Below are 51,445 nucleotides of genomic sequence, written 5' to 3' on the forward strand. Positions count from 1 at the left end.
TCGTTGCGACGATCGAACCCGGCGAATGCAAGAACTACTTCGCAAACGCCGGATACGCTTCCGTCAAAACGTGAAAGACTCTAGCTGCGGCGGCTCACGCGCGTAAAATGGCCCATCTTGCGGCCGGGCCGCGCCTCGGCCTTGCCATAGAGGTGCAGCATAAGATCGGGCTCGGCGAGCAGCTCAGGAACGCGCTGGACATCGTCGCCGATCAGGTTTTCCATGACGCAGTCGAACTGCCGGGCGGGATTTCCCAGCGGCAGGCCGGCGACGGCGCGGATGTGCTGCTCGAATTGCGAGATGGTGCAGGCGCCCTCCGTCCAGTGGCCGGAATTGTGGACGCGCGGCGCTATCTCGTTGGCCAGCAGCGAACCGTCGGCAAGGACAAAGAATTCGACGCCGATGACGCCGACATAGTCGAGCGCGGCAAGAATCTCTGCCGCCGCCGTTTGAGCCGCAGCCGCCGTCTCGGATTTTACTCCGGCCGGCAGCGTCGAGCTGTGGAGAATACCGTTGCGATGGACATTCCAGGCCGGATCGTAGGCGGCGAGCGAGCCGTCGATGCCGCGCGCGGCGATCACTGAAATCTCGCGCTCGAAGGTGACGAAGGATTCCAGGATCAGCGGCACGTTGCCCATCGCCTCGCAGGTGCCGGCAAAGCCGCCTGTTTCCATGTTGCGGAAGACACGCTGGCCCTTGCCGTCATAGCCCATGCGGCGCGTCTTCAATATGCCGCTGCCGTTGAACTTTTTCAGCGCAGCCGTCAGTTCCTCGTCATTGTCGACGGGGCTGAAATCCGCGGTCGGTATGCCGATGCCGTTGAGGAATTTCTTTTCCGCCAGCCGGTCCTGCGCTACTTCCAGTGCGCGTGCCGGCGGGTAGACCGGCACCGTAGAGGCAAGTGCCGCGGCGGCCGCGACCGGTACGTTCTCGAATTCATAAGTAACGACCGCACTGGCCGCAGCCAACTCGCCAAGCGCGGCCGCGTCGTCATAGGCGGCGACGATCTGCCGGTTGGCGACCTGTGCCGCCGGACAATCCGGCTGCGGCTCCAGCACGACGATGCGGTAGCCGAGGCGGGCGGCGGCCATCGCCAGCATGCGGCCAAGCTGGCCGCCGCCGATGATGCCGATGCTCGATCCCGCCGGCAGGCTCACGGCGCGTCCGTGGGCTCGGCCGCCACCTTGGCGGTCTGTGCGGCACGCCAGCTATCCAGCCGGGCGGCAAGCTTTTCGTCGCTCAGCGCCAGCACCGCGGCGGCCAGAAGGGCGGCGTTGGCAGCGCCGGCCTTGCCGATGGCCAAAGTGCCGACCGGAATGCCGGCCGGCATCTGCACGATGGAAAGCAGCGAGTCCTGGCCGGACAGCGTCTTGGATTCCACCGGCACGCCGAACACCGGCAGCGGCGTCATCGCCGCCGTCATGCCGGGCAGATGCGCCGCACCGCCGGCGCCGGCGATGATCACCTTGTAGCCGGCCGCCTTGGCGCCCTTGGCGAAGTCATAGAGCCGGTCGGGCGTGCGGTGGGCCGAGACGATCAGCCGCTTGTGCGGAATTCCAAGCGCCTCAAGCGTTTCGGCGGCGTGGCGCATCGTCGCCCAGTCGGACTGGCTGCCCATGATGATGGCGACGTCGGCGCGTTGATCGTTCAAGCTTCTGCTCCCCGGCGACAAAGGCGCGCATTAGCGGAATTCGTCGGGAGCCGCAAGGATGGCCAGAAAGGGAAAGCCGCTTGTGCCGTTTCGGTCGCTACGCAAATGGCTAACGGGCGGCGGCGGTGGTCATCGGGCGGCCGCTGCTCGGAAGCGGTTGACGAAGTCGTCAAGTTCAGGCCGTTCGGTATCGGAAATCGCCCAGTACGAAAAGGCACTGTCGGTCCAATGGACCAGCGAGAAGCCACCGGCAGAAAGATCGACCGGTCCGGTTGTCGAACCGGTTTCCTCAGGCGCGGCGACGAGGGTGATCAGGTGCTCGCGGTGCCGGTAGACCAGTGCCGGCACTGGCTGGTCGGCGATCACCTCGACCCGGCCGCCGAGCAATGCGAAGCCGTCATTGGCAAGGTCAGGTGCCGGCGGCGACAGGCCGACCCTGCCATCCAGCCAGGGTTTGACCGTGTGCCGGTCCGACGAGATGACGTCCACCGGGCTCGCGGCCAGCAGGCTGCGACGGTGGCCGCTGGCGACCGCGGCGGCAAAGCTGTCGGGCGCCCTGCCCAGCATCATCCATTGCGTCGCGCCGCTGGCCAGCACGGCGGTAACGATGATCGACGCCGCCAGCGCGCGCCAGTCGAACGCGCCAAATCGGTGCACCGACCTGTGCGCCGGTGACCGTCGAGCGGCGGGCGCCGGCGCCGACAGCACTTTCGCCGTACCGGCTGTCCCGATTGCAGCGATGCGAGCCTTGAAATCCTCGCGGACATCGGGCCTCGGCAGCCCGCCGACAACGGTCTGCAGCGCAATGATGCGGGCATGCTTGGCGACGAGCGCCGGATCGGCGGCAATGCGTCGCTCGACGGCCAATGCTGCTGCTGCGTCGAGCTCGCCATCGACCAAGGCATGGATCATCAGCTCCATGCCCGCCGGATCATCCGGCAGTCCATCGTTGTGCGCGCTCATGGCGCCCTCCCAAGTTGGGATATCAGCAGGCCGCGCGCCCTCGCCAGCCGCGACATCACCGTGCCTAGCGGGACGCCAAGCAGCGTCGCGATCTCGCGATAGCTGAGGCCGTTGATGTCGCGCAGCACCACGGTCTCGCGAAATTGGTGCGGCAGCGCGGCGATCGCCGCCTCGAGTGCCGCCGTGTCGGCCCGGGCGATCAGGCTTGCCTCAGGACTATCCGTGTCCGGCAGGCCGGCGCCATATGCAGCCGTCATGTCATCGAGGTCGGTCAGGTCGCCGACGGCGACGATACTGCGCGGCCGGTTGCGCGCCAGCCAGGAGTAAGAGGCGTTGCGCACGATCGCCAGCAACCAGGCGCGGGCATTGCCGCCGGCATAGCCGGCGATGCCCGCATGCGCCTTCAAACAGGCCTCCTGCACCACATCCTCGGCGTCGGCGGCGTTGCCGGTCAGCCAGCGGGCAAGCGCAAGCGCATCCGCGAGATGGGGCAGAACCACCTCGCGAAAGCGCTCGGCCGCGGCCTCTTGGTTCAACACCGTCGCATCGCCCGGCATCCCGGGCAGAACCTTCCGAACATCCTCACGGAGCGACGGTGATCCTGCCCTGCATGTGCGGGTGAAGCCCGCAGAAATAGGCATAGTCGCCCACTTTGTTGAAGGTGAAGGCATATGTGTCACCGGTGTCAAGCGCCTTGGAGCGAAATGAGGCATCGTTGGCGACCACCAGATGCGGGATATCGTCGTCATTCTCGAAGGTCACGGTAGTGCCCGGCTTGACCGTCAGCACCGCCGGTGTGAAGGCAAAGTTCTCGACCTTGACCATTGGCTGGTCTGCCGCGTTCAGTGGCATGGAAATCATTGTCAGGATTGCCGCCAAACCGAACATGACAGGCGATACGACCAAGAGGCGGGATGGAAAGCGGATCATCGCATTTCCCCTCAGGCCAGCGTGCTGTCGATGATGGCGAGGTCCTGCCCGCCTTGCTTGACCGTCACGCTGCTTGTGCCGAGCAGGCTGCGCAACTGGCCGGCAGGAACCGTCATCGGCCCGGGCGAGGCTGCGGTGCCCGGCGCCGGTTGCGGGAAAGCGGTCGAGCGCGCGGTATGGAAGGTAACGTTGCCTTCGACTTTCTGCATGATCTGGTGGATATGGCCGTTGAGTACGGTGACCGAGCCGAAGCGCTTGAGCAGGGCCAAGGCCTGCGCCGCGTCGTCGGTGCCCCAGCCCCATTCGGGATAAACAGCCCAGAGCGGGATGTGGGCAAAGACGACGATTGGCGTCGAGGCGCTGACCGCCTTCAGGTCATCAGCTAACCATGCCAACTGGTCGGTGCCGAGATTGCCGAGCCCGCCAGCCCTCAGGTTGACGACGTTGACCAGCCCGATGAAATGGACGCCGTTCTGGTCGAACGAATACCAGCCGGCGCCCTTGGTGCCCTTGCCGTAGCGGTCGAGATAGGCCTGCCCGTTGCCGTCATCAATCAGGTCGTGCTCACCGGGCACATAATGCACGTCGAAGCCTGCGCCGCCGATGATCTGGGCAGCGTTGTCGAACTGCGCGGCTTTCGACAAATGGGTGATGTCGCCGGTGTGGATCATGAAAGCGGGCTTTTGCGGCAACGCCTGGATCTTGCTGATGGCCTCCTTCAGCGTGTCGATGGCGTGCGGGTTGGCAGCCTTGTCGAAGCCGATGTGGCTGTCGGAGATCTGGAGGAAAGTGAAGCCAGTGGCCAGCGCCTCTGCGGCTTCCGCCGCGCCGAGCAGGCTGAGCGAAACCGGCACGCCGGCCGAAATTGTCCACAGCACTCCCGTGCCGGCCCAGATCATGCATTCCAGTGCATGACGGCGGCTAATGCCGTCAGCTTCATTGTCGTGGTTGTGGGTCATACCGGTCTCCTGCAACGCCGGAAATGGCGTCTGCTTGGGAGACCAATGGGCGGGGTGGTTTATTCCGCCCGACGACCAAAAAGGTCATTCACAGTGCCGTGATGGCGCACTGGCCCGATGCGAAGCCGGCGCTGGAAGGCACTGGCTCGACCACGCTCTGCCGATGTCTAGTCAGGCCAGCGCAACGCCCCGGCGGACTGTTTGCGAGCGGGTTTCATCGCATCCGCGGGCCGATCGGCAGTACTCAACACCGCCCGCAGGCGTTCGGCAACGATCTCCGCCTCGCCGGGATGGAGATTGCAGGGATCAAGGAAGAAGTGACCGCGCTCGACCTCGTGGTTGCGCACGATCACGGGCGGCGAACCCGCGGCAAGCGCTGACGCCAGCCCGGCGGCGGTGAAGCGACTTTCCGGCGCAACAAACACCTGCAGGCGGTCGAGAGGATTTCCGGTCGGATCTGGAATGATACGTGCCTCGATGCCAGGCAGGCCCTGCAATGCGGTTTGCCACAGATGCAGTGCGGCTTCTTCCCGCTGGCGAATGCCGGCATGGTCGCGCCGCTCCCAGGCTTCCAACGCCGCCATGGTGCCGGCAATGCTCTCCTTGCCCACCTTCATGGCGCGCGCAACGCCCCGGTTCTGGAGATAGGCGGCCCGCACCAGATCCTTGCGGCCGGCCACAATGCCGCTTGTCGGCCCTGAGAGAAATTTGTGCCCGCTGTAGACGACAATGTCGGCACCGCGCGCCAGAAAGCCGCGCAAATCATATTCCGAGGCGGCGTCGACGATCACCGGCACGCCCTTGGCGTGGCAAATCTCGCAGAACTCCTCGAGTGAGAGCATGCCGTATTGCACGGTGTGGTGCGCAACAACGTAGAGGGCTGCCGCCGTCCGATCCCGGATCGCCTCGGCAACATGATAATCCTGGGTGACGCTGACCGTGCCGGCAGGCACTGCCTTGGCTCCGGCAAGCCGGATCGACTGGTCGATCGGCGCGCCATAATTGACGATATGGCCAAGCTGGACGATGACCTCCGATTTGAGGCCCTCGGCATCGTCCGGCAGCCGCTCGATCGCAAGAAGGCTGGTTCCGGTCATCGCGCCTGCAATTGCCATCGTTATGCCGCTGGCACAGCATGCGGTGATAAAGCCGGCCTCGCCGCCGGTGAGGCGTGCAATCACCGTACTTGCGGCGCGCTGCAGATCGTCCATCTCGACCCATTGCGAGGCGATTTCCGACATTGCGGCAATCGCTTCCGGTACGATGATCGAAGCGCCGAGCGCCGTCATCGTGCCGGAAACATTGATGATCGGGCGAAGGCCAAGCCGTTCGCGAATTGTCGTGTTGGAACGGTCAGCGGCATAGGTCGTCATCTCTGCAGATCCTGTTTCGAAATGCTTTCAGGCGGCGATCTCGACGACCGCCTCGATTTCAACTGTGATGTTGCCTGGCAGCGAGCCGACACCGATCGCCGAGCGGGCATGTCCGCCGATCTTATCAAAGACGGCGGCGAAAAGATCGGAACAGCCATTCACCACCTTGGGGTGCTCGCTGAATGTCGGCGTCGCATTGACAAAGCCAAGCAGCTTGACGACGCGCACGATGCGGCCGAGGTCGCCGGCCGCCGCATGCATGACGGCGAGCAGGTTCAGGCCGGTCAGACGGGCATGATCATAGGCCTCTTCAACGCTGACATCCTCGCCGACCTTGCCGGTGCAGAGCGCGCCATCGGCGCGCAACGGCCCCTGGCCGGAGAGGAAGATCAGCCGTCCGCTCTCGGCATAGGTGACGAAGTTGGCGATGGGCTTCGGCGGCTCGGGCAGTGTCAGGCCCAATTCCGCGAGCCGGATGTAAGGCGTCATAAAAGCTCCTTGCGACAGCTTTCGCCGTCCGATGTCAAAAATGCGAGGCGCGAAACCGCGCCAGGAAGCTGCGAAGGCGTTCATTGTCGAACCCTGCCGCCAGAATTTCGGCGGGTGGTCCGACGGCGCTGACACCGCCGTCCGCCATGAAAACGATGCGGCTCGATGCGTCGCGCGCAAAAGCCATTTCATGCGTGACCATCAGCATGGTCATGCCGTCTTCGGCGAGGCTGCGCACGACCTCGAGCACCTCGCCAACCAGTTCGGGGTCGAGCGCCGAGGTGATCTCGTCGAGAAGCAATATCTTCGGCTCCATCGCCACGGCGCGGGCGATGCCGACGCGCTGCTGCTGGCCGCCGGAAAGCTCGGCCGGCAGGCCGTCGGCCTTGTGGGCGAGGCCGACGCGGCCGAGCCAGTGCTCGGCAATGGTGCGAGCCTCGGCATTGCTCTTGCCGCGCACCTTGCGCAGGCCAAGCATGATGTTGCCGGCCGCAGTCAGATGCGGAAACAGATTGAAGCTCTGGAACACCATTCCGGTCTCGGCTCGCATCGCCGCCAGGTCGCGCTCGCTGCGTCGCTGGCGTGCTCCCGTCTCGCGATAGCCGACCTCCTTGCCATCGATGCGGATCGAGCCGCTGTCGTAGCTCTCCAGGAAGTTGACGCAACGCAGCAGCGTGGTCTTGCCGCTGCCGGAGGGGCCGATGACAGTCACCACCTCGCCGCGTGTCACCTTGAGGCTGACGGAGCGCAGGACCTCGACGGATCCAAAGGCTTTGGAAACTTCGGAGACATCGAGAAGCGCCGGATTTGCGGGCGAGGCGTTGGACATCTTGCTATTCCCGGATGAAGGAGAAACGCCGCTCCAGGCGTCGGCTGGCCAAGGAGAGGGCGTAGTTGACGGCGAAGTAGACGAGCGCGCCGAGAATGTAGAGCGGCATCGCCTCATAGGTGCGGCCGATGACCTGGTTGATCGCCTGCATGAGGTCGGTGATGCCGAGCAGCGAGACCAGCGCGCTACCCTTCACCGCGTCGGTGACGCCATTGATCCAGGGTGGCAGGAAGCGCCTGAACGCCTGCGGAAAAATGACGTAGGCCAGCCGCTGGCGAAAGGTCAGTCCGATCGCCATCGCGGCCTCGGACTGACCCTTGGGAATCGAGCCGACGGCGCCGCGTAAATATTCGACGACCTGTGCGGTCTTGAACAGGGTGAGGGCGAGTACGGCCGCCCAAAAGGATTCCAGATGCAGCCCCACCGCGGGCAGGCCGTAATAGACGAAGAAGATCAGCACCAGGATCGGAATGCCGCGTATGGTGTCGCTGAAGATGCGCACTGCCCAGCGCAGCGGAGCCGGACCATAGACAAGGCCGACGCCCATCAGCACGCCGGCGATGAGCGATAACACCACGACCAGCAGCGACACCCACAAGGTTACGGCAAAGCCTTCGGCGAGGAACGGCAAGGCATAGATGATCTGGCTCAGCATGTCAGCGCGCCGCCTTGAACCGGCGCTCGACCAGCCGCAACGCGAAAAGCAGTGCATAGCCGGTCAACAGGTACATCGCCGTCACCACCAGATAGACCTCGACAATGCGGAACGTGTTGAAATTGATCCACTGGGCGCCGTAGGTGAGTTCGGGTACCGAGATGACCGACGCCACGGACGTGTCCTTGAAGAGCGATATGAATGTGTTGGAAAGCGCCGGCAGGGTTATGCGCAGCATCGTCGGCAGGCGCACATGGAGCAGCCTTTGCCATGGCGTCAGGCCGATTGCCTTGCCGGCGTCGAGCTGTCCGCGCGGTACAGCCTCGAGCCCCGAGCGAAACACCTCGACTAGGTAGGCGCCGCTGTAGAGCGACAGCGTGGCAATGAATGAGGTTTGCGCGCTGTAGGCAATGTCGACCACGGTCGGCAAGCCGTAGAAGACTAGATAGACGAGCAGGATCAGCGGCACGTTGCGGATGAACTCGACATAGCCCGCGATGATGGTCCGCACAGCACGTCCGGCCGACACGTACCAGACCGCCAGAACGAGCCCGATGACGATGCCGATCACGATCGAGATGACGGCCAGTTCTAGGCTTAGCAGCAGTCCGCCCCAGAGCTTGTCGAAATGCCGCCAGATCAGGTTGAAGTTGAGGATATAACCCATGCGTCCTCGTCATGGAGGGCTGTGATGAGAGAAGGCGGAAGGACGTTTGTCCTTCCGCCTGCTTGCATCAGATGACCGGGAAACCGGGATGGCGCGCCGGCGGCTCCTGTCCGAAATAATCCTTGAACGCAGCGTCGTAGAGTGCCGTTTCATGGCCGAACATGGCGATGGTGAAGGTCTGGTTGACGAAGGTCAGCCAGTCGAGGTCGCCCTGCCGCAGCGCGGCACCATAAAGCATCGAGAACCAGCTCTTGCCGGCATCGAAGTACTTATCCGGATTGCGCGAGGCGAGCCAGCGCACCGTCGACAGATCGACCGCGGCGGCGTCGACGCGCTTCGATTCCAGTGCCTGCAGCACATTGGCCTGCGTGTCTATCTGCATCACTTGCGACTCCGGCAGGACGATATGCACGTTTGCCTCGGCATCGACGTTTTGCAGTATGGAAATCCGGGACGCCGAACCGCCGGCAAGCAGCTTGTCGAAGGTCTTGTTCTCGGCGTTGGGAAGGGTCAGTAAGGCGATGCCTTCGACGTAGTAGGGTCGGGAGAAGTGGATCAGCTGCGAGCGCTGGGCGGTCATGGTCATGAACTGAATGGTGATGTCGACCTTGTTGGTGGTCACGTTCGGAATGCGCTGAGCCGGATCCTGCATGACGAATTCGACTTTGGTCGGGTCGTCGAAAAGCCCCTTGGCGAGAATGCGACCCATGGTGATGTCCATGCCCACTAGTTCGCCGGCGTCGTTCTCGAAATGCCAGGGCGCATTGGTACTGCCGGTGCCAACGATCACCTTGCCGCGCTCGAGGACGGTGCGCAGCAGGCTGTCGGGCGCTGCCTGGGCCGCCGCTTTCTGAACGTCGACCGCGGTAGCGGCGCTCATCACTCCGGCCGTTGCAAGCCCGGCCATTCCCAGTTTCAGAAATTCACGCCTTTTGGATGTGTCGTTCACGGCGACCTCCTTTCGTGTTGTGTTCCCCTTTGGACCCAGCAGTACAGGCATCGGTTGCAACTGACGTCATTGTCCCTTACAAGAGACACCTGTACTCTGTACAAGACAGATTAACATCAGGGATCGATAATGCAAGATGGCAATGCCTTGGCCGCTCGACCGGACGCCGGTCTGGACGAAGACAAGAACTCGGGCTCTCGGGAGAAGGGTCTCAACCGGGTCCTCCAGATCCTGGAGTTTCTCCACACGACCCAGCGTGCGATCGGCATTGGCGACCTTGCCAAGGGGGTAAACGCGCCGCGTTCGACGACTTATACGCTGGTGCGCTCGCTGGTCGACGCAGGCCTGCTGGAGATGGCCGGAGACGGCAATCGGGTCTATTTCGGAAAGAAGCTTTATCTCTACGGAATGGACTATGTGCGGGGCAACGACCTGCTCAGGCGAGGGCGCCAGGAAGTCGACCATCTGTCGCGCGAGACCGGCGAGACCTCGGAGCTGTGCATGCTGCAAAGCGGCCGTTACACCATCGTCCATTCAAGCCCGGGAACGAGGCCATTCCGGATCAGCTCGGCGACGGGTCTGCAAATACCGCTTCCCTGGACAGCGTCCGGCCGGCTGCTCCTCGCCGGGTTCGACAGGGCGGCGATCGAGGATATGGTTTCGGAAGACGATCTCGTACTGCCGGACGGCCGCAGGTTGAGGCTCGACGATTTCATAGCCGACATCGCCGTCGCCAAGTCGGCCGGCTACTGCGTCACCTCCGGCCTTGTCGATGCCTATACGAAATGCCTGGCCGCGCCGGTTTTTTCAGCGCCGGGCAGGGTCGAGGCGACGATGTGCCTGGTGGTTCCGATCGATACTTCGAGCGAAAAGACCGACGATCTGATAGCATTGTTGCGCGAGCGCGCCGCACGGCTTTCGATCGCGGCATAGCCGCTTTTCCAGCAGGCCGGCGCCGGCGTTCGTTCAAGCAATGGCGTTCGTTCAAGCAATAATGTCTGGAATGATCTTGTCTTCCAGCGCCATCAGCCTGTCCTTCAGGAAAAGCTTCTTTTTCTTCATGCGCTGGATCTGCAGCGGGTCGCAATTCATGGCGATCATCGCATTGATGGCCGCGTCGAAATCGGCGTGTTCCTGCTTCAGCCGGGAATATTCGAGGCGGATATCTGCCTGTTCCTGATCGGACATTTTTACCGTCTGCACGTCTGCGGCGCCCAAACTATGGGCCTGATTGGGCGGGACCGGGCTCTTCTTGCACCGGCGCGCAGCCCATACCACATTTCATATTGTCGTGGAATGCTACCACGCAGCATTCGACATCGGTGCTCGATGGTGGCACACTGTCATTATGCCGTCATAGAAGCGAGCCTGCGGTGGACGTGCCTTGGCGGCTGCAATCGAGGAAACCATGAAAGGGAGAACCAATCATGTCTCTTGCATCCCATCTTGATGAGCTGCAGCGGAAACACGGCGACATCGAACGGGAAATCGACGATGCGATGACCCATCCATCGGTAGACGACCTCGAAATCGTGAATCTCAAGCGGCGCAAGCTGGCGCTCAAGGACGAGATTGAAAAACTGAAGGCGAAACCGACGACGCACTGAAGCCCTTCCAGGACTAGCAGCGCCGCCCGGCGCGCGATCTTTCCGGTGGCATCGCTATGCTGCCGGAAACACGCGTGGGTTTGCGGCAAGCTGCCGTCTTGTCATTTCCGATTTGCTGGGCCTGCGCGCCAGTCGCCATTGACAAGCCATCTTTGCTCCTCCACCTCATGCCCGGACCTTCAAGATTAAAGGCAGCCGGCATGACCGGATATTTTTCCTCACCCTTCCCACGCCGCAGGTCGGTCGGTGTCGATGTCGGCGGCGTGATGGTCGGCGGCGGCGCGCCGGTCGTCGTTCAGTCGATGACCAACACCGACACGGCCGATGTCGATCAGACGGTCGCACAGGTGGCGGCGCTGCATCGCGCCGGCTCCGAGATCGTGCGCATAACCGTCGATCGCGACGAAAGCGCTGCCGCCGTGCCGGCCATCCGCGAGCGGCTGGAACGGCTCGGCATCGACGTGCCGCTGGTCGGCGATTTCCATTATATCGGCCACAAGCTGCTGGCCGATCATCCGGCCTGCGCCGAAGCACTGGCCAAATACCGTATCAACCCCGGCAATGTCGGATTCAAGGACAAGAAAGACCGGCAGTTCGCGGCGATCGTCGAGATGGCGATCCGATACGACAAACCGGTGCGCATCGGCGTAAACTGGGGCTCGCTCGACCAGGAGCTGCTGACCCGGCTGATGGACGACAACCAGGCCCAGGGCTTTCCGCTGACCGCCCAGGAAGTGACGCGCGAGGCAATCGTGCAGTCGGCGATCCTGTCGGCCGAAATGGCTGAAGAGATCGGCCTTGCCCGCGAGAAAATCATCCTGTCGGCCAAGGTCAGCGGCGTGCAGGACCTGATCGCCGTCTACACCGAGCTTGCCACCCGTTCCGACCATGCGCTGCACCTCGGCCTGACGGAGGCGGGCATGGGCTCGAAAGGCATCGTCGCCTCGTCCGCGGCCATGGGCATCCTGCTCCAGCAAGGCATTGGCGACACCATCCGCATCTCGCTGACGCCGGAGCCGAACGGCGACCGCACGCGCGAGGTGCAGGTGTCGCAAGAACTGCTGCAAACCATGGGCTTCCGGCAGTTCGTGCCGATCGTCGCCGCCTGCCCGGGCTGCGGCCGCACGACCTCGACCGTGTTCCAGGAGCTTGCCCAGAACATCCAGGCCGACCTGCGCAAGAACATGCCGGTGTGGCGCGAACGCTATCCCGGCGTCGAGAACCTCAAAGTCGCGGTGATGGGTTGCATCGTCAACGGTCCGGGCGAATCCAAACATGCCGATATCGGCATTTCGTTGCCCGGCACCGGTGAGACGCCGACCGCCCCAGTGTTCGTCGACGGCAAGAAGGCGGCGACGCTGCGCGGCCCGTCGATCGCCGCCGATTTCGAGAAAATGGTTTCCGACTACATCGAACGGCGGTTTGGGCAACACGGCAAAGCCGCGGCGGAGTAGTTCGATGCGGCGTTTGCTTGGGGCGACGCTGGTTGTCATTTCCGGGCTGGGCTGGGCGACAGCCGTCCAGGCCGATCCGCCGCGGCCCGGCAAGCAGAAGCTGATCGATCGAGTTTGCGATCTTATCGAGACGCATGCCGACCAGAACGGCCTGCCCCGGGATTTCTTTGCCCGGCTGATCTGGAAGGAGAGCCGTTTCGATCCCAATGCGGTCAGCCCCGTCGGTGCGGAGGGTATCGCCCAATTCATGCCGGGCACCGCCAAGATGCGCGGGCTCGCCAATTCCTTCGACATCGAACAGGCGATCCCGGCCTCGGCAAAATACCTCGCCGAAATGAAATCCGGTTTCGGCAATCTCGGCCTCGCCGCCGCAGCCTACAATGCCGGCGAGAGCCGGGTGACGCGCTGGCTGAATTCCGGCGGCTTCTTGCCGATGGAGACCGAAAGCTACGTTCTGGACGTCATGGGCGAGCCGGCCGACAACTTCACCAATACCGCCTACGCCGGCGTCATCCGGCCGCTCGACAAGAAGGCGAGTTTCGCTGCCGCTTGCCGCGAACTGCCGGTGATCATGTCCAGAACCGTGCCGATGTCGTCGATCAACATCAAGCCGTGGGGTGTGCAGGTGGCCGGCAATTTCCGCCGCGCCGCGGCGCTCAATCAGTGGCTGAGAGTGAAAAGCCGGTTCCCGGCACTGCTTGCCGGCCACGATCCGGTGGTCAGCCGGGTACGTACCCCGATCGGCAGGCGCGGCATCTATGCCGTGCGGATCGGCGCCGATAGCAGAGCCAAGGCCGACACGATCTGCGACAAGCTGCAAAGCGTCGGCGGCGCCTGCATCGTGGTACGCAACCGGTAAAGCCATATGTCGGCGCGTTTTGCGCCATTGCTGCCCATCTCGCTCCCCGTGGGCACTTCGTCCTCGACACGTGAATCATATTTTCGGTGAACCGTTAGGCAGGTCTTGCATCGTCGTCGATGCGGGGTAAGGTCCCCGCGATTTTTCGCGAAAGGGATCAGCATGGCCGGCTTCAAGACACTGGACGACATCGGCAATATCAGCGGCAAGCGTGTGCTGGTGCGTGTCGACCTCAACGTTCCCGTCACCGAGGACAAGGTCACCGACGCCACCCGCATCGAGCGCATTGCCCCGACCATCGCCGAGCTCTCCGGCAAGGGCGCCAAGGTCATCCTGCTTGCGCATTTCGGCCGGCCCAAGGATGGACCGACGCCGGAATTCTCACTCGAACCGATCGCCAAGGCGACGGCTGACGTGCTCGGCCGTCCGGTTGGCTTTGCCGCCGATTGCATCGGCGACAAGGCGGCGAGCGCCGTCGCCGCCATGGACAGCGGCGACGTGCTACTGCTCGAGAACACCCGCTTCTACAAAGCGGAGGAGAAGAACGACCCGGCCTTCACCGAAAAGCTCGCCGCCAACGGCGACATTTTCGTCAACGACGCCTTCTCCGCTGCGCACCGCGCCCATTCGTCGACTGAAGGGCTGGCGCATGTGCTGCCGGCCTTCGCCGGCCGTACCATGCAGGCCGAGCTCGACGCGTTGGAAAAGGGTCTTGGCAATCCCGTCCGTCCGGTTGTCGCCATCGTCGGCGGGGCCAAGGTCTCGACCAAGATCGATCTGTTGATGAACCTGGTGAAGAAGGTCGACGCGCTGGTCATCGGCGGCGGCATGGCCAACACGTTTCTCGCGGCACGCGGCACCGACGTCGGGAAATCCTTGTGCGAGCATGATCTCGCGACCACCGCCGAGCAGATCATGATCGAGGCGGCCGAGGCCGGCTGCGCCATCATCCTGCCCGCCGACGGCGTTGTCGCCAGAGAGTTCAAGGCCGGCGCCGCTAGCGAGACCGTCGCCATAGCAGACGTGCCGGCCGACGGCATGATCCTGGATGTCGGTGCGAAAACCGTGAAAACCATTGCCGAATGGATCGACCGCGCCGCGACGCTGGTCTGGAACGGGCCGCTCGGCGCCTTCGAGATCGAGCCATTCGACCATGCGACGGTGGCGACGGCCAGGCACGCGGCAGCGCGCACCAAGGCCGGCACACTGGTCTCGGTCGCTGGCGGCGGCGACACGGTGGCGGCGCTCAACCATGCCGGCGTCAGCGATGATTTCACTTATGTCTCGACGGCCGGCGGCGCTTTCCTCGAATGGATGGAAGGCAAGCCCTTGCCCGGCGTCGACGTCTTGAAGCGCTGAGCGGAGCCGCAAGAGCAGTGCGAAGGAGTGCGCCCGCGACTTTCAATCGATTCGCGCTTGTTTGACGAAATGGTTCGACTTGAACCTGCGTTGCTCTGGTGGTCTGCTGGGCGCGGATCAATTCTTTCAGGAGAAGCATGATGAGCGAACGTCTCGAGGACATTGCCGCCGCGATGGTGGCCAATGGCAAGGGCCTGCTGGCTGCCGACGAGAGCTCCGGCACCATCAAGAAGCGCTTCGACGTCATCGGCGTCGAGTCGACCGCCGACAGCCGGCGCGACTATCGCGAGATGATGTTCCGTGCCAGCGATGCAATGACCAAGTACATTTCCGGCGTCATCCTCTATGACGAGACCATTCACCAGAAGGCCGCCGACGGCACACCGCTGGTCGACATCATCAAGGCATCAGGTGCTATCCCCGGCATCAAGGTCGACGCCGGCGCCAAGCCGCTGGCCGGCTTTCCCGGCGACACCATCACCGAAGGCCTGGACGGCCTGCGCGAACGCCTCGCCGACTATTACAAGCTTGGCGCCCGCTTTGCCAAATGGCGCGCGGTAATCGACATCGATGTTGCCAAGGGCGTGCCTTCCGCCACCTCGATCGGCTCGAACGCCCATGCGCTCGCCCGTTACGCCGCGCTTTGCCAGGAAGCCGGCATCGTGCCGATCGTCGAGCCGGAGGTGCTGATGGACGGCGCTCATGACATCGACACTTGCTACGAGATCAGCAAGGCGACACTGACGAAGCTGTACACCGAGCTCTATGCGGCCCGCGTCGTGCTCGAAGGCACCATCCTGAAACCGAACATGGTCATTGCCGGCAAGAAGTCAGGCAAGGTCAGCAGCCCCGAGGAAGTCGCCGAAAAGACCATAAAGCTATTCCGCGAGACGGTGCCGGCCGCGATCGGAGGCATCGCCTTTCTGTCAGGCGGACAATCGGACGAGGAGGCGACCGCCAACCTCAATGCCATCAACGCTATCGGCCCGCATCCGTGGAAGCTGACCTTCTCCTACGGCCGCGCCTTGCAGGCCGCCCCGCAGAAGGCCTGGGGCGGCAAGGCGGCAAATGTCGCCGCCGCGCAGGCGGCCTTCGCCCATCGCGCCCACATGAACCATCTGGCAGCGCTTGGACAATGGCAGCCGACGCTTGAGCAAGCCGCCTGACCGAAAACATCTTGCGTTTCTCCCGACCAGGGCCACGTGCCCGGGTTTTGTTTGAAAAGCAGCAAGGGCTGCAATTTCTTGCAACTGAAATGCAGCTCGTTGTCGGCATTCCTCGCTGCCGAACGTCCTCCGTGAAAAGAGGAGCAGACCGATGCCAAACAACAAGACCGTTTCGCAGGAAGACTGGTTTCAGGCGCACAAGGCGCATCTGGCGCGCGAAAAGGAATTGACGCGCTTTCGCGATCGTGTCGCCGCCGAACGCCGCGAACTGCCATGGCTGAAGATCCGCAAGGACTACGTCTTCGAGACCGAGCAAGGGCCAAGGAAACTGCCCGACCTGTTTGGCGGCAACAGCCAGCTGATCGTCTACCATTTCATGTTCGCGCCGGGCGCCGATTATCGCTGCGAAGGCTGCTCATTCCTTGCCGATCATATCGACGGCGCCAACCAGCACCTCAGGCACCATGATGTCTCACTTGTCGTGGTAGCGCGGGCGCCATTGGCCGAATTGCTGCCCTACAAGCAGCGCATGGGCTGGAAATTCGACTGGGTGTCGTCCTACGCCTCGGATTTCAACTTCGACATGCAGGTGTCATTCACCGACAAGCAGATCGCGACCGGCGACACGACATACAATTTCGAGCGGCGTGCGCGAAACTCGAAGGACCTTCCCGGCACCAGCGTGTTCTATCGCGACGAGAAAGGCGACATCTTCCTGACCTTCGTCTCGCGCTCCAGAGGCGGCGATCCGCTGATCGGCGCCTATCACTATCTCGACCTGACGCCGAAAGGCCGCAACGAAACTGGCCCGCATCATAGCCTCGTCGACTGGGTGCGGCTGCATGACGAGTACGAAGACCGATCCGGGACGCATGACGGCTGCCATTGAGGCGACAAGGGCGTCGCTGCAAGGTCGTTCACCTTCAGTACAACATGCGCTAAGTGCTGTTCGCTATGCCCTAAAAGGGACTTGCCATGCGGCGCTTTCCGACCCTTCTCACCTGGTTCGCCTTTCCGGTCTATGTCTGGCAAGGACTTGGCGTGCGTCGCCGCACCACCCGCATGCTGCCGGCACAAGGTCCGGTCATGCACGAGATATCTGGCCTGGCACCAGCAATCTCGGTTCTGGTGCTTGGCGATTCCTCCGCCGCCTCGGTAGGCATTGGCAATTCCGAAAACGGATTGGCCGCGCAACTCGCCGTTCTGATTGCGCAACGCACCGGCCGCACCGTGCGCTGGCGGGCGGCTGGCTTCAGCTCGGCAACCTCTGGCCAGATCCGCGATCATGTGCTGCCCAATCTATCGGCCGATCCGTGGACGCATATCGTGCTGGCCATCGGCACCAACGACACCAAGAATTTTCATTCGGTACCGCGCTTCAAGCGCGAGTTTGGCGGCCTGCTCTACGCGCTGCGCGCCAAATGGCCGGAGGCGCGCGTCGTGTGGTCGCCGGTGCTGGAGTTCACCCGGGCGCCGGCAATGCCGCCGCTGCTCGGGAAGATCCTCGAAATCCGCGCCGTCGAAATGAACCGGATGGGCGAGCGCCTTTGCCTCGAGCGCGGCGCCATACCGGCGCCCCGCCTGCCGATCACCGATGCCGAGGCCGGCTTTGCGTCGGATGGATTTCATGCTTCGGAAGCCGGCTACCGGGCCTGGGCGGAACATCTGGTCAGCCTGGTGCTCGCCAACGAACCGGGCGTCGCGTAGCGGGCCGCCGGCACTACGTCCAGTGCCCGAGCACCGCCGTGATCGAAATCGCCGCCATCGCCAGCAGCGCCAGCTTCCAGAAATCGCTGCGCCGCTTCAGTCCGGGCCAGCCGAGCGGCTTGATCAGCTGGATGACCATCATGGCGATGATGACGAGCGCGAGAAGTTTCGACATGCCGCCTTTGATCAGCATCGCGGCTGGCTGTCAAAGCGGCTCCGCGATCGCCGTCTTTCCACTGCGGCCCGCCTCTTTTCAGCGCTGGCTGGTCACCTCGGTGGACAAATCGGAATGCCGGTCACGAGAGCTGCACCCTCCTGACAGACTGCTGTCAGCAGGGGTGTGCGATAGTGCCTGCATCGAAAGAGAGGAGACCAGCGATGAACGGTTTTACCATTCTGCGTAGCGTGCAGCACTATGTCGGCAAGATCCGGACGATGCGCAACGAGATCCGCACCCAGCGTTTCATGAATACCCTGCCGGCAGACATCCGCAAGGATATTGGTTGGCCGGACATGTATGGCGACCGCCGCAATGGCGGCAATTGAGGCAAGCTTTCTGCGTGGCGTTTGGATGCGACCTAGCAACGAGCTGAAATGGGCATGCTGAAGCCTCCTGACAGTATGGTGTCAGGAGGCTCGTGCCATAGTGCGATGGCTGCCGGAGACGGATGGCCGAGAGGACGATCGATGAAAAGCTGGAACGACAGGCTGAACACGCCTGGCATCAACGGCATAAAACCGTCGCCACGCACCATCGGCGACGTCGTCGAAGGCCAGCCGATGCTCGTTCCTACAGCTCGCCAGGTCGATGCATTCATCCGCCCCATCCCCGAAGGCATGGAAATGGATATCCGCGCTTTGCGCACCGCTCTCGCCATCGAGCACGGTGCCGAGGTGACATGTCCGGTCACCATCGGCTATCATCTGAGCACCGTCGACGAGGCCGCCAACGAGGATCTTGAGCGCGGCATGGCGCTGAGCGACATTGCGCCGTTCTGGCGAGTGCTCGACGCAAGCACGCCGATAACGAGAAAACTGTCCTTCGGCGCGGCCTTCGTTGCCGCGCAGCGCAAGAGCGAAGGGCTGAAACGATAGACGCCGAGGGACCATACGATGCGCCGCGCCGACAGGCTCTTCCAGATCGTGCAGCATCTGCGTGGTGGCCGTCTGGTCACCGCCCAGAAGCTGGGCACGTGGCTCGAGGTTTCCGAGCGGACGATCTATCGCGACATCGCCGACCTGCAGTCGACCGGCGTGCCGATCGACGGCGAGGCTGGTGTCGGCTACATGATGAGGGAGGGTTTCGACCTTCCGCCGCTGATGTTCACGCGTGACGAGATCGTCGCGCTGGTCGCCGGCGCCCGCATGGTGCGCGCCTTTGGCGGCGCGGCCATGGCGCGAGCCGCCGACGAGGCGCTGGTCAAGATCGGCGCCGTGTTGCCCGACGCCGAAAAGGACCGCATCGCCCGTACCGAGATCCACACGCCGATGTGGGTGGTAAGCGATGCCGCCCGCGAAGCCATCGACCTGATCGAGCGGTCCATCGAGAAACGTCAGGTGCTGACCATCGACTATTCGGATGAGGCCGGCCGCAGCACCGCGCGCGACATCCGCCCGCTCGGCCTGTGGTTCTGGGGCAAGGTGTGGACCTTGGTCGCCTGGTGCGAGATGCGCGGCGATTTCCGCGCCTTCCGCATCGACCGCATCGCCTCGGTGGTCATCGCCGGCCGCACCTTCAAGCCGGAGCGCGGCAAGCAGCTCGCCGATTTCTACCGCGCGGTGGAACGCAGCGAGGACTACGGCATGGCGCCGGACCGGGCGGCGCGAAGCTGACACGGAAGATCACAAAAAAAAGCCCGCTTGAAAGCGGGCTTTTTTGTTGTGGATGCGAGACCTACTCCTCTTCGTCGGCGTCCTTGTCCTTCGACTTCAGCGCCGAAAGCTTGGCGAAGACGGCGTTGGCGTCGAGTTCGCGGTCCTCGTCCTTCGGCTTTTCCGGCGCCGGCACCAGCCGTTCGGTCAAGGCGGCCGGCAGCAGCGTATCGCCGACCGGCTGCGCCTGCTCGCGGCCGCGCGAGGCGCGGTTGATTTCCATGTCGAGGTCGATCTGCGACGTCAGGCCGAGTGTCACCGGATCCATCGGCTGGAGATTGGCGGAGTTCCAGTGCTTTCTGTCGCGGATCTGGTCGATTGTCGACTTCGTCGTGCCGACAAGGCGGGCAATCTGCGCATCCTTGAGCTCGGGATGGTTGCGCACCAGCCAGAGGATGGCGTTGGGCCGGTCCTGGCGCTTCGACAGCGGCGTATAGCGCGGACCCTTGCGCTTGGATTCCGGCACCCGCACCTTGGGATCGGAGAGCTTCAGCCGGTGGTTCGGGTCCTTCTCGGCGCGCGCGATCTCGTCGCGAGTGAGCTGGCCGGTCATGATCGGGTCCATGCCCTTGATGCCTTGCGCCGACTCGCCGTCGGCGATCGCCTTGACTTCAAGCGGATGCAGTCCGCAGAACTGCGCGATCTGCTCGAAGGAAAGCGCTGTGTTGTCAACCAGCCAGACGGCGGTCGCCTTTGGCATCAGCAGCGTATTGGCCATTACAAAAATCCTTCTCGTTCGCCCGCGTTCCCGCGCGGGCGGTGGTTTAGAGCCACCAAAATGGGAAAATCGCGGTCTATATAACCGCTCGCTCGCCGTTTCGCAATGATTTTGGCAGGCGCGCGCCAAGGACGGCACGGCACCGCGACCGGCAGACCGCGAAGGGTCGGCAGATGACGCCATGCAATCGGAGCTTCAAAAAGACAAAGCCCGCCAGACCAAGGTCGGGCGGGCTCGGAACCGGCGACGGAAATCCGTCTGCTGCGGCTCTGGCTTCTAAGGCTTGATCCCGAACCGCGGCTCGGCGTTGCGGAAAAGCAGCGCCCGGTCTTTGGGCGGGATCGTCCTCGAGATCAAAGCCCTTTGCGGGCGATTCTTTCGATATCGCCGCGGTTGATGCCGAGGTCGTTGAGCTGACGAGCGTTCAGCCGGTTCAGTTCGCGCACGGTTTCGTTGTACATGCGCCAGTTACGGAAAGCGCGGATCGGGTTCATGGTAGTCCTCCATTTCGTTGGATCATTCGTTTCGATGACGCGTAAATAGGCATCGCTGCTCAGGAATTGAACAGACGCTTTTGCATGGCCGCAATGCGTTTGTTGCATTGCAGCATTAAGCTTTCGTTCAGCCTGTTGGGGCGTGCGTCTCGGACGATATGTTCCTAGCCGACGTCGAGCACGATCTTGCCGATATGTTCGCCGTCTTCCATCCGCTCATGCGCCCGCCAGGCCTCCTTGAGCGGGAAGATCATATCCATGACGGGCGCCACCTTGCGGCTGCCGAGCAACGGCCACACCTGCGCCTCGAGTGCTGCGGCGATTGCCGCCTTGAATTCGACGGTGCGCGGCCTGAGCGTCGAGCCGGTGTGGACGAGCCGCTTGACCATGAGTTTCGAGAAATCGGCGCTGGCAACCGCCCCGCCCTGCGTGGCGATCTGAACGATGCGGCCTTCCAGCGCCGCAGCCTCGTAGTTTCGCGCGACATAATCGCCGCCGACCATGTCGAGGATGACATTGGCGCCCTTGCCGCCGGTCGCCTCCTTTACCGCGGCGACGAAGTCCTCCTCGCGGTAGTTGATCGCCCGGTCGGCGCCGAGCTTGAGGCAGGCTTCGCATTTCTCCTTGCTGCCGGCGGTGGTGATGACATAGGCGCCGAAAGCGGCAGCAAGCTGGATCGCCGTGCTGCCGATACCCGACGAGCCGCCATGCACGAGCAGCGTCTCGCCGCTCTTCAGGCCGCCGCGCTCGAAGACATTGTGCCAAATAGTGAAGTAGTTTTCCGGCAGCGCCGCCGCTTCGGTGTAGGTAAAGCCGGGGGGCAGCGGCAGCACGCTGCCGGCATGAACCTTGACATATTCGGCATAGCCGCCGCCCGCCGTCAGCGCGCAGACCCGGTCGCCGACGCGCCAGCGCGATATCTCGTCACCAAGGGCAGCGACTTCGCCTGCCGCTTCCAGGCCCGGCAGATCCGACGCTCCCGGCGGTGGCGGATAGGCGCCCTTGCGCTGCTGCACGTCCGGCCGGTTGACGCCGGCGGCCCGCACCCGGATCAGGATCTCGCCGGGACCGGGAACCGGTACGTCGCGGGTTTCCGGTTTCAGCACCCGCGGCCCGCCCGGTTCCGATATGGCGATCGCCATCATCTTCGCCGGAATTTTCTGTGCGTTCGCCATGAATTTTCCCGTCGTGCTTCGCCGGTTTCTTGTGCCAGCTCTTGCCGGCCATTTGCATCCATACCCTTGCCCTATGTATGCTCATTGGCAAATCAGGCAAATGGGCAATCACGGAGGAGCGACGATGGCGATCTTCGACGACGAACCCAAGAAGAAAGCGCGCCCGCACGAGATCGGGCAGGATCTGTCGCTGCTTTCCGTCGATGAATTGTCCGAGCGGATCGGCATCCTGCGTGACGAGATTGCCCGGCTGGAAGCCGAGCTCAAGACCAAGGGCTCCACCAAGTCGGCGGCAGAGGCGCTGTTTCGCCGCGGATAGTACTGCGGGTAATTCCAAAAGCTCGGGCACGCCGCCGAAAAGCCCGAATGCCGCTGTCTCCAGACTTGTGCCCCAAACCCCCAGCCGGATTGAAAAATGTTCGCAAGCTACAGACCGATCCTCTCGCTGCTGCGCGGCACCGCGTTCCTGCTGGCGGCATCTGGGCTGCATGGGCTGCTGTTGCCGCTGCGCGGTCAGGTGGAGGGCTTCTCGACGGCATCGCTCGGCCTGATGGGCACGGCTTGGGCTGGCGGCTTCGTCACCGGCTGCTTCTTTGCGCCACGCATCGTGCGCCGCGCCGGTCATGTCAGGGCTTTCGGTGCCTTTGCCGCATCGGGAGCGATCGTCGCATTGCTCACCGGCCTGATCATCGACGAATATACCTGGATCCTGCTGCGCGCCTTCACCGGCTTCACCATGGCGGGCGCCTTCATGGTCATCGAAAGCTGGCTCAACGAGAAAGCCACCAACGAAAACCGCGGCACCGTCTTCGGTCTCTATATGATGGTCACCTATGCCTCGATCATGGGCGGTCAGATGATCGTTGCCGGCGGCGATGTGAAATCGGCGTCGCTGTTCATGATCACTGGCATTCTGTTCTGCCTGTCGCTGATCCCGACGGCGGTCTCGACGGCGTCGCACCCCAAGCCGCTGCAGGACGTGTCGCTCGACGTCAAAGGGCTCTACATCAATTCGCCGGTATCGGCGATCGCCTGCGTGCTGATCGGCATCGCCAACGGCGCCTGGGGTACGCTTGGTGCCGTCTATGGAGCGCGCATCGGCATCTCGACAGCCGAGATCGCGCTGATGATGAGCCTGGTGGTCATTGCCGGCGCCGCCATGCAGCTTCCGGCCGGGCGGCTCTCCGACACGACGGACCGTCGTTTTGTGCTGGCGGGCGCGGCTTTCGGCGCTGCGCTGTTCGCCATCGCCATCTTCCTGTTCGAACCGCGCTCCGGCGTCTTCGTCATCGTCTGCACCGCCGCCTACGGCGCCTTCGCCTACACGCTCTATTCGATCGCGGTGGCGCATGCCAATGACCATGCGCGCTCGGAGGACTTCGTCAAAGTGTCGGGCGGCCTGCTGCTGCTTTATGGCTTCGGCACGATGATCGGTCCACTGGTGGCCGCCGGCCTGATGGGCTGGATGCGTCCCGAGGGGCTGTTCCTGGCCACTGCGCTCGCACATCTCAGCCTGGCCGGCTATACGCTGCTGCGCATCAGCCGTCGCGCGCCGGTGCCGATCGAAGGCCGCGATGCCTTCAAGACCCAGCCGGCCGATCGTTCGGTGACGCCGGAAGCGTTGCGGCTCGACCCGCGCAGAAAAGCTGAAACCGACGGTTGAGATTCGGGGCGCTTTGCCCCACAAATAAGGCATGATGCTTTCCGACGCCTTCATGGCGATTGCCGATCCCAACCGGCGCCATCTCTTGGAAGAGCTCCGGCGCGGACCGAAGACCGTCAACGAATTGGCATCCGGCTTGCCGGTGTCCCGCCCGGCCGTTTCGCAGCACCTGAAGGTCCTGCTTGATGCCGGGCTGGTCAACGCCAAGCCGGAAGGCACCAGGCGCGTCTATACGGTCAGCAATGCCGGCTTCCTGAAGCTCAACATCTGGCTCGACCAGTTCTGGGATGCGGAGCAGCTCGGTTCACCCGGAAGCTGAGGGGCGTCGTCAGCGCGTCGAGCAACTATGCAGCATCGGGCCTAGAGCAATTCCAGGAAAGTGTGAAACGGCTTTCCGTCCGGAATTGCGCAAAAACAAAGAGATAGAGCGGTTCGGCGTTTCCGTGAAACGATGAACCACTCTAGCCATTGTTGTAGGGGAAGAGCTTGAAATAAGGCTGCGCTTCCTCGATCACACGGGCAATCGACGGGCGTTGCAGCAACCGGTCGTGATAGCGCCTGACCGCAGGATATTCGTCTCCGAACGGCTCGACCTTGTTGGCGTAGAACAGCGCGGGGGCGGCAGCGCAGTCGGCCATGGTGAAGCTCGCACCCACCGCCCATGTCCTCGACGGCATGTCCTGTTCAATGACGGCGTAGGAGCTGCGCAGCTGGGTGCGCGCCTGCTCGACGCCGAACGGATCGGTCTTGCCCTCCGGCCGCAGCCGGTCGCCGACGATCTTCTGCATCGGTTCCTGGACGTAGAAGTCATAGAAGCGGTCGGCGAGCCGGGTCTGGCGAGCGAGATCGAGATCGGCGGGGATCAGTTCGACCGGCCCAGGATAATACGCGTTGAGATATTCGATGACGATCGTCGATTCCGGCACGGTCCGATCCAGCGCTTCATCACGCAGTACCGGCATCTTGCCGAGCGGCCACAATTTCAGGAACGCCGCGCGCGACTGTTCATTGCCGAGATCGACAACGACGGATGTGAATGGCGTGCCGTTTTCATAGAGCGCGATCAGCGGCTTCCAGCAGAAGGAGGCCAGTGGATGAAGATGCATAGTCAGGGACATGTTTGTCGTTCCTTGGGTGGCTCGTCTCGCGGAAATTCGGTGTCGGGTCGGGTACTATTTGGCCTGGCTGTGGGTCACGATGGCATCGATGATCGCGGCCCAGTCGTCGGGATGCAGCTCGTGGCCGCCGCTCTCGATCCGGAGCAGCCTTGCACCGGCGACCGCGTCGGCAAGAGCGGCGCCATGCTCGACTGGAAAGATGGGATCGTCGGTGCCGTGGATAACGAGGAGCGGGATTTTCATGTCGCGCAGCCGACCCGTCCAGTCCTCGCCGCTCCCATCTTCGCCACTCTTGAGCATGAAATGATTGGTCGCACTTAGAAAACCGCCGGACCGGTCATAATCCTGTTCGACGAAAGCTCGCGTTCGCTGCTCGTCGAAAGAGTGCGCGGCACCGGTGAGCGCATGTGCGTCCTTGACGATGAAATCGACCACTTGGCCACGGTCCGACCAGTCGACCTTGGCGCCTTCGGCCGAGTGTTTCCTATAGGCCTCGGTGGTTCCGGGCAGATGCGAAGTATCGATGCCCAGGGGCGAGCTGCTGATCACCGTCAGCGAAGTGACGCGCGACGGGTATTTCAACGCAACGAGCTGCGCGATCATGCCGCCCATCGACATGCCGACCACATGCGCCTTTCGGATTCCATGGTCGTCAAGGACGCGGATGGCATCGTCCGCCATGTCGTCGAATGTATAAGGCGGCTCGCTCGGCGCGTATTTGGTCGAACGGCCGGTATCGCGATTGTCATAGCGGATCACGAAGCGACCTTCGCCGGCCAGCTTCCGGCAAAACGCTTCGGGCCACCAGAGCATGGAAGCCATGGCGCCCATGATCAACAATACCGCCGGATGGGCCGGATCGCCGAAGGTCTGGGATACGATTTCGGGGTGTTCGGCGTTTTTCATGGCTTTCCTCCTTCGGCTTCCAATCCGATTGCATTTCGCAATCAGTTGCACGATAGTAAAACCGATACGATAATGCAACCGGTTTTGGAGATTCGCATGAACATCGATCGTCGGTCCGGATGCCCCATCAACCTGTCGCTCGAAGTGTTCGGCGACCGGTGGAGCCTGATCATCCTTCGCGACATCATCTTCGGCGGCAGACGCCACTTTCGCGAACTGCTCAACGGCTCGATGGAGGGCATCGCCTCCAACATCCTCGCCGACCGGCTGAAGCGGCTGATGGAGCTCGGCATGCTGACCAAGGCGGATGATCCCTCCCACAAGCAGAAGGTGATCTACAGTCTGACCGAAATGGCGATCACGCTGGTGCCGATCCTGGCGCATCTCGGCGCCTGGGGCCGGGTCTGGCTGCCGGTCAGCGAAGAGCTCTCTATCCGTGCCGAGCTTCTGGAAAAAGGCGGCCCGCCGATGTGGGATAAGTTCATGAACGAGTTGCGCCACGAGCATCTGGGTGCGTCTCCTGCGCCATCCGAGCCCACCGTCCGCGCGACTTTGCAGGCCGGATACGATGCGGTGATCGCCCGCAACGCGCGGGGCATCGGCTGCGATCTGGCGCCATGACCAACATATTTTCCCAATTGCGGGCTGGCTCTGCTATCAAGGGGCTGAAGATAATTCACGGGATTGGATAACGCTCTTGGTCGAGAACTCTAAGGACACTGCCCGTGCGCGGGCCGATTTGCGGTTCAAGAAACAGGAAGAGGCAGCCACGGTCCGCCAGAAGGCGATGGCGGAATATGTCGCCGAGAGCGACGCTCGCCAAGCCAAGACCAACAAGCTGCGGGCGCTGCGCCTCGCCAAGGAAGCGGAAGACCTAGCCAATGCGCCTCCCGCCCCGGTGAAGAAGCCTCGCGCCAAGAAAAAATAAACCGGCGCTCCCAGACGCATGCTTCATTTCGCACACGAAACAGTTCACCGGGATGTTTCTGCCGGTTGATAACTGGCGCGTTTAGGAGACCGGCATGACCGCACTGACGCTCGACAAAGCCCTTGAAATCATCGCCGCCGCCTTTGCCAAGGGTGCCGAGCTCAAGCTCAGGCCGCTTGGCGTCTCGGTGCTCGACGCCGGCGCCCATCTGGTCGCGTTCCAGCGTCAGGACGGCGCCTCGTTCCTGCGTCCGCAAATGTCGGCCGGTAAGGCCTATGGCGCACTCGGTATCGGCATGGGCTCGCGCCGGGTGGAAGCTTTCGCCAGGGAGCGCCCGCATCTGATCGCCGGCATCTCCGACGTGTCGGGCGGGCGCATCCTGGCGGTCGTCGGCGGCGTGCTGATCCGCGACGAGGCTGGTACGATCATCGGCGCGGTCGGTATTTCCGGCGATACGTCCGACAATGACGAAACGGCAGCCATCGCCGGCATCGAGGCGGCTGGCTTTAGCGCCGACCCGGGCTGAGCCGGGATCCTTAATTCATGTTGATGTCGCGGCTGGCCGACCGCATCGACACCGAAAAGCCGGCCAGCACATCGATCAGCGCTATGACCATCAGTGTGAAGAAAACGGAATGGGCGGCGCCCTTCACCAGCAGGAACTCGACCAGATAGGCCACAAAGACGAAGGTCGACAAAAGGTGGTCCATGATCGAGGCATTTGTCGTGCGCGTCGATTTCACCACTTCGACGAACAAGAAGATCAGTGCGATCAGCACGATGAGATCGCCGAGGGTCATAGAGAACACGCCACCCGACATCATCCGGACCGAAAACATTTCGGTCGCCCACGGATCGTCGCCGCTGCCGAATATTCCCAGAAGCCCGAGATTGTAGAGGATGAAAGGCACGATCAGCAGCGGGATGGCACCGAACATGTGGCGGCTCCGGTTGGACTGATCTTTGTAGAGTGCGCCCGGCGTTCGTCGTCAAGAATTTTCGTGCGGCCGATAAACACGGACAAAGACGGCGTGAAACAACAATGTCAGGCCCGACTGATATGATCGGTTGTCGCAAACGCAAAAAGACCGGCCAATGGCCGGTCGTTTCGCAACCCATAAACCGTCGAAAGCTCTCTCAGCTTTCCTTCGGCTCCAGAACCTGGCGACCGCGATACATGCCGGTCTTCAGGTCGATATGGTGCGGACGGCGCATCTCGCCGGAGTTCTTGTCCTCGACATAGGTCGGGGCCTTCAGTGCGTCGGCAGAACGGCGCATGCCGCGCTTCGACGGAGAGGTTTTTCGTTTCGGAACGGCCATGGATATGCTCCACTACATGGTCAAAACGCCCCGGCGGCCCTCGTGAAAGGGCCACATCAGGGGCCGGAATCTGAGAAAGTCGGGTGCCTATACACGCCCGACGGCGTTTTGGCCAGCGTCGCCGTGTTTTTTTTTGACACTATCGCAGGCAACCGACGTAGGCGCCTGCGCGGCCTGCGCGCCGTTCGATCAATGCGGCAAGCCGCCTCAGTCCCGGCCCAGGCTTTGCCGGATTGCGCACGATCGGATTCGGCAAGGTGACGGCAAGCAGCGCTGCCTGCCGGCGCGACAGCTGTTTTGCCGAGACGCCGAAATGATGCTGGGCGGCGGCCTCGATGCCGTAGATGCCCGGTCCCCATTCGGCGATGTTGAGGTAGATCTCCATGATCCGCCGTTTCGACAGCACCGCATCGAAATAGACGGCCAGCGGCAGTTCGACGACCTTACGGACCGAGCCCAACGGCCGCGACCATAGATAAAGGTTCTTTACCGTCTGCATGGTGATGGTCGAGGCGCCACGCGTCATCTCGCCGGCAAGCGCATCGTCAACGACGCCGCGCAACTCGCCCAGATCGACGCCGCGATGGAAACAGAACTGCCCGTCCTCCGACATGATGACCGAATATGCCAGCACCGGCGCGACATCGTCGATGGAAACCCAGCGCCGATCGTAGCCGGAAAACGTCGCCAGGTCCTTCAGCATCAATGTCGACACCGGATGCACGAATGACGGCAGGTACAGGAAGGTCAGCACCACCGGCACCAGCGCCAGCACGACGGCGACGGCGATGCCGCGCCGGACCCAGCGTTGAAGACCGATGCGGCTGCCGCGTCTCGGTCTCGCCATGTCCAACCCTTCGGTTTCGTGATCGACGATCGGTTCCGCCAAGCCACCCAATCCGCGCTGCTCCCTGCCCCCGGCATAATGGCGCTTGGCTTCTTGCGCAACGTCTGAGTGTCGGCTACCGCTCCCGACCATGACGAAAGACGACCAAATGGCATTCGAAGCTGCACTTATTGCCCGGGCAGTTCCGCTCGAGGCGCTGCTGAGGCGATTGCTCGACGGACGGACGCTTTCAGGCGAGGTCGCGCGGCCCGAACGCCTGATGGCGGCCATGCGACATGGCGTGCTGAACGGCGGCAAACGACTGCGTCCCTTCTTGGTCATGGAAAGTGCTGCACTATTTTCAGCCGACGGCGAGGCGGCGCTGCGCGTCGCGGCGGCGCTCGAATGCGTGCACTGCTATTCGCTCATCCATGACGATCTGCCGGCCATGGACGACGACGATCTGCGCCGCGGCCAGCCGACTGTACACAGGGCTTTCGATGAGGCGACCGCCATTCTTGCGGGCGACGCCTTATTGACGCTTGCTTTCGACATCCTTGCCGACGATGCGACAATGCTGCCGGCCGAGCGTAGGGCAGGGTTGGTGCTGGCTCTGGCCCGCGCCGCCGGGGCGGGAAGCATGGTCGGCGGCCAGATGCTCGATCTCGAGGCCGAACAAGGCCGGCCGGACGAGGCCGGCATCATCCGGCTGCAGGCGATGAAAACCGGTGCGCTGATCCGCTTTGCCTGCGAAGCGGGCGCTATCCTTGCCGGTGCGCCGTCGGGCGACCGCGAAAGGTTGGCCGAATTTGGTTCCGCGATCGGGCTTGCTTTTCAACTTGCCGACGATCTGCTCGACCTGACCGCCGACGCGCATCAGATGGGCAAGGCGACCGGCAAGGATGCCGCGGCCGGCAAGGCGACGCTGGTCGCGCTGCACGGACCGGGCTGGGCGCGGGACCAGCTCCATGGCCTCGTCGATCAGGCTCATGCGCTGCTCGAGCCCTATGGCGAACAAGCCGCGCTTCTGAAACAGGCGGCGGAGTTCGTCGCGGCCCGCAACAATTAAAGCGCCCCTATGGCGCGCCGGAGAATTGGCGACTGATCGGCCGGATGCCCTCGCAGCCGACCGATCGGGATCATTTCCGGCGATGTCGGACCACATCGGCCCGCCACGCCAGTTGCCGAGCCATTCTTCAGCCTCGCGGCCGGGTTCCGCGGCTCGGGTGGACAGCGGTCAGCCTTCGCCAGTTGTCTTTTCCACCACGGGCGGCCGAACCGGTTCCAGCTCGGCCGCCGCCTCGGCCGCCTGCGCCTCGGCTGGCTTGCGCCGGTTGCGGATGAACGCGGCAATGCGGTCGCGGATTTCACCGGCGCTGAGGAATACCGGAACGCGCGCCACCGGGGCGGTCGGCTCAAAGGACAGGCCAAGGCCGGTGATCCTGCCCTTGTCGTCGACGTCGCGAACGATCAGCTCGATCGGACCGAGCAGCACGCGGTCGGCGTATTCGGCGTGGCCGCCGAGCCGCGTAGTAACCAGGTCGCCAATGCTGAGCTTGCGCTCCGCTTCGGTCAGGCCCGGCGCATAGGCGGTCTCCAGTTCCTCGGCGGAGCGTGACGGATCGACGGCGAAGGCCCCGAAGAAATCCGCGTCCTCGGGATCGACCACGGCACGGCTGGCGAACAGCTTGTCGAGCAGGCGCGGATAGCGGTCCGGCACGAAGATGTAGACATGGTCGCCGGCCGCCAGCCGGCCCATGTCCTGGAAGCGCATCGAGCGTCCGTCGCGCAACACCAGCGACGGCCGCGCCCAGCGCGGAATGCGTTCGCCGCGCGCGACCGGGCTACCAGGTGCCACGCGATAGGCGAGAAGCTCATGATGGGCGGAGCCCGGCAGTTCCAATTCGACCTTGTCGAGCGGTCCCAGCCGAGCCGGCACGATAAGGCCGAGGCGGCGTGCCAGCGGCCCGACGGTCCATCCCTGGATGATCAGCGAGACCAGCACGATGATAAAGGCGGTGTTGAAGATGAGGCGACCGTTCTCAAGGCCGCCGAGCAGCGGCGTGATGGCAAGCAGGATCGACACGGCGCCACGCAGGCCGACCCATGAGACGAAGGCGACTTCCGGGCGTGGCAGACGAAATGGCACCAGGCAGAGCCAGACCGCGATTGGCCGTGCCACAAATATCAGGAACAGGCCGAGCAGAACTGCCGGCACCAGGATCGCCGGAAATTGCGAAGGCGTCGCGAACAGGCCGAGGATCAGGAACATGATGATCTGCGCCAGCCACGACATGCCGTCCTGGAAGCGCTTGAGGATGGTGACGGCCCGGATATCGGAATTGCCGGCGATCAAGCCTGCGAGATAGACCGCCAGGAAGCCGGATCCGCCGACGGCGCCGGCGGCAGCAAACACCATCAGCGACAGCGTCAGCACGAAGATCGGCAGCAGGCCGTGATCGAGATTGAGGCGATCGACAAGGCGCACGATGGCCATGCCGCCGAGAATGCCGATGACCGCGCCGAGCCCCATGTTGACAAGGAAGCCGACGGCAAGATCGGCGACCAGCACCTTGGCCTCGGGGTGGGTGTTGGCGGCGATGACCTCGACCAGCGTGATGGTCAGGAAGATGGCGATCGGGTCATTGGTGCCGGATTCCACCTCGAGCGTGGACCGCACGCGCTCGCGCAAATTGATCTCGCCGGCGCGCAGCAGGAAGAACACCGCCGCGGCGTCGGTCGAGGCGACAGCGGCACCGAGCAGGAAGGATTCCAGCCAGGTCAGGTCGAGCAGATAATAGGCGGCGGCGCCGAACAGGCCGGTGGTCAAAAGGACGCCGAATGTGGCCAGCGACAGCGCCGGCCCGGCCGCCTGCCGCAAGGCGTTGAGCGGCGTGCCGAAGCCGGAATCGAAAAGGATGACCGCCAGCGCCAATGAGCCGGCAAAATAAGCAACTCGGGCATTGTCGAAATGGATGCCGAGACCGTCGGTTCCGGTGGCGAGGCCGATGCAGAGAAACAGCAGCAGGAGAGGGGCGCCGAAGCGGAAGGCGATCAGGCTCGAAAACGCGGCGGCAACGACAAGTGCTGCCCCAACGAGCGTCACCAGATAGATACCATGCTCCATTCGTTGGTCGCCCCTAGTCGATATGCTCAGGCATCACGGGAGAGTGGGGCGAAGACATGGCCGCTGCAAGGCAGCAGCGTGGCTTTTTGCCCCACGCTGCCGATCGTCGAAAGTTTTGGCACCCGAGCAGCGGAGCGTGCCTCGGCGGTTCGTGCTGCAACGAAAAACGCCCGGACTGAGCCGGGCGTCTTCCACGTCGAAAAGATGGTTCTGCGATCAGGCGATGGTCTTGCCGAAGGCGACGGCGGTATCGCCCATGCGGTTGGAAAAGCCCCACTCGTTGTCGTACCACGACAGCACCGAAACGAAGTTGCCGTCCATGACCTTGGTCTGGTCGAGCGCCACGATCGAGGAATGCGGATCGTGGTTGAAGTCGATCGAAACATTGGGGTGACGGGTAACGGCGAGGATGCCCTTCAGCTTGCCGTTCGAGGCAGTGATCACCGCGTCGTTGATTTCCTGGACGGTGGTCGGCCGCTTGGCGATGAACTTGAAATCGACGAGCGAGACGTTCGGGGTCGGCACGCGGATGGAGATGCCGTCGAGCTTGCCCTTGAGCTCGGGCAGTACCAGGCCGATGGCCTTGGCGGCACCGGTCGAGGTCGGAATCTGCGACAGCGCGGCGGCGCGGGCGCGGTAGAGGTCCTTGTGCATGGTGTCCAGCGTCGGCTGGTCGCCGGTGTAGGAATGGATCGTCGTCATCATGCCCTTCTCGATGCCGACCGCCTCATTCAGTACGGCCGCCAGCGGCGCCAGGCAGTTGGTGGTGCAGGAGGCGTTCGAGATGACGATGTGGTCCTTGGTCAGCTTGTCATGGTTGATGCCATAGACGACGGTGAGATCGGCGCCCTCTGCCGGAGCGGAGACGAGAACGCGCTTGGCACCGGCGGTCAGATGGGCGACGGCCTTGTCGCGGGCGGTGAAGATGCCGGTGCATTCGAGTGCGATGTCGATGCCAAGCTCCTTCCAGGGCAGTTGCGTCGGATCCTTGATCGCGGTGACTTTGAATTTTTCCTTGCCGACGATGATCTGGTCGCCGTCAACCGTCACCTCATGCGGAAAGCGGCCATGCACGCTGTCGAAGCGCAGCAGATGCGCGTTGGTCTCGACCGGGCCGAGATCGTTGACCGCGACGACGTCGATATCCTTGCGGCCTGATTCATGGATGGCGCGCAGGATGTTGCGGCCGATGCGGCCGAATCCGTTGATGGCAACTCTGACGGTCATTGTTCTCTCCCTGGGAGTTGGAGGCCGAAGATCAAGTCCGCAGCTTCATAACGGCGGACGGGCAAAGAATCCAGCCGCCGAGGCACGGATTTAAATCGATTAGTGCTCCACCGCCCGGCAAAACCGCTATGCCAGCCTTTGCCGGGCGGGGCTCACTTTCATTTGCCGTGCAGACGGGCTTCCGCCGCCTTCACCGTTACCTCGGCGGTGATGCCGAAATGCGGGTAGAGCTGTTCGATGGTGCCGGAGGCGCCGAAGCCGGTCATGCCGACAAAGATGCCGTCGGTTCCGATGAAGTGATCCCAGCCCTGACGGATGCCGGCTTCGATGGCAATCTTGAGCGGCGCATTGCCGATCGTCCTGCTGCGATAGTCGGCGCTCTGCTTGTCGAACAATTCGAAGCACGGCACCGAGACGACGCGGGTCGCGTGGCCGTGCTTTTCCAAGGCCTCGCGGGCGGCCAGCGCGATCTCCACCTCCGAGCCCGAAGCGAAGATCGTCACCGCCGCCTCGCCACTGGCGGCGACAAGTTCATAGGCGCCGCGGCTGGAGAGGTTTTCCGCAACGAAGTCGTTGCGTACCGTCGGCAGGTTCTGCCGGGTCAACGCCAATGTCGAAGGCGTCTTTTCCGACTCAATGGCCAACTGCCAGCATTCAGCGGTTTCCACCGCGTCGGCCGGGCGGAAGACATTGTGGTTCGGAATGGCGCGAAGTGCTGCCAGATGCTCGACCGGCTGATGGGTCGGGCCGTCTTCGCCAAGGCCGATGGAATCATGGGTCATGACGAAGATCGAGCGGATGCCCATCAGCGAAGCAAGCCGCATCGCCGGACGGGCATAATCGGAAAAGCACATGAAAGTGCCGCCATAGGCGATAATGCCGCCATGCAATGTCAGCCCGTTGAGTGCGGCCGCCATGCCGTGCTCGCGAACGCCGTAGTGGACGTAGCGCTGGCCGTAATCGTCGGCGGTGATGTTCTTGGTTTGGCTGGTCTTGGTGTTGTTGGAGCCGGTCAAATCGGCCGAGCCGCCGATGGTTTCGGGCACGGCGCCGTTGATGACCTCGAGCGCCATTTCCGATGACTTACGTGTGGCAACCTTCGGCTTGTCGGCGGCGAGCTTCTTCTTGTAATCGCCAATGACGGCATCGAAGTTGGCCGGCAGCGTGCCACTGATGCGGCGTTCGAACTCTGCGCGCAATTTGCCGTCGGCCTTGGCAAGGCGGCCTTCCCAGTCGGTGCGTGCCTTGACGCCGGTCCGGCCGGCGGTACGCCACGCATCGAGGATGTCGGCCGGAACCTCGAACGGCGGATAATCCCAGCCGAAGAATTTTCTGGCGCCGGCGATTTCCTCGGCGCCGAGCGGCGAGCCATGCGCCTTGTTGGTGCCGGCCTTGGTCGGCGCGCCGAAGCCGATCGTCGTCTTGCAGGCAATCATCGTCGGCTTGTCGGAGTGGCGGGCCGCCTCGATGGCATAGGCGATCGCTTCCGGGTCCTGGCCGTCGATATGGCTGGCATTCCAGCCGGACGCCTGGAAGCGGGCAACCTGATCGGTGTTGTCGGCCAGCGACACCGGGCCATCGATCGAGATGTTGTTGTTGTCCCAGAAGACGATCAGCTTGTTCAGCTTCAGATGTCCGGCAAGCGCAATGGCTTCCTGGGATACGCCTTCCATCAGGCAGCCGTCACCGGCCAGGACATAGGTGTAGTGGTCGACGAGATCGTTGCCGAAAGCGGCATTCATGATGCGCTCGCCGAGCGCGAAGCCGACCGAATTGGCAAGGCCCTGGCCGAGTGGGCCTGTCGTCGTCTCGATGCCCGCGGCATGGCCGTATTCCGGGTGGCCCGCCGTCCTCGACCCCAATTGGCGGAACTGCTTGATCTGGTCGATGGTGATGTCTTCGTAGCCGGTCAGATAGAGCAGTGAGTAAAGCAGCATCGAGCCGTGACCTGCCGAAAGGATAAAGCGGTCGCGGTCCGGCCAATGCGGGTTCTTCGGATCGTATTTGAGAAAGCGGGTGAACAGCACCGTGGCGATGTCGGCGCAGCCCATGGGCAGTCCGGGGTGGCCGGAATTTGCCTTCTCGACGGCGTCCATGGCGAGAAAACGGATCGCATTGGCCATCCGGTCATGTTGTTCGCGCGAGGTCATGCTTCCTCCAAAATGGGGGTTTGGGCCTTGGGAAAGCCCTTGAAAAGGGTGCGCGACACATAGCAGGCGCGGCCTTTTAGTCAACAAATCGGTGTGCTTTTGCCGGTCTTGTGATGGCCATGCGCGACTTACATTAGCGTTAGCAGGGGACAGTCGCGACAGCTTTATTGACGGGCGGTTCACACGGCGCGTAATGTTTCAGGGATAACGCGTTCTGAACGTGGATGATTCGGTGATGGGCAGGGCGCAGGACGAAAGCCATGACCGGGGAAACGACCCTCAAGGAAGTCATTGCCAGGCTGGGTAAGGCCATCGAAGGGCTGGAAAACGCCGTCGCGGCCAAGCTCGAGCACGAGCGGGACTATTCGGAAGCCGAGGCCGAAGTGCAGCGGATGAACGCCGACCGTTCGCGGCTGGCGCAGGAACTCGACAACTCCGAGGCCCGCGCCGAACGGCTGGAAGATGCCAACAAGGAAGTATCGCGAAGGCTGGTGACAGCCATGGAAACCATCCGCGCGGTACTGGACAGGTAGGCCAATGGCACAAGTCACGGTTTCCATCGACGGCAAGCAGTATCGTATGGCCTGCGACGAGGGCCAGGAAGAGCATCTGATCGATCTTGCCGAGCGCTTCGACCGCTATGTCTCGCATCTGAAGGATTCTTTTGGCGAGATCGGCGACCAGCGGCTGACCGTGATGGCCGGCATCATGGTCATGGATGAGCTTTCAGAACTGCAAAAGCGGGTCAAGGGCATGGAAAGCGAAGTGCTGACGCTGCGCAAGACGCGCGACGACGCACTGACCAAGGCCGACAAGAACGATTCCGTGCTGACCGGGGCGCTTGGCGCGTTGGCCCAGCGCATGGAAGACCTGGCGACGACGCTGGCAGTGAGCAAGGCCTGAGCCAGCGCAGCGAAGATTCCTGCTGCATTTGCCGAGAAGCAATGAAAATATTTCGCCGCCGGCCTTGATGCCGGCGCAACAGCCGTTTGAAGGATGACGCCGGAGTGGTAGAAAGGCAAAAGCAGCGCCGGTCAACGCCGGCTGCGATCTGCACTCACAAGGTAGGGACACGCCATGAGCCTTCGTATCAACGACATCGCACCGGACTTCACCGCCGAGACCACGCAAGGGCCGATCAGCTTCCATGAATGGATCGGCGACGGCTGGGCGGTATTGTTCAGCCATCCGAAGAACTTTACGCCGGTTTGCACGACCGAACTCGGCACGATGGCCGGGCTCGAAGGCGAGTTCAGGAAGCGCAACGTCAAGATCATCGGCATCTCGGTCGATCCCGTCGAAAGCCATGAGAAGTGGCAGAACGACATCAAGACCGCGACCGGCCATTCGGTGAACTATCCGCTGATCGGCGACAAGGATCTCAAGGTCGCCAAGCTTTACGAGATGCTGCCGGCGGGTGCCGGCGACAGCTCGGAAGGCCGCACGCCCGCCGACAATGCCACGGTGCGTTCGGTCTACGTCATCGGGCCCGACAAGAAGATCAAGCTGGTTCTCACCTACCCGATGACGACGGGCCGCAACTTCGACGAAATCCTGCGCGCCATCGATTCCATGCAGCTGACAGCCAAGCACCAGGTGGCGACACCGGCGAACTGGAAGCAGGGCGAGGACGTCATCATCACCGCTGCCGTCTCGAATGAGGATGCCATCAAGCGCTTCGGTGCCTATGAGACAATCCTGCCATATCTCAGGAAAACCAAGCAGCCTTCTGCCTAAGCCGGCAGAGGCGGCACAGAGAATTTTTGGTTTTCCTGGCCGTGTGAGCATGAGGTGCTTGACGATGCCTGGTTGACGGACAACCATGCCTTTAATTTGCCGTGGCAGAGAAAATCCTTCCTGCCGTGGTGGGGGGCGAAGGAGGCTGGATTGGACGCATTATCGGCCAGGTCGCAGGTCACCGGCTTCTATGACAAGCCGAGCGGGTCCGTCCAGTATGTGGTCGCCGACATGGCGACCCGCAAATGCGCCATCATCGATCCGGTGCTCGACTTCGACGAAAGGTCCGGTGCAACGGCGACGAAAAACGCCGACGCCCTGCTCGATTTCGTCAGGGAAAGCGGGCTGGAGGTCGAGTGGATCCTCGACACGCATCCGCATGCCGATCATTTCTCCGCCGCCCATTATCTGAGGGGGAGAACCGGAGCGCCGACGGCAATCGGCGAGAGGATCGTCGACGTCCAGAAATTGTGGAAGGTGATCTACAACTGGCCGGAATTCCCCGCCGACGGTTCGCAGTGGGACAGGCTGTTCGCCGACGGCGCGACTTTTCCGGTCGGCGGCCTTCCGGCAAGAGTGCTGTTTTCGCCGGGCCACACACTGGCCTCGATCACTTACGTCATCGGCGACGCCGCCTTCATCCACGACACGCTGTTCATGCCGGACAGCGGCACCGCAAGGGCAGACTTTCCCGGCGGCAGCGCCGAGCGGCTCTGGCACTCGATCCAGGACATCCTGGCACTGCCGGACGAGACACGTCTGTTCGTCGGTCACGACTACCAGCCGGGTGACCGCGAAGCGCGCTGGGAAAGCACGGTCGCGGAGCAGAAAGCCGGCAACACCCATGTTGCCAGCTGCAAGACGGAAGCCGACTTCGTCGCGCTCCGCCAAGCCCGCGACAGGACGTTGCCGATGCCGCGGCTGATCCTGCACGCGCTGCAGGTCAATATGAATGGCGGACGCCTGCCGGAACCGGAACCCAACGGGCGGCGCTACCTGAAGTTTCCGCTCGATTGCCTGTGAGGGGATGGGTCGCTGGCACTACAGTGCTATTCAAACTCGGCGCCCGCTCATCGTTCAAGGTCATCCAAGTTATTGATCCTGATTCGATTTTTGCGATGTGTGAATCCGGTCGGTCACCATAGGGGAGAAGGTGGGGGCAGCCGGGTGAGGAGCGGCGCAGACGCCGGCTAAGTGTTTAGTCCAGCGTCAGGGTTTTGTTCGGCGGGCTAAATGTTCATACGTGATTTGCCAAGGGTCGCTCTCGGAAGACCTTTCCTCGCCGATCCAATGGAAGCTGTTGGCAGTGATCTCAGTGAAACGCCATCGAGTTTGCAGACCGCGCGAGTCATTGCCGAGCTGGACAATGTCCTTACCCTCGGCCCGGCCGATCTGGCGCGAGTGATCCCGGTTGAGCGGGTCGCTCCATATGATATGCCAGCCATCGATCCCAGGATCGAAGATGCGCAAGGTCGTGCCATACATCGTCGACTGTGCAGGGCGCTTGGGCCTGATCCAAACGTCCTGAATCGCGCGGCCTTCGAGCACCCAGCCAAAATGGCATTCGCCATCCCATTTCTGGATTGTGCCGTCGTCGAGATAGTGGACCGTGTCCATGTCCCAGCTTCCAATTAGCCATCCATACAGGGCCATGTCTTTTGCTCGGTCGGCTGGCGGACCTTCGGATACGAGAGCGGCCAGAAACGGAGAAATGGTCATCGTCACACTGCCTTTGTTTCCGAACAGATGAGTTCAACTGCCCGGCGCGGCCCGGCGGGCCCGTTGTCGACCGTCTGAGCAAGCGCCGCCGTGAAATTTTGCGACGGAAGCCCGTGTCGGCGCCGGAACATTGTCGCCACAGCTTGCAGCGTTGCGGTTTCCAGGGCTTGGGGAAAATTGCGATAATGCCGCTATCAATGAGATCGCCTGCAGACACGATGGCGAGGCTACTGAGCAGTTTATGGCAGCGGATCGGACATCCGCGAAGGCGCCGCGGAACTGGCAACCCTCTAAAAAAACGGCGGCGCCAGGTATGTGGCGCCGCCGTTATTCGTTTCTATCTGAAGGCTTTACGCTGCCGGCTGCGCCTCGATGGTGCGCAGCGCCTGCATCTGGCGCTTGGCTGCGGCCTTGACCGCGTCCTGCACCTTCTCGAAGGCGCGCACCTCGATCTGGCGCACGCGCTCGCGGCTGATATCGAACTCGGCCGACAGCTCTTCAAGCGTCAACGGCTCATCGGCGAGGCGGCGCGCCTCGAAGATGCGGCGTTCGCGGTCGTTGAGCACGGCAAGAGCGCCCGACAGCATGCCGCGCCGGTTTTCCAGCTCGTCCTGCTCGATCAGCATCTCTTCCTGGCTTTCGTGGTCGTCGACCAGCCAGTCCTGCCATTCGCCGGATTCGCCTTCGCTGGCCCGGATGGGCGCATTGAGCGAGGCGTCGCCCGACAGACGGCGGTTCATCGACACAACTTCCGCTTCCGAGACGTTCAGCCGGGTGGCGATCTCGGTGATCTGATCGGGCTTCAAATCGCCTTCGTCGAGCGCCTGGATCTTGCCCTTCACCTTGCGCAGGTTGAAGAACAGGCGCTTCTGGTTGGCGGTGGTGCCCATCTTGACCAGGCTCCACGAGCGCAGGATGTACTCCTGGATCGAGGCCTTGATCCACCACATCGCATAGGTGGCAAGACGGAAGCCGCGCTCCGGTTCGAATTTCTTGACGGCCTGCATCAGGCCGACATTGCCTTCCGAGATCACCTCGCCGATCGGCAGGCCATAGCCGCGATAGCCCATGGCGATCTTGGCGACGAGCCGAAGGTGGCTGGTGACGAGCTTATGCGCAGCCGTGGTGTCCTCATGCTCGGCGTAGCGCTTGGCGAGCATGTACTCTTCCTGCGGCTGAAGCATCGGAAAGCGGCGGATTTCTTCCAGGTAGCGGCTGAGACCGCCTTCGCCGGAAACGATACTGGGTAATGACTGGGCCATGATAGCGCCCCCTCTCTATTGGAGTGATGCCCCCGAAACGCGGCGGGCATGTGGCGCGAATGCCAAAGGCACATTCGCGCCAACCGACATATATAGGAACAAAACCAGAAAGACAGGCATTTGTTCAACACGAAACAGTGTGTCACGTTGAAGTGAACAACGCCGGTCAGGTTTTCAGGTGGTTGGTTCAGAGCTTGCGGAAGCCGTCGACGAGTTCCTCCATGTCCCACGGTATCGGTGCTTCGAACCTCATCGTTAAATGGGTATCCGGATGCCGAAATGCAAGGAGGCGGGCGTGCAAAGCTTGTCGCGGAAACGCCTTTACCTTGCTTCTTAGCGGCTCGGGCAACCGATTGGCCTTGGTGCGGAAAGCCTGGCCGTATTCGGGGTCGCCAATCACCGGATGGCCGATATGGGCCATGTGGACGCGTATCTGGTGGGTGCGACCGGTTTCCAGCCGGCATTCGACCAGGCTCGCCGTGGCGAATTCCTGCTGCTGCTCGCCAAAGCGCTCGACGACGGTGAAATGCGTTATGGCATGGCGGGCATCGTCGCGGCCTTGCGGTACTACGGCGCGGCGTACCCGGTCGGCGGCGCGGCCGAGCGGCGCGTCGACCGTCCCGGTCGGCCTTGCCGGTATGCCCCAGACCAACGCCAGATACGCCCGCTCAAGATCGCCGGTCAGGCCGTGGTCGGCAAAGGCCTCCGACAACGCCTTGTGGGCGCGATCGGTCTTGGCGACGACCATGACGCCGCTGGTCTCCTTATCGAGGCGATGGACGATGCCCGGCCGCCTCACCCCGCCGATGCCCGACAGGCTGTCGCCGCAATGATGGATCAGCGCGTTGACCAGCGTGCCGGTCCAGTTGCCGGCGCCGGGATGCACGACCAGCCCGGCCGGCTTGTTGATGACGATCAGCTCGCTGTCCTCGTAGAGGACGTCCAGCGCAATATCTTCGCCTTGCGGCTCCGCTGGTTCCGGCTCCGGCATATCAACCGACACGCTGTCACCTTGTGCCATCTTGCGCTTCGTCTCGTCGACCTGCCTGCCGCCGATCCTGACCGCGCCCTGCTTTATCAGCATCTGTACGCGGCTGCGCGACATGTCGGGACCGAGCCTGGCCGCCAGCCATTGGTCGAGCCGCTGGCCGGCCGCATCGGCGCCCGCCTCCAGCACGATCTGTCCGGCCCCTATTAATTGTCTGGCCTCTTCGTTATGAGCGCTCATCGAGAACAGTTCCGGAATCTGCTGCCATGGCCCGGCCGCTTGCCGACGAAGACGAGGAAAAGCCGCTCGACCCCGAGGTCGAAAAGGTGCGGAGGAAGCTCGTGCGCTTCGTCGCCATCAATCTCGGCCTGCTGTTCCTCGCCCTTATGGTGGTGATCGCGGCGCTTGTCTACAAAGCGCGCAACGCGCCGCCTGCCGCCCCGCCGTTGACCAGCGACATCCAGGTGCCGATTGGCGAGACGGTCAACGGCGACATCGTGCTGCCGGTCGGCGCCAGGGTGATCAGCCAATCGCTCTCCGGCAATCACCTGTCGATCGACGCCGAGCTGCCCGACGGCAGCCGCGCTATTTTCTTGTATGACATCACTGAGCGCCGCATCGTCGGCCGTTTTTCGATCAGGAACAAATGACCGGTTTTGCCGAACGCCGCAGCATTGCCACGGTCGCGCTTCTCGTCGCAAACTATGACGAAGCGATCTCGTGGTATGTCGACCGGCTGGGTTTTGTCCTCACCGAAGATGTAGATCTCGGCGGCGGCAAACGCTGGGTCACCATCATGCCGGGCAAAGGGCAGGGCGCGCGGCTGCTTCTCGCCGAGGCATCCGGCGATGCGCAAAGGGAGGCGATCGGCAACCAGACCGGCGGACGCGTCTTTTTGTTCCTCGAAACCGACGATTTTGCCCGTGACCATGCGCTGATGCTCGAAAAGGGCGTCGAATTCCGTGAGGCGCCCCGCCACGAGGTCTATGGCACTGTGGCGGTTTTCGCCGATCTCTATGGCAATCTCTGGGACCTGATCGAGCCAAAACGCTAGGCTTGCAGCGGATATTCCACCGGTGCGACAGGCAGACCTAAGCCTAGTTGCTTTTTGCCGGCCGTCAGCCTATATCGCCGGTTCTTGAACGCGCCCATCGTCTAGCGGTCAGGACACCGCCCTCTCACGGCGGGAACAGGGGTTCGATTCCCCTTGGGCGTACCAATAAAATCAACAGCTTAGCTGCTGTCCCCGGAAAACCATCAAATAACGGTCAAATAAGCCCTCTGCACGACCTATCTTGCTGCGTGTCGTCCAGAGCCATCAAAGCCCGCATGATGTTGTCGATTATCGCGATCGACCCGTCCTCCAAGTGGCGGAGCATCGGCACGCCGGGATGGCAGACGCGTCGGAGGCCCACGAGCATAGTCAAAGCTTCTCATAGCCATATCCTCCGTGAAGCAACATGGTTTACAAGTAGCGTCGCAGCGTCACTGCGACGCCATTTTGTCGAGCCTAAAGCCTCGGCGGCAGACGATTTGGGAGGGCGCGTGGACTAGGCCAACTCGCTTCTGCTATGCCACCCTCGCGTTATGCACGCTCTAGTCGTCGGGGCGCTTGAGAACTCTGAAATCGCCCGAACGTGCGCTTGGCTCTGCATCATAATCCTTTGCCATGAGCCCGCGTTGAAGCAACGCCCGTACTGCCTCAGCACGGTTCGCCAGTCTGTTCTCAAACCGCCAAGCATCGAGGACAGCGAGTTCCTCCGAATTGAGCATGAACTGCAGACGATATGTTCGCTTGAGGGCATCCACTTTTCAGCTCTCTTATTGCGTCGGCAAACAGTTTCTGGGTCAGTTCGCTCACCGAGATGACGTCTGTGCCGACGTATCCGGCAGGTGCTCTGCCATCCATTTGTCGAGGAAGTTTATCCCGCGTGTGCTCATCGATCTCCCCTCTTCAATTGTCTGGCCTCTCGCAGCAATGATGCGCGATCGGTGCCAAAAATATTGATCAGTTCACGAGCCTGCACTTCGGTAATATCGGTCTCTCGCGCGAGGAAACGGACGAGGAAGTCCTCTTGCTCCTCCCTATCCCCACGGTCGCGTCGTTTCTCATCGACAATGTAGGATGATTTGGGCTGCTCGATCGAGCGAGGCGATGGAGCGTCCTCCTGCACGGAACCAGCTTTCGTGTTCAGGCCAGCATCCTTGGCAGCCGTCAGAAAGGCACGCCGGGCAGTCTCGACGTCCTAGGCTGTAGTCAGGGGACCCGTGCAAGCCTGGAGTGCAGCGATGTACCTTGGCCCGTGCGGTTCCGGCCAGCGTTCCATCATGAAGGTAGCGGCCTCAGACACGCTGCTCAAAGTGCGAAATTCGCCGACTGTTTCCGTCTCAACGGTAATTGGAACTGCAAAAAAAGGATCGTGCATGGTTGTCCCCGCGCAATGCCAGGACCGAACGGGAGAGCACCGATTTCGTTCCGGTCGACGCGCGAAAAGCATATCGAGATGTGCGTCTCGACAGTTGGCTCAGCGATCGGCTAAATGCCATTGGTTCCCACGGAAGTTGAGGTCCAGATGGACGACAAGCGATTGGATCACAAACTGGATTGCAAGGCGTGCGGGACGGTTCGTATGGACATCCCCGAAAACGCAACTGAAGCTACGCCGGTCCATTGCAGTAGTTGCGGCGCTTACCTTGGGAAATGGGGCGATCTGCAGGACGATTTCTACGCCCAAGCGCGCGGCACTCAAGCCTTCGATCTGAACAACGGCAACATCACCAGGAAGTAGCGCCCGCGCGGCCGAGGTCGTCGCACAAAGCGCGTCGGGTTAAGCGAGCTCGTAGCAAAATTCGCAAATCAAGTCCGCAACCTTGACGGCTTCAAAATCGGTCATGTGCGCGGCTGTCTCGACAGCGACAATTTCCATGTCGTCCTGGTCAACGGCCAAGAGGTCAAGGATTTTTGCAAACTTGAACTTCAGCTCACGGTCGCCATCAAACTCATCGATGGTAACGTGTAGAATGCTTTCATTCGCTTCGATCAATCGCGTTTGAATGCTTTCTGGTGAAGCCGCCAGCGCCCTTATTGCTGCGAAGAAATGTCCTCGCGCATTGGAATATTTTTCGTTCATATCGTACCGCCGGCTAAAGGTGATTCAGGATTGAGGCTGAGGCGAGTCATTTTGGTTTTTTGAGGTAGTGCGCTTCCCTCAGGATCGAAGCTCGATCAAACCCGACCAGCGACACGATCTCGCGTATTTGCTCGTCGGAAGCCCCGGTTTCCTGTGCGAGCGCTCGAATAGTTTCCGCCGGAAGACCGGGCCGTCTCTGGTCTTCGTTCATCGTCCTAGTGCCTCAGGTTGGGGCAAGAGTCCGATGGTCACTCACAAGCGTCAGGGCCCCGAGTTGTAAGCTGACGACCCCACATCCATACGCTTTTGTGCGGTCTTTAGCCACTCAATTACGGAATTATTTGCGAAATCCGTCTTCCTCCCGAAAATCCTGCAAAGAGGCATGCCGCAGATCCTCCTCGCCACGCAAGTGCTTCACGCGGCCAATCAGCCCAGGCTTGACCCATTGCGTGGCCGGCCGCTTCATACCCTTCGGCGCCGGTCCGGCATGCTCCTGGACGCGCTTCCATAGCCGCTCGCGGATCTCCCGGCTTGAATTGATAAAGGCAGACCCGACATATCTTCGCGTGCCGATCTCCCCCATGAGGGCGAACGCCGGCTTTCCGGCCTCGCGCTCGACGCCGAGCAGCTCGAATTCGTCAACGGCGTAGCACTTCGCCTTCACCCAGTTGATCGACCGCCCACTGCGATACTTGCTCTTGCGGCGCTTCGAAACCATCCCCTCCATCCCGGCCTGATCGAGCAGGTGAAAGATTGCTTTGGTTTCGCCCGGAAGAGACTCGCTGAACTGGATGCGACTTCCCGCGGGGATCAAGCCGACAAGTAGTTCGCGCCGATGTTCCAGAGGCAGGTCGCAAAGGTCATGGCTATTGAGATGCAGGAGATCGAAGGCGACGAAATAGAGGTCATGCTGGCGCCGGGTAATCGCCTTCCGCAAAGCCGCGAAGTCGGCAAGGCCAGCTTCATTCGGGACAATGATTTCCCCGTCGACGATGGCGCTGTCGACGTTGAGCACTTTGGCCGTTTCGACCAAATCGGGATATTTCGCCGTCCAGTCCATCCCATTGCGCGTGAAGATGCGCGTGCCGGCTTCGTCTATGACGATCTGCGATCTGTAGCCGTCGAACTTGACCTCGTGAATCCAGTCGTCGCCCTCGGGAGGCTTCTCTACCAACGTCGGCATCAGCGGCGGGATGAACTTCAAACGCATGAACGGCACTCGCGGAACGCGATTCAATCCGCTGAGTTACATTAGGTTCAACTAATGCAGGAGGCCTTTGCGGTGTCGCCAGATCTCATCAAGGAAAATTTCGATCGAACAGGCCTCAATCTGATCCGCATGGCTATCGAACAGACATGCCCGGCCGGCGTATTGCCCAGCGAGGAAGCGGTGTTGATGCTCTACGGTCCCGAGCCGATCCATGAAGCAGAAGCCCTTGCCAAGGCCATCATTGAAACTGTCGAACGGCTGTCTCGATAATTCTGGCCGTTCCTCGCGAAATTCCGGAAGCGAGATTTTTTCATATAAGCCCCCACAGCGAACACTCAAAAGGTTCAAAAGGGTCGGCAGCCGTCGCTGTTCTCCCGCTGTTTTCAGTGGCGAGACCTTAATCGGAAGGGAGAAAGGCCTATGGGTCTGGTTTTTACTGGCGAAGAGGGAACCACTGAGCGGTTCGAGTTGGTGCTTGAAGCCTTTGACGGAACAGAGCGCGTCCTCGTCGTGACATCGACCGAAGCGATCGAAGACTTCGGCTTGGATGCCGTGCGTGAAATGGCATCTGAGAAGTACGATGCAGGGCAGTTGGACGAAGCCGGCCGCGTCAGAGTTCTGACTAGCGACCTGCAAGGTAAATAGCCCGCTACCGTGAGGCAGCGGGCTTTCATGTGGCAGAGTTTTCCGTTGATCAGCGATCAGGTGCAATCGCCTCGTAATAGGCCTTCCTCACCTTCTGCGTCATATCTCCTGCGACGTTAACAGCGAAGGAAATCAACTCCCGGTCCCGTTCAGTGAGCACCTGATCGGTGGAGGTGAGGCCGGTTTGATTCAACATGTTCACGAGAACGTCCAACATATTGTCGGCGTCGCAGATCAGCGGCTCCAACTCGCGGAAGGTCATCTTTTCCTTGCCGTCGCTCATGATGATGCTCCCGAAGCCAACTGGAGAACCGATGCCGCCAACTGTGCAGCCCAAATCTCGCCATCCAAGGGGTATTTGCGCGCAATCGCCTTGTTGAAGGTGGTGACCGCCTGCGCCTTGATCAGCATCCCCTCCATAGTCGTTCCCGGCTGCTCCATGATAGCGGTCACCAGATCTGAAAGTGACTTCTTCGCAGCAGCCGCCCTCGCCTTCGCCAGGTCCATGCCTGAAATGTCCCGAAGGCGGGCGGTTTGAGCCTGATAGGCCTTGCCAATCTTGAGCTCTCTCTTGGCTCTAGCGAGCCAGTGCACACGCCTAGCTCGCATGGCCTCACTCGCGTTGTGTCGCAGCGGGCGGTCGGTGGCCACTATGGCCGCGAGGTTTCTGACATCACGGACACAACGGACGCGCTCTTCTCCTGGACGTTTAAGGAGCCGCCCGGCGATATCGCGCTCGCCGTCTGTGTAGTTCCCTCGCGGCCAGGTGATTTCGTCGGGCGCAAGCGGCCAGCGGTGTTTCGATTCCGCAGCGATCCACTCGATTTCTTCGAGCGCGGCAAGGTATTCGGCGGAGGCGTCCGGCAGTTGGTTGCCGAGGCGGACCAGTTCCGGGTTTTCGACAGGTGCGCAGCCGGCGGCCGACGCCACTGTGACAGCGGCGGCAGCGGTTGAGGCAGCCGCTAGCCCGAGCAGCATGCGGCGGCGGTTGATGGCAGCGGGCATGCCTTCGGCGGCTGCCCCAACAGTGATGTTCGGCATGGCATTTTCTCCTAATGGTGATATTTACACCATTTACGGTAATGCCATAACCTATTTGCTGTCAACACATTTTGGTGATAAAAACACCATATGAAGCCAGTTCAATGTCGCATGGGGCGTGCAGCCCTCAATTGGAGTACTCTCGATCTTGCCAGAGCGGCAGGGGTCGGAGGGAATACTGTCAACCGCTTTGAAGCTGGACAGGACGCCCGCGTCAGCAGCGTCGACAAGATGCGGGCCGCACTGGAGGCAGCGGGCGTCGAGTTCATCCCCGAGAATGGTGGCGGCGCTGGGGTGAGGCTTAAGAAATGATCGACGCGCTGAAAATGATCGGAGCTGTGCTTTGCGCTACCGGCCTGACGACACCCGCCATGTCATCAACAATTATCTGTCCGTGGTCAGATGGGTTGATCGCGCTTGTGTTCTCCGTTGACAGGTCGGCTGTGACCATTCGCCATAGCCATTATCACAACGTGAAAACCCTCCCTGTCGTCGAGTCGGAGGGGACTCTGAGCTTCATCGAGGACGGGGGCGCGTACCTTTACCGCTACGAGTATTTCGAGAGTAGCGGGTACCGAACCCTTTCGAACTGGCGCACGGAAAAGGCTTCCGGAAAAGTGTGGCAAGAACTGAGGCGGAACTGCAGCACCGTCGAAGAACTCCAATAGCCTCCCTCAGTCACCGCCCGTCCTTGGCCTTGCCGTACAAAAATGTCAGAAAGACCTAGGCGCCACATATAAGCAGATCGTGCTGTCAAGCCCAGGTTGCAATTCACGATGCCGGTTTGCCAATGCTCTTTGGGCATGCAATGGGGCTGGACGGGGCGCGCGCCTAACGAGGGTTGGCATCACACGCTACTCAAAATCACGGCGACGGTCCTGCCACTCCAAATCGGTCAGCAGCTCCGCTTCGACCGTGATGTCTTCGGCGAACTTGTCCGCGTGCGCAGCTAGAAGTCGTCGCGCAGCAGCCACCGCAGCAGCCTTTCCTTCGCACCGCTCATGATAATTGGAGATGCTTGTGCCGACGCCATCATCCCATCTGGTCACGTCCACTAAGGCGTACCAGACGCCCTTTCCGACACGTCGGCGCCGCAGGATTTCCAAGCGGCGTTCGGCCATTTCTGCGATGGCGCGGAACAGGGACCCTTCCTCAGGATCCGCTTCCGAGCGTTGCCTGGCCTCGACTGCGAATCCCTTTAAGCTCGGTTCCTTCAGGCGCTCAATGGCGTGTCCGATTTTCCAGAAGCCTTCCGAGGCTTCATCTAGCGCTCGGCTCGCATCGTAGGTCAGTGGCGCCTTTCGTTTCGCGACACCTTCTGCGGCTTTCAAACGATCCGCCTTGCGTTTTGGCCAGATGTCGGAAATTACGCGATCGATTTCAGCCTTTCCCGGCTCCCAGCGAAATTCCTTCTCCAACTTCTGCTTTTTTGTGCGGGGCCGCAGTTCAACAACCGTACCGTCGTGCGGGGGAGTCGGCAACAGATCCATCGCGAGAGCTAACGCTTCATGCAAACCCTGCCGGATGCCACCATCTTGATCAAACACCCAAACTGAAGCTTCGGTTCTCAGAATGCGAACTGGCTTTTTAGCCTCGTTCAGTTCCAGAGTTGCGGAAAGAACCCGCTGCTTGGTGCCAGCAAATTGAGGCAGAGAGTCCTTGCCGAATATCAGACCTTGGACTAGCCGGAGCGACATGCGCAGAGGCTCCCCTTCATTGGGAAAAAGGTAGTGTCGGGACATCAACGGCTCTCCATTCGAAGCGTCTCATCGAAACGTTAGAGCACGTGTTAGAGGAAATGAAGCCGCGCGATCGGTCCCGGTTGTCAACAATCTCACAGCGATGGTGCAGCCATGGAGCGTCTTGGCGGAGTGTTTAGTTTGATTTGACTCGCGCAATGCACCGGCAGTTAATCTCCCGTCAGGGCAAAGAGGGGCCACGAACTGGGAGCAAACGATGACTGTGCAAAAGGAAGACTATCGAACGAACAGAGCCGACTTTGCCATTGCTGCTACGCATAGCCGAGCGACCGCTGGAGACGATCCTGACGAGCTAGTGGCAAGAAGAAAGTCCCTATGGCTCAGAGATCGGCGATCTGCAAAATTGGCAGCAAACCCGTCGGAAAGCTCTCCTCAACCGAAGACCAAACCGCGCGGTTAGCGGAGTCCGGTCAGTCCTAGGCATTTCCTCCTGCTATCGTCAATTGCGCCCTTGCGAGGGCGAAGCTTTTGAAGTTCAGTGTGGCAGGGGGAAATCACATTGCGCAAACATTACACCTTCGCGGCGGTGGGGGCCGCGATTATCCTTTTGAGCGGCTGCTCCGGTTCAGGGCTTGGGATGCCCGGCTCGCCGGCTTGGTTTGCCACCACACCGCAGGCGGAACAGGCCACCTATTTCCGGAACCGATGCGTCTCCTACGGCTTCGAGCCAGGAACGCCAGCCATGGCCCAATGCATCCAAAACGAGTCCATCTCGTCGCGCGGTAGGGCATCTGCCAGAGCGAATGCGGCTTTTACCAACATGCAAAACAGTCAGCCAAAAACAACGACTTGCAACCGCTTCGGCAACACCGTGAACTGCACCACGTATTGACGCCCTGGCAGTTCTTGGCGGCTGGAAATAGAAACTGCCCAAACCGCTCGCACACGCGCACTGGTTTGCCCGCTAAGACCCGGCTGCGCCGCTGTTTCCTCGCTGTATCATCAGCGGCGGGCGGTTCTTTGTATGTAAAAAACAGACAGTGAACATTTTCCGGCAATCCTAGTTAGGACAGATGCCGCGCTATTTCTTCGACTTGTCCAGCAATGGAGAGACCTTCCCAGACCCTGAAGGTTCAGAGCTTCCGAACCTGGAATCTGCGGAGGACGAGGCAGCAAAAACGCTGCTTGAAATCGCAAGAGAAAAGCTGCCCGATGGCACCTACCGCGAGGCTAGCATTCAAGTCCGCGATGAAGCAGGCAACCAGCTAGTGCAGATCGTGGTCAAATTCGAACTGAGCCGCAAAGTGGGCATCAGCAGCGCCTAGGTAGGGCGGGAGGAGCTGCTTTCTGACGAGATGGCCCCGTGGTCTTCGGCTATCCGGTCCAACAGCTTACGCGAAGCTGCGATTACACGGCGGGTTTCGTCGATGGTCTGCCGAAGGTCTTCGATGTCTGCGCGCGCGCGGCGCTCATTCAATCGAGCAGTTACTATTTCAAACTTGTCCCAGGCGGAAACCATTTTGAAGACCTTAGCGCTCCCGCAGCTCAAACTTGAGCATTGCCTCTGCGAACCTCTGGCCGCTTTCGTCGCGTACCTTCATCACAAACTCTCGATAGAGACCATCCGGCAGCTTATCTTTGGTGATTTCGACCAAGGCTCTTACCGCCTCTTGTTTTGCAGCTTCGAGGTCGGGCAGATCGGTGCCTTCCAGGTCTGGGAAGACTTGGCCGGTGTCGGTGAAATCGAAGAAAAAGCGAGGCATTCCTACAAACACACCATGGCGGGAATGGTTCAAGCTTGCCTCGCAATTGGTTGGTCAGGCGGCCGTTGTCGCTCTAAATCACGCCGACCGATAACGACCGTGGACTGACCTCCAATGATGTCCGCGACATTTGGTTAAAAACGTACGCGGCCAGACACATCGCCCTGATCGGGCTTAGAGTTACTTCCGAAAGGAGTGCTCTCATGCTGCCATTGCCCCACGCCGTCGATCCAAAGGTAGTTGCTGAGATCAATACTCTGCTAGCCCAGCACGCCGGGGCGGTACCGGTCCCCGTTCACAAACTCGCGGCGGTTGTCCGGCTGCGCCTCAAAAGCCATCTTTCCATCGCGACTATCGAGGAGCTGATCGTGGGCGAAGCCGAGTGTCGCCATCTGCCCATGCTGTTCGAACTGCCGGGAACGGAAGCGGCTGTAGTTTCATCCGCTCTGGGTCGTGCGACTTGAAGGTTAGGGGCACGGGCATCGCTGTGTGATTGGCGAACTAGGTCCATTCATACCACAGCGGCCGCTGTTCGCCGCGCCTCGGCTACCAACGCGGCAATCTCTTTGCGCTGCTCAATCGCCTCACAAGTGAATCGCCCGTGACGGTAAAGGCCATGAGCGGCACCTCTGGGTGCTCCACCGCCAGCGCCATGAAAGCGACATACGCGATGGCCACGTACAGCCGGAGCTTTGCAGCCAACCCCGCTGCGCTTGCTGCGAGCCTGACAACGCGGTGCGCGGTTCATGGGGTTATCGATCATTTTCCTTCAGCTACCCCGCCCCCGTGAGCGACGTTGCCGACGATAGCCTGGCCGCCTTTTTCTACGTTCACACGCTCGACAATCACGCGCTGCTCTCCCTTGCTGCGGTAGCGCTTCAAAGCCTCAACCTGGGCCACATAGGTACGGGAGAGGCGGTTCAATGCTCGCTCGTGCGCTTCCCTCAACTCCCACGTCTTGGCTTCTCCCATGCACATAGCACTATTCATCGTGGCAATGTGGATGGCGGCCATCTGGACACCGAGAGTCGCTTCGATCTGGTCCTTCGGCCGGAGCCCGCACACCATGGACAGGGCATAGTTCATGTCGCCCTCACGTACCACGTTG

The 51,445-nt window shown here is 61.7% G+C and carries 68 protein-coding genes and 1 tRNA gene (1 of these 69 cut by a window edge); 32 read left to right on the top strand and 37 right to left on the bottom strand.

Annotated features, from left to right (window positions below):
• Window positions 1-80: 80 nt before the first annotated feature.
• From NKJ46_RS18150 to NKJ46_RS18205, 12 genes are all read right to left on the bottom strand, one after another.
• A complete protein-coding gene (locus NKJ46_RS18150) occupies window positions 81-1,157 on the bottom strand; it encodes a 5-(carboxyamino)imidazole ribonucleotide synthase (protein WP_352666242.1) in 1,077 nt (358 codons plus the stop codon).
• Entirely contained in the window at window positions 1,154-1,651 is a 498-nt protein-coding gene (gene purE, locus NKJ46_RS18155) for a 5-(carboxyamino)imidazole ribonucleotide mutase (RefSeq protein WP_292655714.1), read from the bottom strand. Before purE ends, NKJ46_RS18150 begins: the two co-directional genes overlap by 4 nt.
• A 129-nt stretch (window positions 1,652-1,780) precedes the next feature.
• Window positions 1,781-2,614: an anti-sigma factor family protein gene (locus tag NKJ46_RS18160; RefSeq protein ID WP_352666244.1), complete on the bottom strand. Its 834-nt coding sequence runs from the start codon at window positions 2,612-2,614 to the stop codon at window positions 1,781-1,783.
• Complete coding sequence (locus NKJ46_RS18165; RefSeq protein WP_502903415.1) at window positions 2,611-3,171, bottom strand: sigma-70 family RNA polymerase sigma factor; 561 nt, start codon at window positions 3,169-3,171, stop codon at window positions 2,611-2,613. Before NKJ46_RS18165 ends, NKJ46_RS18160 begins: the two co-directional genes overlap by 4 nt.
• Window positions 3,172-3,196: 25 nt before the next feature.
• Window positions 3,197-3,544: a cupredoxin domain-containing protein gene (locus tag NKJ46_RS18170; RefSeq protein ID WP_352666245.1), complete on the bottom strand. Its 348-nt coding sequence runs from the start codon at window positions 3,542-3,544 to the stop codon at window positions 3,197-3,199.
• Window positions 3,545-3,555: 11 nt separating this feature from the next.
• Window positions 3,556-4,503 carry a metallophosphoesterase family protein gene (locus NKJ46_RS18175; protein ID WP_352666247.1) on the bottom strand — a complete coding sequence of 316 codons (948 nt, stop codon included), beginning with the start codon at window positions 4,501-4,503 and terminating at the stop codon, window positions 3,556-3,558.
• Between the two features lie 167 nt (window positions 4,504-4,670).
• Window positions 4,671-5,876: an aminotransferase class V-fold PLP-dependent enzyme gene (locus NKJ46_RS18180; RefSeq protein WP_352666249.1), complete on the bottom strand. Its 1,206-nt coding sequence runs from the start codon at window positions 5,874-5,876 to the stop codon at window positions 4,671-4,673.
• A gap of 27 nt (window positions 5,877-5,903) precedes the next feature.
• Window positions 5,904-6,365 (bottom strand): RidA family protein, encoded by a 462-nt coding sequence (locus NKJ46_RS18185; protein ID WP_352666251.1) that lies wholly within the window; start codon window positions 6,363-6,365, stop codon window positions 5,904-5,906.
• 34 nt (window positions 6,366-6,399) lie between these two features.
• Window positions 6,400-7,194: an amino acid ABC transporter ATP-binding protein gene (locus tag NKJ46_RS18190; protein WP_352666253.1), complete on the bottom strand. Its 795-nt coding sequence runs from the start codon at window positions 7,192-7,194 to the stop codon at window positions 6,400-6,402.
• A 4-nt stretch (window positions 7,195-7,198) separates the two neighbouring features.
• Entirely contained in the window at window positions 7,199-7,849 is a 651-nt protein-coding gene (locus tag NKJ46_RS18195) for an amino acid ABC transporter permease (protein ID WP_292655692.1), read from the bottom strand.
• Between the two features lies 1 nt (window position 7,850).
• Entirely contained in the window at window positions 7,851-8,516 is a 666-nt protein-coding gene (locus NKJ46_RS18200) for an amino acid ABC transporter permease (RefSeq protein WP_352666255.1), read from the bottom strand.
• 67 nt (window positions 8,517-8,583) lie between these two features.
• Complete coding sequence (locus NKJ46_RS18205; RefSeq protein WP_352666256.1) at window positions 8,584-9,465, bottom strand: transporter substrate-binding protein; 882 nt, start codon at window positions 9,463-9,465, stop codon at window positions 8,584-8,586.
• A gap of 129 nt (window positions 9,466-9,594) precedes the next feature.
• Between NKJ46_RS18205 and NKJ46_RS18210 the strand changes: the two genes are divergently transcribed.
• Entirely contained in the window at window positions 9,595-10,398 is an 804-nt protein-coding gene (locus tag NKJ46_RS18210; protein ID WP_352666257.1) for an IclR family transcriptional regulator, read from the top strand.
• Between the two features lie 51 nt (window positions 10,399-10,449).
• Here the strand turns inward: NKJ46_RS18210 and NKJ46_RS18215 are convergent, their stop codons facing one another.
• Entirely contained in the window at window positions 10,450-10,653 is a 204-nt protein-coding gene (locus tag NKJ46_RS18215; RefSeq protein WP_023678480.1) for a YdcH family protein, read from the bottom strand.
• A 239-nt stretch (window positions 10,654-10,892) separates the two neighbouring features.
• Here NKJ46_RS18215 and NKJ46_RS18220 point away from each other — a divergent pair, with 239 nt between their 5' ends.
• The 7 genes from NKJ46_RS18220 to NKJ46_RS18250 all read left to right on the top strand — a co-directional run bounded on the left by NKJ46_RS18220 (window position 10,893) and on the right by NKJ46_RS18250 (window position 17,617).
• Window positions 10,893-11,072, top strand: coding sequence for a YdcH family protein (locus NKJ46_RS18220; protein ID WP_023678481.1), 180 nt, complete (start codon window positions 10,893-10,895; stop codon window positions 11,070-11,072).
• Window positions 11,073-11,272: 200 nt separating this feature from the next.
• Entirely contained in the window at window positions 11,273-12,526 is a 1,254-nt protein-coding gene (gene ispG / locus NKJ46_RS18225) for a flavodoxin-dependent (E)-4-hydroxy-3-methylbut-2-enyl-diphosphate synthase (RefSeq protein ID WP_352666259.1), read from the top strand.
• Between the two features lie 4 nt (window positions 12,527-12,530).
• Window positions 12,531-13,385 (top strand): transglycosylase SLT domain-containing protein, encoded by an 855-nt coding sequence (locus NKJ46_RS18230; RefSeq protein ID WP_352666261.1) that lies wholly within the window; start codon window positions 12,531-12,533, stop codon window positions 13,383-13,385.
• Window positions 13,386-13,547: 162 nt separating this feature from the next.
• Window positions 13,548-14,744 carry a phosphoglycerate kinase gene (locus NKJ46_RS18235; protein WP_352666262.1) on the top strand — a complete coding sequence of 399 codons (1,197 nt, stop codon included), beginning with the start codon at window positions 13,548-13,550 and terminating at the stop codon, window positions 14,742-14,744.
• A 140-nt stretch (window positions 14,745-14,884) separates the two neighbouring features.
• On the top strand, window positions 14,885-15,910 hold the full coding sequence (locus NKJ46_RS18240) for a class I fructose-bisphosphate aldolase (RefSeq protein WP_352666264.1): 1,026 nt from the start codon (window positions 14,885-14,887) through the stop codon (window positions 15,908-15,910).
• Between the two features lie 151 nt (window positions 15,911-16,061).
• Window positions 16,062-16,799 carry a DUF899 domain-containing protein gene (locus NKJ46_RS18245; protein WP_352666266.1) on the top strand — a complete coding sequence of 246 codons (738 nt, stop codon included), beginning with the start codon at window positions 16,062-16,064 and terminating at the stop codon, window positions 16,797-16,799.
• An 86-nt stretch (window positions 16,800-16,885) separates the two neighbouring features.
• A complete protein-coding gene (locus NKJ46_RS18250) occupies window positions 16,886-17,617 on the top strand; it encodes an SGNH/GDSL hydrolase family protein (RefSeq protein WP_352666267.1) in 732 nt (243 codons plus the stop codon).
• A gap of 13 nt (window positions 17,618-17,630) precedes the next feature.
• On the opposite strand, the gene NKJ46_RS18255 is transcribed toward NKJ46_RS18250, so the two are convergent.
• Window positions 17,631-17,792, bottom strand: a complete 162-nt coding sequence (locus NKJ46_RS18255) for a hypothetical protein (RefSeq protein ID WP_008873884.1) — start codon at window positions 17,790-17,792, stop codon at window positions 17,631-17,633.
• A gap of 203 nt (window positions 17,793-17,995) precedes the next feature.
• On the opposite strand from NKJ46_RS18255, the gene NKJ46_RS18260 reads away from it, so the two are divergent.
• The 3 genes from NKJ46_RS18260 (at window position 17,996) to NKJ46_RS18270 (ending at window position 19,450) form a co-directional block, all read left to right on the top strand.
• Window positions 17,996-18,163 (top strand): hypothetical protein, encoded by a 168-nt coding sequence (locus NKJ46_RS18260; RefSeq protein ID WP_254816537.1) that lies wholly within the window; start codon window positions 17,996-17,998, stop codon window positions 18,161-18,163.
• 141 nt (window positions 18,164-18,304) lie between these two features.
• Complete coding sequence (locus NKJ46_RS18265; RefSeq protein ID WP_352666268.1) at window positions 18,305-18,712, top strand: hypothetical protein; 408 nt, start codon at window positions 18,305-18,307, stop codon at window positions 18,710-18,712.
• 18 nt (window positions 18,713-18,730) lie between these two features.
• Window positions 18,731-19,450: a helix-turn-helix transcriptional regulator gene (locus NKJ46_RS18270; protein ID WP_023678491.1), complete on the top strand. Its 720-nt coding sequence runs from the start codon at window positions 18,731-18,733 to the stop codon at window positions 19,448-19,450.
• 61 nt (window positions 19,451-19,511) lie between these two features.
• Here NKJ46_RS18270 and NKJ46_RS18275 read toward each other — a convergent pair whose 3' ends face one another.
• From NKJ46_RS18275 to NKJ46_RS18285, 3 genes are all read right to left on the bottom strand, one after another.
• Complete coding sequence (locus tag NKJ46_RS18275; RefSeq protein ID WP_292655650.1) at window positions 19,512-20,207, bottom strand: DUF1013 domain-containing protein; 696 nt, start codon at window positions 20,205-20,207, stop codon at window positions 19,512-19,514.
• A 353-nt stretch (window positions 20,208-20,560) separates the two neighbouring features.
• On the bottom strand, window positions 20,561-20,701 hold the full coding sequence (locus NKJ46_RS18280; RefSeq protein ID WP_023678493.1) for a DUF1127 domain-containing protein: 141 nt from the start codon (window positions 20,699-20,701) through the stop codon (window positions 20,561-20,563).
• Window positions 20,702-20,865: 164 nt separating this feature from the next.
• On the bottom strand, window positions 20,866-21,876 hold the full coding sequence (locus NKJ46_RS18285; RefSeq protein WP_352666270.1) for an NAD(P)H-quinone oxidoreductase: 1,011 nt from the start codon (window positions 21,874-21,876) through the stop codon (window positions 20,866-20,868).
• A gap of 124 nt (window positions 21,877-22,000) precedes the next feature.
• Between NKJ46_RS18285 and NKJ46_RS18290 the strand changes: the two genes are divergently transcribed.
• The 3 genes from NKJ46_RS18290 (at window position 22,001) to NKJ46_RS18300 (ending at window position 23,858) form a co-directional block, all read left to right on the top strand.
• Entirely contained in the window at window positions 22,001-22,195 is a 195-nt protein-coding gene (locus NKJ46_RS18290) for a DUF1192 domain-containing protein (protein WP_023678495.1), read from the top strand.
• A 96-nt stretch (window positions 22,196-22,291) separates the two neighbouring features.
• Window positions 22,292-23,539 carry an MFS transporter gene (locus tag NKJ46_RS18295; protein WP_352465767.1) on the top strand — a complete coding sequence of 416 codons (1,248 nt, stop codon included), beginning with the start codon at window positions 22,292-22,294 and terminating at the stop codon, window positions 23,537-23,539.
• 31 nt (window positions 23,540-23,570) lie between these two features.
• Window positions 23,571-23,858 (top strand): ArsR/SmtB family transcription factor, encoded by a 288-nt coding sequence (locus NKJ46_RS18300; protein ID WP_023678497.1) that lies wholly within the window; start codon window positions 23,571-23,573, stop codon window positions 23,856-23,858.
• Window positions 23,859-24,000: 142 nt separating this feature from the next.
• Here NKJ46_RS18300 and NKJ46_RS18305 read toward each other — a convergent pair whose 3' ends face one another.
• Both NKJ46_RS18305 and NKJ46_RS18310 read right to left on the bottom strand, forming a co-directional pair.
• Complete coding sequence (locus tag NKJ46_RS18305; protein ID WP_352666272.1) at window positions 24,001-24,657, bottom strand: glutathione S-transferase family protein; 657 nt, start codon at window positions 24,655-24,657, stop codon at window positions 24,001-24,003.
• Between the two features lie 54 nt (window positions 24,658-24,711).
• Entirely contained in the window at window positions 24,712-25,563 is an 852-nt protein-coding gene (locus tag NKJ46_RS18310) for an alpha/beta fold hydrolase (RefSeq protein ID WP_352666274.1), read from the bottom strand.
• Window positions 25,564-25,659: 96 nt separating this feature from the next.
• On the opposite strand from NKJ46_RS18310, the gene NKJ46_RS18315 reads away from it, so the two are divergent.
• From NKJ46_RS18315 to NKJ46_RS18325, 3 genes are all read left to right on the top strand, one after another.
• On the top strand, window positions 25,660-26,184 hold the full coding sequence (locus NKJ46_RS18315; protein WP_352666276.1) for a winged helix-turn-helix transcriptional regulator: 525 nt from the start codon (window positions 25,660-25,662) through the stop codon (window positions 26,182-26,184).
• A gap of 76 nt (window positions 26,185-26,260) precedes the next feature.
• Entirely contained in the window at window positions 26,261-26,491 is a 231-nt protein-coding gene (locus NKJ46_RS18320) for a hypothetical protein (RefSeq protein ID WP_023678501.1), read from the top strand.
• 94 nt (window positions 26,492-26,585) lie between these two features.
• Window positions 26,586-27,017 carry a GlcG/HbpS family heme-binding protein gene (locus tag NKJ46_RS18325; RefSeq protein WP_352666278.1) on the top strand — a complete coding sequence of 144 codons (432 nt, stop codon included), beginning with the start codon at window positions 26,586-26,588 and terminating at the stop codon, window positions 27,015-27,017.
• Between the two features lie 10 nt (window positions 27,018-27,027).
• Here the strand turns inward: NKJ46_RS18325 and NKJ46_RS18330 are convergent, their stop codons facing one another.
• From NKJ46_RS18330 to NKJ46_RS18340, 3 genes are all read right to left on the bottom strand, one after another.
• The gene (locus tag NKJ46_RS18330; RefSeq protein WP_023720966.1) at window positions 27,028-27,429 is read right to left on the bottom strand and encodes a hypothetical protein; all 402 of its coding nucleotides are present in this window, start codon (window positions 27,427-27,429) and stop codon (window positions 27,028-27,030) included.
• 199 nt (window positions 27,430-27,628) lie between these two features.
• A complete protein-coding gene (rpmF, locus tag NKJ46_RS18335) occupies window positions 27,629-27,811 on the bottom strand; it encodes a 50S ribosomal protein L32 (RefSeq protein WP_006203806.1) in 183 nt (60 codons plus the stop codon).
• 139 nt (window positions 27,812-27,950) lie between these two features.
• Window positions 27,951-28,709, bottom strand: coding sequence for a biosynthetic peptidoglycan transglycosylase (locus NKJ46_RS18340; protein WP_352540340.1), 759 nt, complete (start codon window positions 28,707-28,709; stop codon window positions 27,951-27,953).
• 97 nt (window positions 28,710-28,806) lie between these two features.
• Here NKJ46_RS18340 and NKJ46_RS18345 point away from each other — a divergent pair, with 97 nt between their 5' ends.
• Window positions 28,807-29,706, top strand: coding sequence for a polyprenyl synthetase family protein (locus tag NKJ46_RS18345; protein WP_473600023.1), 900 nt, complete (start codon window positions 28,807-28,809; stop codon window positions 29,704-29,706).
• Between the two features lie 168 nt (window positions 29,707-29,874).
• On the opposite strand, the gene NKJ46_RS18350 is transcribed toward NKJ46_RS18345, so the two are convergent.
• From NKJ46_RS18350 to tkt, 3 genes are all read right to left on the bottom strand, one after another.
• A complete protein-coding gene (locus NKJ46_RS18350; RefSeq protein ID WP_352666279.1) occupies window positions 29,875-31,764 on the bottom strand; it encodes a potassium/proton antiporter in 1,890 nt (629 codons plus the stop codon).
• A gap of 216 nt (window positions 31,765-31,980) precedes the next feature.
• Window positions 31,981-32,991: a type I glyceraldehyde-3-phosphate dehydrogenase gene (gap, locus tag NKJ46_RS18355; protein ID WP_352465773.1), complete on the bottom strand. Its 1,011-nt coding sequence runs from the start codon at window positions 32,989-32,991 to the stop codon at window positions 31,981-31,983.
• A gap of 158 nt (window positions 32,992-33,149) precedes the next feature.
• On the bottom strand, window positions 33,150-35,141 hold the full coding sequence (tkt, locus tag NKJ46_RS18360) for a transketolase (protein WP_352666281.1): 1,992 nt from the start codon (window positions 35,139-35,141) through the stop codon (window positions 33,150-33,152).
• A 260-nt stretch (window positions 35,142-35,401) separates the two neighbouring features.
• On the opposite strand from tkt, the gene NKJ46_RS18365 reads away from it, so the two are divergent.
• The 4 genes from NKJ46_RS18365 (at window position 35,402) to NKJ46_RS18380 (ending at window position 37,901) form a co-directional block, all read left to right on the top strand.
• Window positions 35,402-35,674, top strand: coding sequence for a DUF4164 domain-containing protein (locus NKJ46_RS18365; RefSeq protein ID WP_006200774.1), 273 nt, complete (start codon window positions 35,402-35,404; stop codon window positions 35,672-35,674).
• A gap of 4 nt (window positions 35,675-35,678) precedes the next feature.
• Entirely contained in the window at window positions 35,679-36,044 is a 366-nt protein-coding gene (locus tag NKJ46_RS18370) for a cell division protein ZapA (RefSeq protein ID WP_292655609.1), read from the top strand.
• Between the two features lie 174 nt (window positions 36,045-36,218).
• Window positions 36,219-36,878: a peroxiredoxin gene (locus tag NKJ46_RS18375; RefSeq protein WP_352666282.1), complete on the top strand. Its 660-nt coding sequence runs from the start codon at window positions 36,219-36,221 to the stop codon at window positions 36,876-36,878.
• Window positions 36,879-37,028: 150 nt separating this feature from the next.
• Entirely contained in the window at window positions 37,029-37,901 is an 873-nt protein-coding gene (locus tag NKJ46_RS18380) for an MBL fold metallo-hydrolase (protein WP_352666283.1), read from the top strand.
• Between the two features lie 186 nt (window positions 37,902-38,087).
• Here NKJ46_RS18380 and NKJ46_RS18385 read toward each other — a convergent pair whose 3' ends face one another.
• From NKJ46_RS18385 to NKJ46_RS18395, 3 genes are all read right to left on the bottom strand, one after another.
• Window positions 38,088-38,495 carry a hypothetical protein gene (locus NKJ46_RS18385; RefSeq protein WP_352666285.1) on the bottom strand — a complete coding sequence of 136 codons (408 nt, stop codon included), beginning with the start codon at window positions 38,493-38,495 and terminating at the stop codon, window positions 38,088-38,090.
• A 452-nt stretch (window positions 38,496-38,947) separates the two neighbouring features.
• Entirely contained in the window at window positions 38,948-39,859 is a 912-nt protein-coding gene (rpoH, locus tag NKJ46_RS18390; RefSeq protein WP_023720954.1) for an RNA polymerase sigma factor RpoH, read from the bottom strand.
• A gap of 187 nt (window positions 39,860-40,046) precedes the next feature.
• Window positions 40,047-41,087 (bottom strand): RluA family pseudouridine synthase, encoded by a 1,041-nt coding sequence (locus tag NKJ46_RS18395; protein WP_352666286.1) that lies wholly within the window; start codon window positions 41,085-41,087, stop codon window positions 40,047-40,049.
• 26 nt (window positions 41,088-41,113) lie between these two features.
• On the opposite strand from NKJ46_RS18395, the gene NKJ46_RS18400 reads away from it, so the two are divergent.
• The 3 genes from NKJ46_RS18400 to NKJ46_RS18410 all read left to right on the top strand — a co-directional run bounded on the left by NKJ46_RS18400 (window position 41,114) and on the right by NKJ46_RS18410 (window position 42,066).
• Window positions 41,114-41,497: a fimbrial protein gene (locus NKJ46_RS18400; RefSeq protein ID WP_352666288.1), complete on the top strand. Its 384-nt coding sequence runs from the start codon at window positions 41,114-41,116 to the stop codon at window positions 41,495-41,497.
• Window positions 41,494-41,901, top strand: a complete 408-nt coding sequence (locus NKJ46_RS18405; protein WP_352666290.1) for a VOC family protein — start codon at window positions 41,494-41,496, stop codon at window positions 41,899-41,901. The genes NKJ46_RS18400 and NKJ46_RS18405 overlap by 4 nt, the downstream gene beginning before the upstream one ends.
• 90 nt (window positions 41,902-41,991) lie before the next feature.
• Window positions 41,992-42,066, top strand: a tRNA-Glu gene (locus tag NKJ46_RS18410).
• Between the two features lie 1,027 nt (window positions 42,067-43,093).
• Here NKJ46_RS18410 and NKJ46_RS18415 read toward each other — a convergent pair.
• Window positions 43,094-43,345 carry a DUF982 domain-containing protein gene (locus NKJ46_RS18415; RefSeq protein ID WP_352666291.1) on the bottom strand — a complete coding sequence of 84 codons (252 nt, stop codon included), beginning with the start codon at window positions 43,343-43,345 and terminating at the stop codon, window positions 43,094-43,096.
• Window positions 43,346-43,420: 75 nt separating this feature from the next.
• Here NKJ46_RS18415 and NKJ46_RS18420 point away from each other — a divergent pair, with 75 nt between their 5' ends.
• Window positions 43,421-43,636 carry a hypothetical protein gene (locus NKJ46_RS18420; RefSeq protein WP_352666293.1) on the top strand — a complete coding sequence of 72 codons (216 nt, stop codon included), beginning with the start codon at window positions 43,421-43,423 and terminating at the stop codon, window positions 43,634-43,636.
• 39 nt (window positions 43,637-43,675) lie between these two features.
• Here the strand turns inward: NKJ46_RS18420 and NKJ46_RS18425 are convergent, their stop codons facing one another.
• The 3 genes from NKJ46_RS18425 to NKJ46_RS18435 all read right to left on the bottom strand — a co-directional run bounded on the left by NKJ46_RS18425 (window position 43,676) and on the right by NKJ46_RS18435 (window position 45,188).
• Complete coding sequence (locus tag NKJ46_RS18425; protein ID WP_352666295.1) at window positions 43,676-43,978, bottom strand: hypothetical protein; 303 nt, start codon at window positions 43,976-43,978, stop codon at window positions 43,676-43,678.
• A 46-nt stretch (window positions 43,979-44,024) separates the two neighbouring features.
• The gene (locus NKJ46_RS18430) at window positions 44,025-44,189 is read right to left on the bottom strand and encodes a hypothetical protein (RefSeq protein ID WP_352666296.1); all 165 of its coding nucleotides are present in this window, start codon (window positions 44,187-44,189) and stop codon (window positions 44,025-44,027) included.
• A 126-nt stretch (window positions 44,190-44,315) separates the two neighbouring features.
• Window positions 44,316-45,188 (bottom strand): ATP-dependent DNA ligase, encoded by an 873-nt coding sequence (locus NKJ46_RS18435; RefSeq protein WP_352666298.1) that lies wholly within the window; start codon window positions 45,186-45,188, stop codon window positions 44,316-44,318.
• A gap of 72 nt (window positions 45,189-45,260) precedes the next feature.
• Here NKJ46_RS18435 and NKJ46_RS18440 point away from each other — a divergent pair, with 72 nt between their 5' ends.
• Window positions 45,261-45,458 carry a hypothetical protein gene (locus NKJ46_RS18440; protein ID WP_352666300.1) on the top strand — a complete coding sequence of 66 codons (198 nt, stop codon included), beginning with the start codon at window positions 45,261-45,263 and terminating at the stop codon, window positions 45,456-45,458.
• Between the two features lie 150 nt (window positions 45,459-45,608).
• Complete coding sequence (locus NKJ46_RS18445; RefSeq protein WP_352549684.1) at window positions 45,609-45,833, top strand: hypothetical protein; 225 nt, start codon at window positions 45,609-45,611, stop codon at window positions 45,831-45,833.
• A gap of 49 nt (window positions 45,834-45,882) precedes the next feature.
• On the opposite strand, the gene NKJ46_RS18450 is transcribed toward NKJ46_RS18445, so the two are convergent.
• Both NKJ46_RS18450 and NKJ46_RS18455 read right to left on the bottom strand, forming a co-directional pair.
• On the bottom strand, window positions 45,883-46,116 hold the full coding sequence (locus NKJ46_RS18450) for a hypothetical protein (protein ID WP_352666302.1): 234 nt from the start codon (window positions 46,114-46,116) through the stop codon (window positions 45,883-45,885).
• Window positions 46,113-46,874, bottom strand: a complete 762-nt coding sequence (locus tag NKJ46_RS18455; RefSeq protein ID WP_352666304.1) for a hypothetical protein — start codon at window positions 46,872-46,874, stop codon at window positions 46,113-46,115. The genes NKJ46_RS18450 and NKJ46_RS18455 overlap by 4 nt, the downstream gene beginning before the upstream one ends.
• Window positions 46,875-47,182: 308 nt before the next feature.
• Here NKJ46_RS18455 and NKJ46_RS18460 point away from each other — a divergent pair, with 308 nt between their 5' ends.
• Complete coding sequence (locus tag NKJ46_RS18460) at window positions 47,183-47,542, top strand: hypothetical protein (RefSeq protein ID WP_352666305.1); 360 nt, start codon at window positions 47,183-47,185, stop codon at window positions 47,540-47,542.
• Between the two features lie 186 nt (window positions 47,543-47,728).
• On the opposite strand, the gene NKJ46_RS18465 is transcribed toward NKJ46_RS18460, so the two are convergent.
• The gene (locus NKJ46_RS18465) at window positions 47,729-48,616 is read right to left on the bottom strand and encodes a hypothetical protein (RefSeq protein WP_352666306.1); all 888 of its coding nucleotides are present in this window, start codon (window positions 48,614-48,616) and stop codon (window positions 47,729-47,731) included.
• A gap of 517 nt (window positions 48,617-49,133) precedes the next feature.
• Here NKJ46_RS18465 and NKJ46_RS18470 point away from each other — a divergent pair.
• Both NKJ46_RS18470 and NKJ46_RS18475 read left to right on the top strand, forming a co-directional pair.
• Entirely contained in the window at window positions 49,134-49,466 is a 333-nt protein-coding gene (locus NKJ46_RS18470; RefSeq protein ID WP_352666307.1) for a hypothetical protein, read from the top strand.
• Between the two features lie 181 nt (window positions 49,467-49,647).
• Entirely contained in the window at window positions 49,648-49,899 is a 252-nt protein-coding gene (locus NKJ46_RS18475; RefSeq protein WP_352666309.1) for a DUF6894 family protein, read from the top strand.
• A gap of 204 nt (window positions 49,900-50,103) precedes the next feature.
• Here NKJ46_RS18475 and NKJ46_RS18480 read toward each other — a convergent pair whose 3' ends face one another.
• Window positions 50,104-50,370, bottom strand: coding sequence for a DUF6894 family protein (locus NKJ46_RS18480; RefSeq protein WP_352666311.1), 267 nt, complete (start codon window positions 50,368-50,370; stop codon window positions 50,104-50,106).
• A gap of 170 nt (window positions 50,371-50,540) precedes the next feature.
• Here NKJ46_RS18480 and NKJ46_RS18485 point away from each other — a divergent pair, with 170 nt between their 5' ends.
• Complete coding sequence (locus tag NKJ46_RS18485; RefSeq protein ID WP_352666313.1) at window positions 50,541-50,801, top strand: hypothetical protein; 261 nt, start codon at window positions 50,541-50,543, stop codon at window positions 50,799-50,801.
• 295 nt (window positions 50,802-51,096) lie between these two features.
• Here NKJ46_RS18485 and NKJ46_RS18490 read toward each other — a convergent pair whose 3' ends face one another.
• Window positions 51,097-51,445 carry the 3' portion of a hypothetical protein gene (locus NKJ46_RS18490; RefSeq protein ID WP_352666315.1) on the bottom strand. The gene runs 302 nt beyond the window's last position, so 349 of the gene's 651 nt are visible here — the last part of the coding sequence; its start codon lies off the right edge, out of view; the stop codon is at window positions 51,097-51,099.

It is taken from the genome of Mesorhizobium sp. M0166 (assembly GCF_040322255.1).
Lineage (GTDB): Bacteria > Pseudomonadota > Alphaproteobacteria > Rhizobiales > Rhizobiaceae > Mesorhizobium.

Excerpts from the sequence above, each read along its gene's own strand:
- NKJ46_RS18160 (WP_352666244.1), bottom strand. The coding sequence starts at position 2,614 with ATGAGCGCGCACAACGATGGACTGCCGGATGATCCGGCGGGCATGGAG.
- NKJ46_RS18165 (WP_502903415.1), bottom strand. The coding sequence starts at position 3,171 with ATGCCGGGCGATGCGACGGTGTTGAACCAAGAGGCCGCGGCCGAGCGC.
- NKJ46_RS18170 (WP_352666245.1), bottom strand. The coding sequence starts at position 3,544 with ATGATCCGCTTTCCATCCCGCCTCTTGGTCGTATCGCCTGTCATGTTC.
- NKJ46_RS18175 (WP_352666247.1), bottom strand. The coding sequence starts at position 4,503 with ATGACCCACAACCACGACAATGAAGCTGACGGCATTAGCCGCCGTCAT.
- NKJ46_RS18180 (WP_352666249.1), bottom strand. The coding sequence starts at position 5,876 with ATGACGACCTATGCCGCTGACCGTTCCAACACGACAATTCGCGAACGG.
- NKJ46_RS18185 (WP_352666251.1), bottom strand. The coding sequence starts at position 6,365 with ATGACGCCTTACATCCGGCTCGCGGAATTGGGCCTGACACTGCCCGAG.
- NKJ46_RS18190 (WP_352666253.1), bottom strand. The coding sequence starts at position 7,194 with ATGTCCAACGCCTCGCCCGCAAATCCGGCGCTTCTCGATGTCTCCGAA.
- NKJ46_RS18195 (WP_292655692.1), bottom strand. The coding sequence starts at position 7,849 with ATGCTGAGCCAGATCATCTATGCCTTGCCGTTCCTCGCCGAAGGCTTT.
- NKJ46_RS18200 (WP_352666255.1), bottom strand. The coding sequence starts at position 8,516 with ATGGGTTATATCCTCAACTTCAACCTGATCTGGCGGCATTTCGACAAG.
- NKJ46_RS18210 (WP_352666257.1), top strand. The coding sequence starts at position 9,595 with ATGCAAGATGGCAATGCCTTGGCCGCTCGACCGGACGCCGGTCTGGAC.
- NKJ46_RS18215 (WP_023678480.1), bottom strand. The coding sequence starts at position 10,653 with ATGTCCGATCAGGAACAGGCAGATATCCGCCTCGAATATTCCCGGCTG.
- NKJ46_RS18220 (WP_023678481.1), top strand. The coding sequence starts at position 10,893 with ATGTCTCTTGCATCCCATCTTGATGAGCTGCAGCGGAAACACGGCGAC.
- ispG (WP_352666259.1), top strand. The coding sequence starts at position 11,273 with ATGACCGGATATTTTTCCTCACCCTTCCCACGCCGCAGGTCGGTCGGT.
- NKJ46_RS18230 (WP_352666261.1), top strand. The coding sequence starts at position 12,531 with ATGCGGCGTTTGCTTGGGGCGACGCTGGTTGTCATTTCCGGGCTGGGC.
- NKJ46_RS18235 (WP_352666262.1), top strand. The coding sequence starts at position 13,548 with ATGGCCGGCTTCAAGACACTGGACGACATCGGCAATATCAGCGGCAAG.
- NKJ46_RS18240 (WP_352666264.1), top strand. The coding sequence starts at position 14,885 with ATGAGCGAACGTCTCGAGGACATTGCCGCCGCGATGGTGGCCAATGGC.
- NKJ46_RS18245 (WP_352666266.1), top strand. The coding sequence starts at position 16,062 with ATGCCAAACAACAAGACCGTTTCGCAGGAAGACTGGTTTCAGGCGCAC.
- NKJ46_RS18250 (WP_352666267.1), top strand. The coding sequence starts at position 16,886 with ATGCGGCGCTTTCCGACCCTTCTCACCTGGTTCGCCTTTCCGGTCTAT.
- NKJ46_RS18255 (WP_008873884.1), bottom strand. The coding sequence starts at position 17,792 with ATGTCGAAACTTCTCGCGCTCGTCATCATCGCCATGATGGTCATCCAG.
- NKJ46_RS18260 (WP_254816537.1), top strand. The coding sequence starts at position 17,996 with ATGAACGGTTTTACCATTCTGCGTAGCGTGCAGCACTATGTCGGCAAG.
- NKJ46_RS18265 (WP_352666268.1), top strand. The coding sequence starts at position 18,305 with ATGAAAAGCTGGAACGACAGGCTGAACACGCCTGGCATCAACGGCATA.
- NKJ46_RS18270 (WP_023678491.1), top strand. The coding sequence starts at position 18,731 with ATGCGCCGCGCCGACAGGCTCTTCCAGATCGTGCAGCATCTGCGTGGT.
- NKJ46_RS18275 (WP_292655650.1), bottom strand. The coding sequence starts at position 20,207 with ATGGCCAATACGCTGCTGATGCCAAAGGCGACCGCCGTCTGGCTGGTT.
- NKJ46_RS18280 (WP_023678493.1), bottom strand. The coding sequence starts at position 20,701 with ATGAACCCGATCCGCGCTTTCCGTAACTGGCGCATGTACAACGAAACC.
- NKJ46_RS18285 (WP_352666270.1), bottom strand. The coding sequence starts at position 21,876 with ATGGCGAACGCACAGAAAATTCCGGCGAAGATGATGGCGATCGCCATA.
- NKJ46_RS18290 (WP_023678495.1), top strand. The coding sequence starts at position 22,001 with ATGGCGATCTTCGACGACGAACCCAAGAAGAAAGCGCGCCCGCACGAG.
- NKJ46_RS18295 (WP_352465767.1), top strand. The coding sequence starts at position 22,292 with ATGTTCGCAAGCTACAGACCGATCCTCTCGCTGCTGCGCGGCACCGCG.
- NKJ46_RS18300 (WP_023678497.1), top strand. The coding sequence starts at position 23,571 with ATGATGCTTTCCGACGCCTTCATGGCGATTGCCGATCCCAACCGGCGC.
- NKJ46_RS18305 (WP_352666272.1), bottom strand. The coding sequence starts at position 24,657 with ATGTCCCTGACTATGCATCTTCATCCACTGGCCTCCTTCTGCTGGAAG.
- NKJ46_RS18310 (WP_352666274.1), bottom strand. The coding sequence starts at position 25,563 with ATGAAAAACGCCGAACACCCCGAAATCGTATCCCAGACCTTCGGCGAT.
- NKJ46_RS18315 (WP_352666276.1), top strand. The coding sequence starts at position 25,660 with ATGAACATCGATCGTCGGTCCGGATGCCCCATCAACCTGTCGCTCGAA.
- NKJ46_RS18325 (WP_352666278.1), top strand. The coding sequence starts at position 26,586 with ATGACCGCACTGACGCTCGACAAAGCCCTTGAAATCATCGCCGCCGCC.
- NKJ46_RS18330 (WP_023720966.1), bottom strand. The coding sequence starts at position 27,429 with ATGTTCGGTGCCATCCCGCTGCTGATCGTGCCTTTCATCCTCTACAAT.
- rpmF (WP_006203806.1), bottom strand. The coding sequence starts at position 27,811 with ATGGCCGTTCCGAAACGAAAAACCTCTCCGTCGAAGCGCGGCATGCGC.
- NKJ46_RS18345 (WP_473600023.1), top strand. The coding sequence starts at position 28,807 with ATGGCATTCGAAGCTGCACTTATTGCCCGGGCAGTTCCGCTCGAGGCG.
- NKJ46_RS18350 (WP_352666279.1), bottom strand. The coding sequence starts at position 31,764 with ATGGAGCATGGTATCTATCTGGTGACGCTCGTTGGGGCAGCACTTGTC.
- gap (WP_352465773.1), bottom strand. The coding sequence starts at position 32,991 with ATGACCGTCAGAGTTGCCATCAACGGATTCGGCCGCATCGGCCGCAAC.
- tkt (WP_352666281.1), bottom strand. The coding sequence starts at position 35,141 with ATGACCTCGCGCGAACAACATGACCGGATGGCCAATGCGATCCGTTTT.
- NKJ46_RS18365 (WP_006200774.1), top strand. The coding sequence starts at position 35,402 with ATGACCGGGGAAACGACCCTCAAGGAAGTCATTGCCAGGCTGGGTAAG.
- NKJ46_RS18370 (WP_292655609.1), top strand. The coding sequence starts at position 35,679 with ATGGCACAAGTCACGGTTTCCATCGACGGCAAGCAGTATCGTATGGCC.
- NKJ46_RS18375 (WP_352666282.1), top strand. The coding sequence starts at position 36,219 with ATGAGCCTTCGTATCAACGACATCGCACCGGACTTCACCGCCGAGACC.
- NKJ46_RS18385 (WP_352666285.1), bottom strand. The coding sequence starts at position 38,495 with ATGGACACGGTCCACTATCTCGACGACGGCACAATCCAGAAATGGGAT.
- rpoH (WP_023720954.1), bottom strand. The coding sequence starts at position 39,859 with ATGGCCCAGTCATTACCCAGTATCGTTTCCGGCGAAGGCGGTCTCAGC.
- NKJ46_RS18395 (WP_352666286.1), bottom strand. The coding sequence starts at position 41,087 with ATGAGCGCTCATAACGAAGAGGCCAGACAATTAATAGGGGCCGGACAG.
- NKJ46_RS18400 (WP_352666288.1), top strand. The coding sequence starts at position 41,114 with ATGGCCCGGCCGCTTGCCGACGAAGACGAGGAAAAGCCGCTCGACCCC.
- NKJ46_RS18405 (WP_352666290.1), top strand. The coding sequence starts at position 41,494 with ATGACCGGTTTTGCCGAACGCCGCAGCATTGCCACGGTCGCGCTTCTC.
- NKJ46_RS18415 (WP_352666291.1), bottom strand. The coding sequence starts at position 43,345 with ATGCTTTTCGCGCGTCGACCGGAACGAAATCGGTGCTCTCCCGTTCGG.
- NKJ46_RS18420 (WP_352666293.1), top strand. The coding sequence starts at position 43,421 with ATGGACGACAAGCGATTGGATCACAAACTGGATTGCAAGGCGTGCGGG.
- NKJ46_RS18425 (WP_352666295.1), bottom strand. The coding sequence starts at position 43,978 with ATGAACGAAAAATATTCCAATGCGCGAGGACATTTCTTCGCAGCAATA.
- NKJ46_RS18430 (WP_352666296.1), bottom strand. The coding sequence starts at position 44,189 with ATGAACGAAGACCAGAGACGGCCCGGTCTTCCGGCGGAAACTATTCGA.
- NKJ46_RS18435 (WP_352666298.1), bottom strand. The coding sequence starts at position 45,188 with ATGCGTTTGAAGTTCATCCCGCCGCTGATGCCGACGTTGGTAGAGAAG.
- NKJ46_RS18445 (WP_352549684.1), top strand. The coding sequence starts at position 45,609 with ATGGGTCTGGTTTTTACTGGCGAAGAGGGAACCACTGAGCGGTTCGAG.
- NKJ46_RS18450 (WP_352666302.1), bottom strand. The coding sequence starts at position 46,116 with ATGAGCGACGGCAAGGAAAAGATGACCTTCCGCGAGTTGGAGCCGCTG.
- NKJ46_RS18455 (WP_352666304.1), bottom strand. The coding sequence starts at position 46,874 with ATGCCGAACATCACTGTTGGGGCAGCCGCCGAAGGCATGCCCGCTGCC.
- NKJ46_RS18460 (WP_352666305.1), top strand. The coding sequence starts at position 47,183 with ATGATCGACGCGCTGAAAATGATCGGAGCTGTGCTTTGCGCTACCGGC.
- NKJ46_RS18465 (WP_352666306.1), bottom strand. The coding sequence starts at position 48,616 with ATGTCCCGACACTACCTTTTTCCCAATGAAGGGGAGCCTCTGCGCATG.
- NKJ46_RS18475 (WP_352666309.1), top strand. The coding sequence starts at position 49,648 with ATGCCGCGCTATTTCTTCGACTTGTCCAGCAATGGAGAGACCTTCCCA.
- NKJ46_RS18485 (WP_352666313.1), top strand. The coding sequence starts at position 50,541 with ATGCTGCCATTGCCCCACGCCGTCGATCCAAAGGTAGTTGCTGAGATC.